Source organism: Nocardia sp. 348MFTsu5.1 (genome assembly GCF_000383535.1).
In the GTDB taxonomy this organism is placed as follows: domain Bacteria; phylum Actinomycetota; class Actinomycetes; order Mycobacteriales; family Mycobacteriaceae; genus Williamsia; species Williamsia faeni.
The window spans coordinates 1-57,671 of record NZ_KB911515.1 but is presented as its reverse complement, the minus strand read 5'-3'; the positions used below and the strand labels follow the sequence as shown (position 1 = coordinate 57,671).

Annotated in this window: 53 protein-coding genes (1 of these 53 running past the window's edge); 23 read left to right on the top strand and 30 right to left on the bottom strand. The window is 64.0% G+C overall.

Features of this window, described 5'->3' with window-relative positions; translation table 11 throughout:
- The 3 genes from H290_RS0114555 to H290_RS0114545 all read right to left on the bottom strand — a co-directional run.
- Nucleotides 1-673: the 5' portion of a DUF6319 family protein gene (locus H290_RS0114555; protein WP_020107546.1), read on the bottom strand. The gene continues 35 nt to the left of window position 1, outside the view; the window shows 673 of its 708 coding nt (coding positions 1-673); its start codon is at nucleotides 671-673; its stop codon lies beyond the left edge, outside the window.
- A gap of 152 nt (nucleotides 674-825) precedes the next feature.
- The gene (locus H290_RS0114550) at nucleotides 826-1,020 is read right to left on the bottom strand and encodes a DUF1059 domain-containing protein (protein WP_028463199.1); all 195 of its coding nucleotides are present in this window, start codon (nucleotides 1,018-1,020) and stop codon (nucleotides 826-828) included.
- A gap of 216 nt (nucleotides 1,021-1,236) precedes the next feature.
- Nucleotides 1,237-2,814: an FMN-binding glutamate synthase family protein gene (locus tag H290_RS0114545; RefSeq protein WP_028463198.1), complete on the bottom strand. Its 1,578-nt coding sequence runs from the start codon at nucleotides 2,812-2,814 to the stop codon at nucleotides 1,237-1,239.
- A 118-nt stretch (nucleotides 2,815-2,932) separates the two neighbouring features.
- Between H290_RS0114545 and H290_RS0114540 the strand changes: the two genes are divergently transcribed.
- The 3 genes from H290_RS0114540 to H290_RS0114530 are packed head-to-tail and all read left to right on the top strand — an operon-like array spanning nucleotide 2,933 to nucleotide 6,608.
- Nucleotides 2,933-3,508 (top strand): 2Fe-2S iron-sulfur cluster-binding protein, encoded by a 576-nt coding sequence (locus H290_RS0114540; RefSeq protein WP_020107543.1) that lies wholly within the window; start codon nucleotides 2,933-2,935, stop codon nucleotides 3,506-3,508.
- Nucleotides 3,505-4,500: a xanthine dehydrogenase family protein subunit M gene (locus H290_RS0114535; protein WP_020107542.1), complete on the top strand. Its 996-nt coding sequence runs from the start codon at nucleotides 3,505-3,507 to the stop codon at nucleotides 4,498-4,500. Before H290_RS0114540 ends, H290_RS0114535 begins: the two co-directional genes overlap by 4 nt.
- Nucleotides 4,497-6,608, top strand: coding sequence for a xanthine dehydrogenase family protein molybdopterin-binding subunit (locus tag H290_RS0114530; RefSeq protein ID WP_020107541.1), 2,112 nt, complete (start codon nucleotides 4,497-4,499; stop codon nucleotides 6,606-6,608). The genes H290_RS0114535 and H290_RS0114530 overlap by 4 nt, the downstream gene beginning before the upstream one ends.
- A 13-nt stretch (nucleotides 6,609-6,621) precedes the next feature.
- On the opposite strand, the gene H290_RS0114525 is transcribed toward H290_RS0114530, so the two are convergent.
- The 5 genes from H290_RS0114525 to H290_RS0114505 all read right to left on the bottom strand — a co-directional run bounded on the left by H290_RS0114525 (nucleotide 6,622) and on the right by H290_RS0114505 (nucleotide 11,633).
- Nucleotides 6,622-8,778 carry an acyl-CoA dehydrogenase gene (locus tag H290_RS0114525; RefSeq protein ID WP_020107540.1) on the bottom strand — a complete coding sequence of 719 codons (2,157 nt, stop codon included), beginning with the start codon at nucleotides 8,776-8,778 and terminating at the stop codon, nucleotides 6,622-6,624.
- 101 nt (nucleotides 8,779-8,879) lie between these two features.
- Nucleotides 8,880-9,269, bottom strand: a complete 390-nt coding sequence (locus tag H290_RS0114520; protein ID WP_020107539.1) for a VOC family protein — start codon at nucleotides 9,267-9,269, stop codon at nucleotides 8,880-8,882.
- Nucleotides 9,266-10,030, bottom strand: a complete 765-nt coding sequence (locus H290_RS0114515; RefSeq protein ID WP_020107538.1) for an ArsR family transcriptional regulator — start codon at nucleotides 10,028-10,030, stop codon at nucleotides 9,266-9,268. The genes H290_RS0114520 and H290_RS0114515 overlap by 4 nt, the downstream gene beginning before the upstream one ends.
- A gap of 53 nt (nucleotides 10,031-10,083) precedes the next feature.
- Nucleotides 10,084-11,229, bottom strand: coding sequence for an RNA polymerase sigma factor (locus H290_RS0114510; RefSeq protein WP_020107537.1), 1,146 nt, complete (start codon nucleotides 11,227-11,229; stop codon nucleotides 10,084-10,086).
- On the bottom strand, nucleotides 11,226-11,633 hold the full coding sequence (locus H290_RS0114505) for a YciI family protein (protein WP_020107536.1): 408 nt from the start codon (nucleotides 11,631-11,633) through the stop codon (nucleotides 11,226-11,228). Before H290_RS0114505 ends, H290_RS0114510 begins: the two co-directional genes overlap by 4 nt.
- Before the next feature lie 194 nt (nucleotides 11,634-11,827).
- On the opposite strand from H290_RS0114505, the gene H290_RS0114500 reads away from it, so the two are divergent.
- From H290_RS0114500 to H290_RS0114490, 3 genes are read left to right on the top strand one after another with little or no spacing between them, the layout of a single operon-like run.
- The gene (locus tag H290_RS0114500) at nucleotides 11,828-12,613 is read left to right on the top strand and encodes an SDR family NAD(P)-dependent oxidoreductase (RefSeq protein WP_028463196.1); all 786 of its coding nucleotides are present in this window, start codon (nucleotides 11,828-11,830) and stop codon (nucleotides 12,611-12,613) included.
- Between the two features lie 28 nt (nucleotides 12,614-12,641).
- Nucleotides 12,642-13,451, top strand: coding sequence for an alpha/beta hydrolase (locus tag H290_RS0114495; protein ID WP_020107534.1), 810 nt, complete (start codon nucleotides 12,642-12,644; stop codon nucleotides 13,449-13,451).
- 43 nt (nucleotides 13,452-13,494) lie between these two features.
- Nucleotides 13,495-14,241, top strand: a complete 747-nt coding sequence (locus H290_RS0114490) for an SDR family NAD(P)-dependent oxidoreductase (protein ID WP_020107533.1) — start codon at nucleotides 13,495-13,497, stop codon at nucleotides 14,239-14,241.
- Between the two features lie 3 nt (nucleotides 14,242-14,244).
- On the opposite strand, the gene H290_RS0114485 is transcribed toward H290_RS0114490, so the two are convergent.
- A complete protein-coding gene (locus H290_RS0114485; protein WP_020107532.1) occupies nucleotides 14,245-15,102 on the bottom strand; it encodes an alpha/beta hydrolase in 858 nt (285 codons plus the stop codon).
- Nucleotides 15,103-15,337: 235 nt separating this feature from the next.
- Between H290_RS0114485 and H290_RS0114480 the strand changes: the two genes are divergently transcribed.
- From H290_RS0114480 to H290_RS28640, 3 genes are all read left to right on the top strand, one after another.
- Nucleotides 15,338-16,174, top strand: a complete 837-nt coding sequence (locus H290_RS0114480; RefSeq protein ID WP_020107531.1) for an alpha/beta fold hydrolase — start codon at nucleotides 15,338-15,340, stop codon at nucleotides 16,172-16,174.
- A 180-nt stretch (nucleotides 16,175-16,354) separates the two neighbouring features.
- The gene (locus H290_RS0114475; RefSeq protein ID WP_155976861.1) at nucleotides 16,355-17,308 is read left to right on the top strand and encodes a helix-turn-helix domain-containing protein; all 954 of its coding nucleotides are present in this window, start codon (nucleotides 16,355-16,357) and stop codon (nucleotides 17,306-17,308) included.
- On the top strand, nucleotides 17,305-18,225 hold the full coding sequence (locus H290_RS28640) for an AraC family transcriptional regulator (protein WP_020107529.1): 921 nt from the start codon (nucleotides 17,305-17,307) through the stop codon (nucleotides 18,223-18,225). Before H290_RS0114475 ends, H290_RS28640 begins: the two co-directional genes overlap by 4 nt.
- A 72-nt stretch (nucleotides 18,226-18,297) precedes the next feature.
- Here the strand turns inward: H290_RS28640 and H290_RS0114465 are convergent, their stop codons facing one another.
- Entirely contained in the window at nucleotides 18,298-19,452 is a 1,155-nt protein-coding gene (locus H290_RS0114465; protein ID WP_028463194.1) for an FAD-dependent oxidoreductase, read from the bottom strand.
- Between the two features lie 174 nt (nucleotides 19,453-19,626).
- Here H290_RS0114465 and H290_RS0114460 point away from each other — a divergent pair, with 174 nt between their 5' ends.
- On the top strand, nucleotides 19,627-20,460 hold the full coding sequence (locus tag H290_RS0114460; protein ID WP_020107527.1) for an alpha/beta hydrolase: 834 nt from the start codon (nucleotides 19,627-19,629) through the stop codon (nucleotides 20,458-20,460).
- A gap of 11 nt (nucleotides 20,461-20,471) precedes the next feature.
- On the opposite strand, the gene malQ is transcribed toward H290_RS0114460, so the two are convergent.
- From malQ to H290_RS0114440, 4 genes are all read right to left on the bottom strand, one after another.
- Entirely contained in the window at nucleotides 20,472-22,592 is a 2,121-nt protein-coding gene (gene malQ, locus H290_RS0114455) for a 4-alpha-glucanotransferase (RefSeq protein WP_028463193.1), read from the bottom strand.
- 52 nt (nucleotides 22,593-22,644) lie between these two features.
- A complete protein-coding gene (locus H290_RS0114450; protein WP_020107525.1) occupies nucleotides 22,645-23,031 on the bottom strand; it encodes a VOC family protein in 387 nt (128 codons plus the stop codon).
- Nucleotides 23,032-23,396: 365 nt separating this feature from the next.
- Nucleotides 23,397-24,779 (bottom strand): bifunctional phosphatase PAP2/diacylglycerol kinase family protein, encoded by a 1,383-nt coding sequence (locus H290_RS0114445; RefSeq protein ID WP_020107524.1) that lies wholly within the window; start codon nucleotides 24,777-24,779, stop codon nucleotides 23,397-23,399.
- Between the two features lie 49 nt (nucleotides 24,780-24,828).
- Nucleotides 24,829-25,314, bottom strand: a complete 486-nt coding sequence (locus tag H290_RS0114440; protein ID WP_020107523.1) for a PaaI family thioesterase — start codon at nucleotides 25,312-25,314, stop codon at nucleotides 24,829-24,831.
- A gap of 125 nt (nucleotides 25,315-25,439) precedes the next feature.
- Here H290_RS0114440 and H290_RS28635 point away from each other — a divergent pair, with 125 nt between their 5' ends.
- Nucleotides 25,440-26,066 carry a TetR/AcrR family transcriptional regulator gene (locus tag H290_RS28635; protein WP_196809547.1) on the top strand — a complete coding sequence of 209 codons (627 nt, stop codon included), beginning with the start codon at nucleotides 25,440-25,442 and terminating at the stop codon, nucleotides 26,064-26,066.
- On the opposite strand, the gene H290_RS0114430 is transcribed toward H290_RS28635, so the two are convergent.
- The 5 genes from H290_RS0114430 to H290_RS0114410 all read right to left on the bottom strand — a co-directional run bounded on the left by H290_RS0114430 (nucleotide 26,039) and on the right by H290_RS0114410 (nucleotide 31,197).
- A complete protein-coding gene (locus H290_RS0114430; RefSeq protein ID WP_020107521.1) occupies nucleotides 26,039-26,806 on the bottom strand; it encodes an adenylate/guanylate cyclase domain-containing protein in 768 nt (255 codons plus the stop codon). The genes H290_RS28635 and H290_RS0114430 overlap by 28 nt on opposite strands.
- Nucleotides 26,807-26,849: 43 nt before the next feature.
- On the bottom strand, nucleotides 26,850-28,088 hold the full coding sequence (locus tag H290_RS0114425) for a fatty acid desaturase (RefSeq protein ID WP_020107520.1): 1,239 nt from the start codon (nucleotides 28,086-28,088) through the stop codon (nucleotides 26,850-26,852).
- A 53-nt stretch (nucleotides 28,089-28,141) separates the two neighbouring features.
- The gene (locus H290_RS0114420) at nucleotides 28,142-29,251 is read right to left on the bottom strand and encodes a ferredoxin reductase (RefSeq protein WP_020107519.1); all 1,110 of its coding nucleotides are present in this window, start codon (nucleotides 29,249-29,251) and stop codon (nucleotides 28,142-28,144) included.
- A 129-nt stretch (nucleotides 29,252-29,380) separates the two neighbouring features.
- Nucleotides 29,381-30,508: a DUF475 domain-containing protein gene (locus H290_RS0114415; RefSeq protein ID WP_020107518.1), complete on the bottom strand. Its 1,128-nt coding sequence runs from the start codon at nucleotides 30,506-30,508 to the stop codon at nucleotides 29,381-29,383.
- Between the two features lie 113 nt (nucleotides 30,509-30,621).
- On the bottom strand, nucleotides 30,622-31,197 hold the full coding sequence (locus tag H290_RS0114410; protein ID WP_020107517.1) for a TerD family protein: 576 nt from the start codon (nucleotides 31,195-31,197) through the stop codon (nucleotides 30,622-30,624).
- A gap of 240 nt (nucleotides 31,198-31,437) precedes the next feature.
- On the opposite strand from H290_RS0114410, the gene H290_RS0114405 reads away from it, so the two are divergent.
- Genes H290_RS0114405 through H290_RS28625 form a run of 7 tightly spaced genes read left to right on the top strand, consistent with a single transcriptional unit; the run spans nucleotide 31,438 to nucleotide 40,250 of the window.
- Nucleotides 31,438-32,643, top strand: coding sequence for a hypothetical protein (locus tag H290_RS0114405; RefSeq protein ID WP_155976855.1), 1,206 nt, complete (start codon nucleotides 31,438-31,440; stop codon nucleotides 32,641-32,643).
- A complete protein-coding gene (locus H290_RS0114400) occupies nucleotides 32,643-33,902 on the top strand; it encodes an HpcH/HpaI aldolase/citrate lyase family protein (protein WP_020107515.1) in 1,260 nt (419 codons plus the stop codon). Before H290_RS0114405 ends, H290_RS0114400 begins: the two co-directional genes overlap by 1 nt.
- Entirely contained in the window at nucleotides 33,899-35,194 is a 1,296-nt protein-coding gene (locus H290_RS0114395; RefSeq protein WP_020107514.1) for a phosphoribosyltransferase family protein, read from the top strand. Before H290_RS0114400 ends, H290_RS0114395 begins: the two co-directional genes overlap by 4 nt.
- A complete protein-coding gene (locus H290_RS0114390) occupies nucleotides 35,191-36,324 on the top strand; it encodes a cysteine protease StiP family protein (RefSeq protein WP_020107513.1) in 1,134 nt (377 codons plus the stop codon). Before H290_RS0114395 ends, H290_RS0114390 begins: the two co-directional genes overlap by 4 nt.
- Nucleotides 36,321-37,286, top strand: coding sequence for an HAD family hydrolase (locus H290_RS28630; RefSeq protein ID WP_231373703.1), 966 nt, complete (start codon nucleotides 36,321-36,323; stop codon nucleotides 37,284-37,286). Before H290_RS0114390 ends, H290_RS28630 begins: the two co-directional genes overlap by 4 nt.
- On the top strand, nucleotides 37,286-38,608 hold the full coding sequence (locus tag H290_RS0114380; protein ID WP_020107511.1) for a TerD family protein: 1,323 nt from the start codon (nucleotides 37,286-37,288) through the stop codon (nucleotides 38,606-38,608). The genes H290_RS28630 and H290_RS0114380 overlap by 1 nt, the downstream gene beginning before the upstream one ends.
- Before the next feature lie 37 nt (nucleotides 38,609-38,645).
- The gene (locus H290_RS28625) at nucleotides 38,646-40,250 is read left to right on the top strand and encodes a TerD family protein (RefSeq protein WP_155976854.1); all 1,605 of its coding nucleotides are present in this window, start codon (nucleotides 38,646-38,648) and stop codon (nucleotides 40,248-40,250) included.
- 29 nt (nucleotides 40,251-40,279) lie between these two features.
- On the opposite strand, the gene H290_RS0114370 is transcribed toward H290_RS28625, so the two are convergent.
- Nucleotides 40,280-40,630: a hypothetical protein gene (locus tag H290_RS0114370; RefSeq protein ID WP_020107509.1), complete on the bottom strand. Its 351-nt coding sequence runs from the start codon at nucleotides 40,628-40,630 to the stop codon at nucleotides 40,280-40,282.
- Nucleotides 40,631-40,776: 146 nt separating this feature from the next.
- On the opposite strand from H290_RS0114370, the gene H290_RS0114365 reads away from it, so the two are divergent.
- On the top strand, nucleotides 40,777-41,121 hold the full coding sequence (locus H290_RS0114365) for an RNA polymerase-binding protein RbpA (protein ID WP_028463190.1): 345 nt from the start codon (nucleotides 40,777-40,779) through the stop codon (nucleotides 41,119-41,121).
- 100 nt (nucleotides 41,122-41,221) lie between these two features.
- Here the strand turns inward: H290_RS0114365 and H290_RS0114360 are convergent, their stop codons facing one another.
- The 5 genes from H290_RS0114360 to cobN form a co-directional block, all read right to left on the bottom strand.
- On the bottom strand, nucleotides 41,222-42,013 hold the full coding sequence (locus tag H290_RS0114360; protein ID WP_081631586.1) for a polyprenol monophosphomannose synthase: 792 nt from the start codon (nucleotides 42,011-42,013) through the stop codon (nucleotides 41,222-41,224).
- Nucleotides 41,997-43,622, bottom strand: coding sequence for an apolipoprotein N-acyltransferase (gene lnt / locus H290_RS0114355; RefSeq protein ID WP_020107506.1), 1,626 nt, complete (start codon nucleotides 43,620-43,622; stop codon nucleotides 41,997-41,999). Before lnt ends, H290_RS0114360 begins: the two co-directional genes overlap by 17 nt.
- 8 nt (nucleotides 43,623-43,630) lie before the next feature.
- Complete coding sequence (locus H290_RS0114350) at nucleotides 43,631-45,238, bottom strand: amidohydrolase (protein WP_020107505.1); 1,608 nt, start codon at nucleotides 45,236-45,238, stop codon at nucleotides 43,631-43,633.
- 66 nt (nucleotides 45,239-45,304) lie between these two features.
- Nucleotides 45,305-45,826 carry an FxsA family protein gene (locus H290_RS0114345; RefSeq protein ID WP_028463189.1) on the bottom strand — a complete coding sequence of 174 codons (522 nt, stop codon included), beginning with the start codon at nucleotides 45,824-45,826 and terminating at the stop codon, nucleotides 45,305-45,307.
- A 120-nt stretch (nucleotides 45,827-45,946) separates the two neighbouring features.
- A complete protein-coding gene (cobN, locus tag H290_RS0114340; protein ID WP_020107503.1) occupies nucleotides 45,947-49,546 on the bottom strand; it encodes a cobaltochelatase subunit CobN in 3,600 nt (1,199 codons plus the stop codon).
- A gap of 208 nt (nucleotides 49,547-49,754) precedes the next feature.
- Here cobN and cobG point away from each other — a divergent pair, with 208 nt between their 5' ends.
- Genes cobG through H290_RS0114325 form a run of 3 tightly spaced genes read left to right on the top strand, consistent with a single transcriptional unit; the run spans nucleotide 49,755 to nucleotide 53,035 of the window.
- Nucleotides 49,755-50,882 (top strand): precorrin-3B synthase, encoded by a 1,128-nt coding sequence (cobG, locus tag H290_RS0114335; RefSeq protein WP_028463188.1) that lies wholly within the window; start codon nucleotides 49,755-49,757, stop codon nucleotides 50,880-50,882.
- A 24-nt stretch (nucleotides 50,883-50,906) separates the two neighbouring features.
- Complete coding sequence (locus H290_RS0114330; protein ID WP_020107501.1) at nucleotides 50,907-51,530, top strand: precorrin-8X methylmutase; 624 nt, start codon at nucleotides 50,907-50,909, stop codon at nucleotides 51,528-51,530.
- Entirely contained in the window at nucleotides 51,527-53,035 is a 1,509-nt protein-coding gene (locus H290_RS0114325; RefSeq protein WP_020107500.1) for a precorrin-2 C(20)-methyltransferase, read from the top strand. Before H290_RS0114330 ends, H290_RS0114325 begins: the two co-directional genes overlap by 4 nt.
- Here the strand turns inward: H290_RS0114325 and H290_RS0114320 are convergent.
- Genes H290_RS0114320 through H290_RS0114305 form a run of 4 tightly spaced genes read right to left on the bottom strand, consistent with a single transcriptional unit; the run spans nucleotide 53,020 to nucleotide 56,505 of the window.
- Entirely contained in the window at nucleotides 53,020-53,778 is a 759-nt protein-coding gene (locus H290_RS0114320) for a cobalt-precorrin-6A reductase (RefSeq protein ID WP_020107499.1), read from the bottom strand. The two genes, H290_RS0114325 and H290_RS0114320, sit on opposite strands and share 16 nt — an antisense overlap.
- The gene (gene cobM / locus H290_RS0114315; protein ID WP_020107498.1) at nucleotides 53,775-54,542 is read right to left on the bottom strand and encodes a precorrin-4 C(11)-methyltransferase; all 768 of its coding nucleotides are present in this window, start codon (nucleotides 54,540-54,542) and stop codon (nucleotides 53,775-53,777) included. Before cobM ends, H290_RS0114320 begins: the two co-directional genes overlap by 4 nt.
- Nucleotides 54,539-55,750 carry a precorrin-6y C5,15-methyltransferase (decarboxylating) subunit CbiE gene (cbiE, locus tag H290_RS0114310; protein ID WP_020107497.1) on the bottom strand — a complete coding sequence of 404 codons (1,212 nt, stop codon included), beginning with the start codon at nucleotides 55,748-55,750 and terminating at the stop codon, nucleotides 54,539-54,541. Before cbiE ends, cobM begins: the two co-directional genes overlap by 4 nt.
- A complete protein-coding gene (locus tag H290_RS0114305) occupies nucleotides 55,747-56,505 on the bottom strand; it encodes an SDR family NAD(P)-dependent oxidoreductase (RefSeq protein WP_231373702.1) in 759 nt (252 codons plus the stop codon). The genes cbiE and H290_RS0114305 overlap by 4 nt, the downstream gene beginning before the upstream one ends.
- A 60-nt stretch (nucleotides 56,506-56,565) precedes the next feature.
- Between H290_RS0114305 and H290_RS0114300 the strand changes: the two genes are divergently transcribed.
- A complete protein-coding gene (locus tag H290_RS0114300) occupies nucleotides 56,566-56,976 on the top strand; it encodes a PPOX class F420-dependent oxidoreductase (protein ID WP_020107495.1) in 411 nt (136 codons plus the stop codon).
- A 9-nt stretch (nucleotides 56,977-56,985) separates the two neighbouring features.
- On the opposite strand, the gene H290_RS28620 is transcribed toward H290_RS0114300, so the two are convergent.
- Nucleotides 56,986-57,671, bottom strand: a 686-nt coding sequence (locus H290_RS28620) for a DUF222 domain-containing protein (RefSeq protein ID WP_020107494.1), incomplete at its 5' end; no start/stop codon positions are given.

The window sequence follows — 57,671 nt, the reverse complement described above, 5'->3', positions numbered from 1 at the left end:
CTGCTCGCGCTGCTTCGAGCTCATGGCTGAGCTCCTCAATTCTTTTCTGGGCCGCCGCCCGTGCCGACTCGATGACCGCGTCGACCGCCGCAATCGCGGCGTCGTCGCCGAGCGCGTGCATCGCTCGCGCCACCCGGTCCGAGGTGACCTCGGTGGGCTTGCCCTGCTTCTTGCTGCCGTGCGACACCGACACCGTCCAGGTGCTCTCGCCCACCGACGTAACGGTGACACTAACTGCGGCAGTTGAAGTCTTGGTGCGTCGTGGCGCTTTTGGCGGGGAAGATTTCGGTTCCACTGGGCTCGACTTCACGGGTTCGGGTTCCGGCTTCGATTCAGTCGCAACGGTTCTCGGTGACTTCGATGCGACTGATGGTGCGGACGTCGCCTTGACCGGCCGTTGACGCGCCGGCGCCGTGGAAGTTGCTGTCGTACGAGTCTTCTGCAGTTCGTCGGCCTCAAACGGCAATTGATCGTCGACGCCTTTCGGGCTCACCGTCACCGTTGAGCCGTCGACAGACACCACGCGCGCCGATGCTCCAGCGGGGAGATCGAGCGACGGCATCGGATCACGGAGGTAGACGGTGGCCCGCCTACCTGCGGCAAGTGCCGCGGCCAGCGATTCCAGGTCATCGGCCGTCAATCCGGACTTTCCACGCGAGTTCACGCTGATCATATTCGCACATGCGTGCGAATGCTGCGCGGTCGGCCGCACGTTACCGCGCACGCGCTCCATGGAACCTCTACGAGGTGCGCGTCAGCACACCGCGCCCGGTGAGCCAGGCTCAGGCCCAGCTGAGACTACGCGGTGTGCAGGAAGCCACCCAGCTATGACGCGGCGGCTGTCTGCTCGGGCTTGAGTCCGCTCTCGATTCCTGAACGAAGTTCCTCCGAATCGGTGTGACCGTGCGAAGAGATGGCGTGCTCCACGGCGGCTTTGAGCACCTCTTCTTTTTCACCGGCAATCGTCAGCGTGCAGTTGTTCTCACTCGGCTGCTCACGGCAATCCACGACATAGCGCATGATGATCTGGCCTCCTCGACTGTTGTGACCGCTTCTCGAAGCGTCGTCGCGAAGCGGGTATTGGTGGCTCTTCAAGTGAACGCCGCGCACACCAATAAAACAACCGCCAACAGAGAAGTTCGTCCAATGCCTGACATCTTATCGCTGGTCTAAATCCGTTGTCGTGCACCAAGTTATCTGACGGGACTGTGAAATTACACTGCTGGATGTGTGGAGTTAGCCGGCAGCAGACTGCGACGGTGGCGCTGAACCACCCTGCGAGGAGTCGATGGTCATCAAGCGGATGATTTCCTCGCGGTCGCCGAGGGAGGGAACGCCCATGTCCGGTGTGTAACCGTAGACCTCGTGCAGGGGTGTCGAGCTGGTACGGCCCTGAAGAATATCGACCGACGTGGTGTCGATGAGCCCGGGGTGCTCGACGCCGCACGCCTCGGCCACTTTGACCAGGTCGCGGCGCAGCGTTTTGATGTAGTTCGCGGCCCTTTCGGCCTTGACCTCAGGCACCAAGCCGCGGGCCAACCAGCTGTTCTGGGTGGCGACCCCGGTCGGACAGGTGTCGGTATGGCACTTTTGGGCCTGGATACATCCAATTGCCAGCATCGCTTCGCGCGCGACGTTGACCATGTCGCAACCGAGCGCGAATCCAACGACCGCGTTGTCGGGAAGCCCGAGCTTGCCGCTGCCGATAAAGGCGATGTCCTCGTGTAGTCCGCGCTCGGCGAAAATGCGGTAGACCCGGGCGAACCCGAGCTGGAATGGCAGCGACACGCTGTCGGTGAAAATCAACGGTGCGGCACCGGTGCCGCCCTCACCACCATCGATGGTCACGAAGTCCACTCCCCGCCCTGTTTGGTTCATCAGGTCGGCCAGTTCGTACCAGAAATCAAGGTCACCGATTGCCGCCTTGATTCCCACCGGCAGGCCCGTTTCGGTAGCGAGTAGTTCGACCCAGTCGAGCAGGCTATCGGTGTCGGAGAACTCCGCGTGCCGTGAGGGACTGATGCAGTCACGCCCCTCCGGAACGCCGCGGGCGGCAGCGATTTCCGCACTGACCTTGGGAGCCGGGAGCAGGCCGCCCAAGCTGGGCTTCGCGCCCTGGCTGAGCTTGATCTCCAACGCGCGCACCGGCGCACCGGTGACCACGTCCTTGAGCATGTCCAGACTGAAGCGGCCCTGTTCATCGCGGCAGCCGAAGTAGGCGGTACCGATCTGAAAGATCAGTTCCCCGCCGTGTCGGTGATAGTGGGAAATACCCCCCTCCCCGGTGTTCTGCAGGCAGCCGGCCAGCTCAGCACCCCGGTTCAGGGCTTCCACTGCGTTGCCGGACAGCGACCCGAAGCTCATCGCCGAGATGTTGACCACCGAAGCCGGACGAAACGCACCGGGCCTGCGCCGTGCGGCCCCGATTACCTTCGCGCACGGCACCTCGACCTCGTGTGCTGCTCCCGGCGCCGACGGGGGCACCGCACGACCGAAGGTGCGGTGTTTGATCACCGGATAGCCGGCCGTGTATTCCATGTCGTTGTCGGTACCGAAGCCGAAATAGTTGTTCTCCTTCTTTGCCGAGGCGTACACCCACCGACGTTGATCGCGGGTGAAGGGACGCTCCTCGTTGTTCGCCGCGACGAGGTACTGCCGCATCTCCGGCCCGACAGATTCGATCAGGTACCGAGCATGCCCGACCAGGGGAAAGTTGCGCAGCAACGCGTGCTTGCGCTGAAAAAGATCACGCACAACCACAGCGCCTGCCGCCGACGCGGCTGCCGCTGCCACAGCAGTAGAAACCCGAGTCATGACGCCAGCGTAAACCGACCCCGAGGACCCATGCCCCGATGTCGCCATCTTGATACCGGCCAGCTTGCAAACTGGCCGGTCCTGTTTGCCACCAGGTCCGACCGGGTACCCGCCGGCAATGGACGATCAGCCCGCATCCAGCATCGAAAACTCCGGCGCATCCGCTGACGTGCATCTCGTTCTGCACGTCAACGGGGGTGATCGAGAGATTGAATGTGACCAGCGCACAACACTTTTGGATGCGCTCCGGGACCACTTGGACCTGACCGGATCCAAGAAGGGCTGCGACCGCGGTCAATGTGGTGCTTGCACGGTTCTGGTCGACGACCGGCGCGTCCTGAGCTGCCTGACGTTCGCCGTTGCCGCCCAGGGGCGGCAGATCACAACCATCGAGGGGATCTCCGAGATGGAATCGGGTACCGCATTGCAAGAAGCATTCGTGGACCATGACGGGTTCCAGTGCGGCTACTGCACGCCCGGTCAGATCTGCTCCGCAGTCGGGATGCTCGACGAGGTCAAACGCGGCTGGCCCAGTGCCGCGACAGCGGACATCGACGAACCCGTCGACGTGGTTCTGAGCGATACCGAAATCCGTGAGCGCCTGAGCGGGAACATCTGTCGTTGCGGTGCGTATGTGAATATTCTCGCTGCGGTCCGAAGTGTGGCTGCCGACACCGGACAGGACATGGCATGAAAACCTTTGATTACGTGGCGGCCACCAGTGCTGACGCCGCCGTCGAGCGCCTGGGCTCTGATCCGGACGCCCGCATTCTGGCCGGCGGAACCAACCTCGTGGATCTGATGAAGCTCGGTGTCGTCGAACCGGAGACGCTCATCGACATCGGATCGCTTCCCCTCGATGAGATCTCGACCGCGGACGGCGGCGGCCTGCGGATCGGTGCGACCGTCCGAAACAGTGATCTGGCCGCCCATCCGTTGGTGCGCACGCGGTACCCCGTGTTGTCGAAGGCGTTGCTCGCGGGCGCCTCCGGCCAACTCCGGAACATGGCGACCACCGGCGGGAACCTGTTCCAACGCACACGCTGCGGCTACTTCATGGACACCGGCAAGGCGTGCAACAAGCGAGATCCGGGGTCCGGTTGCTCGGCGATCAACGGCATCAACCGGGACATGGCAGTTCTCGGCGCCTCCGACGCCTGCGTTGCCACCCACCCCTCGGATATGGCTGTCGCGATGGCGGTGCTCGAGCCCGAAATCGACGTGCTCGGTCCCGCCGGGCGCCGAGCCGTTGCCTTCAACGATTTCTACCGTCTGCCCGGAGAGCATCCTGAATTCGACAACACCCTGGGTCGCGACGATCTGGTGACGGCGCTGACCATTCCCCCGCTGCCGGCCGCGCGGTCATCGACCTACCGGAAGGTCCGCGACCGGGCGTCATACGCCTTCGCGTTGGTGTCGGTGGCCGCCATCCTCACCGTTGACGACGGGCAGGTGTCGGCGGTGCGAATCGCTCTGGGATCGGTGGCGCACAAACCTTGGCGCGCAACCCGCGCCGAAGCTGCGCTGCTCGGCCGACCCGCCGTGAGATCCGAGTTCGCGGCGGCGATGGATCGTGAACTGACCACAGCTGAGCCTTTGTCGGACAACGCATTCAAGATCGGACTGGTCAAATCCGTCGCAACCCAGACGTTGGTCGAATTGGCCGCAGCGGAGGGACGCCGATGAGCACGCTCGGGGTTGGGCACGCACGCGTCGAAGGTCAGGACAAAGTACACGGTTCCGCGCGGTACACCGCCGATCTCCGACCGGCAAGCGGTGTCGTGCACTGCGCTCATGTGGGGGCCACTATCAATGTCGGTCGTGTGACACACGTCGATGTGGACCAGGCACTGCGACAGCCGGGTGTTCTCGGCGTGCTCTGGCATGGCAACGCGGTGGAACTTCCCGACATCGATGACAGCGAGTTGTTGATCTTGCAATCCGCAGACGTGCATTACCGCGGTCAGATCGTTGCCGCGGTGATCGCGGACTCGGCGGAGCGGGCGCGTGCCGCCGCCGACGCGCTGACGGTGCACTACGAATCCGAGGCGAAGTTCGACAACGTCCTGACCAGCGACCACCCCGATCTGTACGCGCCGGAGGAAGTGAATGCCGGGTTCCCGACGGACTCGATTCGCGGTGAACCCGAGGACGCGTTGGCTGCCGCCGAGATTGTCGTCGACCACTGGTACTCAACCCCTGCCATGCACAACAACCCGATGGAACCGCACGCCAGCACCGCGGCCTGGGAGCACACCGACGGTGGCGAATCGCTCACCGTCTGGGATTCGACTCAAGCACCGGCCGGTGTTCAAGACGATCTGGCCACGCTGTTCGGCATCGATGCACAACAGGTCCGGGTGATCGCCGAGCATGTCGGCGGCGGATTCGGCGGTAAAGGCAGCACTCGTCCCAACGCCGTGCTGGCGGTGATGGCTGCCAAACTGGTCGGCCGACCGGTTCGGGTCGTTCTGCCCCGCTCGGCGACCTTCGCGTTCGTGGGATACCGAACGCCCACCTACTCGCGGGTGGCTCTGGGCGCCGATGCATGGGGCAAGTTGAGCGTCGTCTGCCACGACACCGTCCAGCAAACCTCGAAGATCGTCGAGTTCGTGGAACAAACAGCAGAGGGGACCCGGCACATCTACGGTTCCGACCACAGCCGGACCACTCATCGCGTTGCTGCACTGGATGTTTCGACGCCGCGCTGGATGCGAGCACCTGGCGAGGCGCCCGGTATCTATGCGCTCGAGACCGCGATCGATGAACTCGCGCACGAACTGGGAATGGATCCGATCGAACTCCGCATCCTGAATGAACCGGCCTCGGATCCCGCCACCGGTACCCCGTTCAGCTCCCGTAGCGTGGTGGAGGCATTGCGGACCGGCGCTGATCAGTTCGGCTGGGCTGACCGCAACCCGCGGCCGGCGGCCACCATGCGCGGACGCAAGCTCATCGGTAGCGGAGTTGCACTGGCGTCATATCCGGCGATGACGGCGCCGAGCACTGCCCGAGCATGCGCCAACTCCGACGGCACCTTCGACGTGTCGGTGGCAGCGTCCGATATCGGGACCGGGGCACGCACGGTGCTGACTCAGATCGCCGCCGACGCCCTCGAGGTGGCCTTCGACTCCGTCCGACTGCATCTCGGTGATAGCAAACTGCCGAAGGCTCCGGGAGCCGGCGGATCGTCCGGTACATCGTCGTGGGGTTTCGCGGTGCACAAGGCATGCCGCGATCTTCACTATCAGCTCAATCAGATCGGGACTCCAGAGACCGCGTTGGAGGTCGTCGCCGACACCACCGAAGACCTGCACGCCCGCGCCCAGATGCCCCGTGAAGCATTCGGTGCCCAATTCGCACAAGTCGCCGTGGATGTGGACACCGGCGAGGTGACCGTTGAGCGGATGTTGGGCGTATTCGCAGTGGGGAAGGTCCTCAATCCACGCCTGGCCCGTTCTCAGCTCCTTGGTGGCATGACGTTCGGCATCGGGATGGCGTTGATGGAAGAGGGCCACCCCGATGCCCGGTACGGCGGGTTCGGCAACGAGAACATGGCCGACTATCACGTGCCCGCCCACGCAGATGTCCTTGACGTCGAAGCCATCTGGATCGATGAGGATGACGATCAGTTAAACCCGATGGGCAGCAAGGGTATCGGCGAGATCGGCAATGTCGGATCGGCTGCAGCGATTGCGAATGCGGTCTTCCACGCGACCGCTGTCCGGGTTCGGGACCTGCCGGTCCGGCCCGACAAGCTCGCCGGCCGGATCGATCCGACACTGAAGAACTGATGCGTGCGGTCCCCTAACGCGCCAGTGGATCGCGGGGCAGTCCCAGGATTCGCTCCGCGATTTGATTTCGGGTGATCTCCGACGTGCCGCCCGCGATGGACATCCCTCGCGCGGCGAGCACAAGCAGTCCGACCATCCTGCCGGGACCTTCGGTGAAAGCAACGTCGTTGCCGATGATCTGTGCCGAGAGTCGGGCCCGCTCGGCCAGGTGCTCCGCGAGAAGCAGCTTGGTCACATTGCCTTCCGGTCCCGGCGCGGCGCCGGCGACGCTGCGTGCCGCGCGCCGAAGATTCAACAAGCGCAACGCTTGGTCACCTGCAAAGAACTCGCCGACAACCGATTTCATGCCTTCGATGCGGTCGCCGTACCGCGTGGTCAATCCGAGCATGAATGCGGTTGCGCTTTCGATTCCCGGTGTCCCGCCGCCGATGCTCACCCTCTCGTTTCCGAGGGTCGCCCGCGCGACCGTCCAGCCGTCGTTCGGGGTACCGACCACATCGGTGTCGGGCACGAACACATCGGTGAAGAACACTTCGTTGAACTCGGCTCCACCGGTGATCTGGCGCAGGGGCCGGATGTCGACTCCGGGCGACTGCATATCGATGAGAACAGTTGTGATCCCCTTGTGCTTGGGAGCTTGCGGGTCGGTCCGGACCGTGGCCAGACCGCGCCGGCACAAGTGGGCACCGCTGGTCCACACCTTCTGGCCGTTGATGATCCATCCTCCGTCGACCCGCGTCGCACGAGTCTTGACCGCCGCGGCATCCGAGCCGGCATCAGGTTCGGAGAACAACTGGCACCACACCTCGTGGCCGGTCAGCGCGGAGCGGACGAAGCGGTCGATCTGATCCTGTGTGCCGTGCTGGATCAGGGTGAGAATGACCCAACCGGTGATGCTGTATTCGGGGCGCTTCACTCCCCCCGATGCCATCTCCTGCTCGATGACCAACTGTTCGACGGCATCGGCGCCGCGGCCCCACGGCAAGGGCCAGTGCGGCATCACGTAACCGGTCTCGATCAGCCGTTCGCGCTGAGCGTCACCGTCGACGGTGGCGATCTCGGCGATGTCCGCACGTACCCGTGCGCGAAGTTCCTCGGCCTCGGGCGGCAGATCAAGATTGTTGGGGCGGACGACCCCTGCGGCCGTCAGATCGAACACATCTCGCGCGGGTTCGTGACCGCCGAACAATCCTTGCAGCACGGTTGCGCGGCGGAGATGAAGATGGGCGTCGTGTTCCCAGGTGAAACCGATACCGCCGTGTACCTGAATGTTCAATTCGGCGTTGCGAACATAGGCGGGCAGTGCCAGCGTTGCGGCTGATGCCGCCATCAGCCGGAAGGCATCGACATCGTCGTCGGCGGCGCGAGCGGCGTCCCAGACGACAGCCAACGCTGCCTCAGATCCGACGAGCATGTTCGCGCAGTGGTGTTTGATCGCCTGAAACGAGCCGATGGTCCGGCCGAACTGCTCACGCACTTTCGCATAGTCGACGGCCGCGTCAAGGGCGTCCGTGGCGCCGCCGACTGCCTCTGCCGACACCAGGGTGCGGGTGACCGCGAGCGCTGCGGCGCCGAGCCCGGCGAGCTGAACCGCCTCCACCCCATCGAGGTTCGCGCGTCCGGACCGTCGGGTGGGATCGAGGTTCTCAGGAAATTCCACGATCAGATTCGGGGATGCGGTGTCGACGAGGAAGACGTCGTCACCGGTGATGAGTACCAGCAGGTCCGCCAGCGGACCGCCGAGAACGACGCCGGCGTCACCGTAAATACGACCGTCGTCACAGGTGAGCCCGGGCGCAATCCCGATCCCGGCGGTCATGGTTCCGTCGGCAAGCTTCGGGAGGAGCTCGGATTTGGCCTCATCGGCATCGCTTCGTGCGAGGATGGCCGACCCGATCACGGTCGGCAGGAAAGGGCCCGGCGCGATCGCGCTGCCGAGTTCGGTGACCACCACGACGAGTTCGGCTATCCCACAGCCGGATCCGCCGTATTCCTCCGGGATGTGAAGTCCCAGCCAGCCGATCGTGGCCATCTCGTGCCAGAACGTCGGCCGCTGCTCCTCCGGCGCATCGAGTAGTGCCCGCGATTCGGCGCGGAGTTTGCGCTCAATCGTGAAATCCCGCACCACGGAGGCCAACTCGATGTGATCCTCGGTCAGGGCAATACTCATCTGGGCTCCCGCTGTCGGTTCGTCAGGCTTCGCTGCATTCGTCGTGAATGCCTGATTTCACCACTTGCGAGCGTTCGAGACACCTGGATTCGCGCAGAGTGTCAGTGCCGTCCTTGGGCGGGCTGGAACAGTTCGATGAGATTTCCAGCGGGATCGCCGAGCAAGATCTGTTGGCCGCCCGGGCCCGCGACCAGGGCGCTCCGGAACTCGACGCCCTTGGCGCGCAGTCGCTCGACTTCCGCTTCGAGGTCATCGACGACGAGGTGGATGCGGTTGCGTCCGGCGTCAGCGTGGTCTGGCGGTGTTGCGCGAGCGCCGGAACTGGTCGGGCCGGACAGCAACAGGCGCAGCGATCCACGAACGACGTCGGCGAACGCGGGTGCGACGTCGGTGTTCACCGTGAACCCGAGGTGGTCGCTGTAGAACTCGATGGCCGCCCGGACGTCGTCGACGATGTAGCGGACGCTGACGTAGTCATGAGGTGATGTCATCTTCTTTCTCCTTCTTTGTCGATCAGTGCGGCGAGGACGGGAAGCAGGCAGCGAACGCGGCCGTCGATGTCCGCCGCGACGCGCTGGAAGATCGGATAACTGCCGCCGTCTGTGGCGGCCGGATCCGGGGTGCTCCAGTGGATACGTCGCGCGGCGGGGTACTCAGGGCAGACTTCACGGGCCTTGTCGCACAGGGTGATCACGGCATCGAATCGGTGACCGGCGAGACTGTCGAGGTGACGAGTTGACTGGCCCCTGATGTCGATTCCGAACTCTTGCCGCAGCACCCGAATCGCGTTCGGATGCAGCGCGGACTTGGGGTTGCTTCCGGCACTGGCTGCCGTCACCCGTTCTCCGGCGTGGTGTCGCAACAGCGCCTCTGCGATCACCGACCGGGCACTGTTTCCGCTGCACACAAAGAGCACCGCAGGCGGGGTTTGCGGATCGAATACCGCAGGTGCGGGACCGAGCCGCAATGCCGGGTGCAGGGCCAGCCCGGCATCGGTCAGCGCTTTGGCGCAGTGTTCCAGGTCCAGCCGGTAATAGCTGTCGCGTCCGTCGTACGTGCTGCGCGTGGCGGCTATCAGTCCGCCTTGCCGCAGCAAACGCAGATGGTATGAGACCAGATTCTGCGGTTGGCCGATGCGATTCGTGAGTTCGCGCACCCGGTAATCGCTGCCGGCCAATTCACCAAGTAGTTGCCACCGCAATGGATTCGCGGCCAGTTGCACAATCGGCGGGACGGCGGGAGCTGACTCCATCACCCCATGATACCCCGATACATCAATCTAATTTGATGGAATTTCCGGCATTCTCACTGTCGCAGTACTTGCCTCACCCGTGCGGCCTCGCGAGTGAGGTGGTCGCGTTCGGGCACGCTGGTGGCGATGTGGGATGCCTGCGTATACAGTTCGGCCGCCTGTAGGAGATCGCCGGCGCGTTCGTGGAGGTAGGCCGCCGCCGCGGTGTGCCGAGGAAGGTTGGGGTCGAGCTCTTCCAGGGCTGCCAGTCCGGCCTGAGGTCCGTCGGCCTCACCGACTGCCACCGCGCGATTGAGGCGGATCACCGGGCTGTCGGTGATGAGCAGCAGTTCGTCGTACCACTCCACGATCTGTACCCAGTCGGTCTCGGTGGTGCTGGGGGCATCCGCATGCAGCGCGGCGATGGCTGCCTGTGCCTGGTATTCGCCCAGTCGATCCCGGACCAGCGCCGCCTGAAGAATTGTGACTCCCTCGGCGATCAGGATTGTGTCCCAACGGGATCGATCCTGCTCCGCCAGCGGGACCAGCCGACCTCCCGGGCCGGTCCGAGACTCGCGGCGGGCATGATGCAACAGCATCAGGGCGAGTAGCCCGGCGACCTCCGGTTCGTCGGTCAAGGTGGCGAGCTGTCGAGTGAGACGGATCGCTTCGGCTGCGAGATCGACTTCTCCGCCGTATCCCTCGTTGAAGACGAGATAGAGGACCCGCAGTACCGTGCCGAGGTCGCCGGGCCGGTCGAGCGGCAGACCGGCAATCTTCTTCTTGGCACGGCTGATTCGCTGTGCCATGGTCGCCTCGGGCACGAGATGGGCCGTTGCGATCTGCCGTGTTGTCAAGCCACCCACTGCGCGCAGTGTCAACGCGACCGCCGCCGCCGGCGACAACGTCGGATGCGCGCACAGGAAGTAGAGGTGCAGCGTGTCGTCCGTGGCGGGTGCCGGGCCTGGTGGGGGTTCGACCTCCACGGCGAGTTCCCTCCCCCGCCGCGATGTCTCGGAGCGAACCGAATCGAGGAATCTGCGCCACGCGACCGACACGAGCCATGCCTTCGGATCGCGGGGCGGATCGTCGGGCCAGGTTTCCAGTGCCCGAATCAGGGCTTCTTGCACGGCATCCTCGGCCGACGCGAAATCTGCTCCGCGCCGGACGAGGACACCGATCACCGCGGGCACGAGGTCCCGCAGTAGAGACTCGTTCACTCGGTCACCGTGGGAGGCTCGGTGAGGAATGGACGAACCTCCAACCATTCCTGAATGGGTTTGCCCCCGGCCCCGGGCGCGGCGGACAGCTCCCCCGCCAGTTCCAGCGCGCGTTCCCACGACTCCACGTCGATGGCCATCCAGCCGGCGATGAGATCCTTGGTCTCGGCGAACGGGCCATCCGTCACCGGCGGACGACCTTCACCGTCGTGCCGCACGAACGTGCCTTCGGGTGCGAGGGCCTGGGCGTCGACGAACTCCCCGGTGCCCACCAATTTGTCCGCAAATTCGCGCATGAACTGGATGTGCGCATCTACCTCGTCCGGTGTCCACTGATCCATCGTCGTCCAGCCGTCAACGGGAGTCGGGCCGCCCCGGTAGTGCTTCAGCAGCAGGTACTTCATGGTCTATCTCCTTCGTTGTGGTGGCCCCGTGCGGCCACTTGTATCCCTGGGACGGAGCCGCCACCCCATTCTCGACATCCCAGGCCCAGATGGCTTGTTTTTCTCAACTCGTACCCGACTCGCTGATCGGGTTTACGATTCGTCTGAATGTGGTCGTGCGTCATGAGGTATTCCTGCAAACGATCGGATACTCGATGGATCTCGGTCTCACCGGAAGAATCGCGGTTGTCACAGGTGCGAGCAAGGGGATCGGTTTGGCCGTCACCAGCGCTCTGGCCGCCGAGGGGGTCCACGTTGTCGCCGGATCCCGCAGCCGGAGCCCTGACCTTGCTCGTCTGGAAGATCAGGGCCTGGTGTCGTTCGTCCCGGTGGATCTGACTACTCGCGAAGGTCCGATCGCGCTGGTCGAAGAGGCCGAAAGACTCGGTGGCGTAGACATACTCGTCAACAACGCCGGTGCAGTGACACCGCGACCCGCCGGATTCGCCAGTGTCACCGATGATCAGTGGTACGACTCCTGGACCCTGGGTGTCATGGCAACAGTGCGGACAACCAGGGCTGCGATACCACAGCTCCTTCGACGAGGTGGCGGCTCGATCGTCACCGTCAGCTCGGTGAACGCATTTCTCCCTGACCCTGGAGTCATCGATTACAGTGCAGTCAAAGCGGCACTCACCAACCTGTGTAAGTCGTTGTCGAAAGAACTGGGACCACAGGGAATTCGGGTCAACACCGTAAGCCCGGGCCCGGTGTCGACAGCGCTGTGGCTGGGCGAGGGCGGCGTCGCCGAGACGGTTGCCGGTGCGAGTGGTGCCTCAGCCGACGAGGTGGCCAAAGGTGTAGCAGCGCAATCGGTCACCGGGCGATTCACGACGCCCCGCGAAGTTGCTGACCTCATACTGTTCTTGGTCGGCGACACGTCGACAAATGTGACCGGATCAGACTTCACCATCGACGGCGGCCTGATTCAGACGCTGTGACACATTTCTTCGACAGAATGGAACCCAGATGACCGCTAGTCCCGGTAAGGCCAATCCCGTCATCTTCATCCACGGATTGTGGATTCACTCGAGTGCCTGGGCACCGTGGATCGAACTCTTCACCGAGAACGGCTACTCAGCCTCGGCCCCGGGCTGGCCGGGGGACGGTGACACCGTCCAACAGACTCGCGAGAACCCCGACGCATTGAACAACATTGGGATACAACAGATTTGCGAGCATTATGCCGAGATCATCAGTGCGTTGGACGTCAAACCGATTGTCATCGGGCATTCGTTTGGTGGCCTGATCGCACAAGAACTCCTCGCGAACGACCATGCGGTGGCGGCCATCGCCATAGACCCGGCGCCCATAAAGGGAGTCAAGGCTCTCCCCTTCTCTCAGCTGAAGTCCGGCTTTCCCGTCCTGTCCAACCCTGCGAACAAAAAGAAGACAGTGTCGTTGACCGCCAAGCAGTTCCACTACAGTTTCGGAAACACCCTCACTGAGGAGGCTTCCGGTGAACTGTTCGAGAAGTGGACGATACCGGGGCCTGGTCGGCCACTCTTCGAAGACGCGACCGCCAACTTCCACCGCGACTCTCCGGCGGCAGTCGATACTCACAAGGCGGTCCGGGGGCCATTGCTCCTGATCTCGGGCTCGGAGGATCACACCGTCCCCGCCAAGGTGACCCGTGAGGTATTGAAGATGTACGCCGACAGCGGTTCGGTCACCGACTATCAGGAATTCGAAGGTCGCGGGCACTCCCTGACCATCGACGACGGCTGGAAAGAGATAGCTGCCGCATCGCTGGCATGGCTTGGCGACAACGGGCAATAGGTCTCTCGCTACCATTGGCGCTTTCCAGGATTGGGAGTGCGAGATGCCGGACCTCACCGGGCGAGTTGCCCTTGTCACAGGCTCGACGAGTGGAATCGGACGGGCCACAGCTGCGAGGCTGGCGAGTGATGGCGCCTTCGTGATCGTCTCGGGCCGGGACCCTGAACGCGGGGACTCGGTCGTCGAGGCGATCACGGCCAATGGCGGGCAAGCCGTATTCATCGGCGCGGATCTGGCCGACGCCGAATCGGCCATCGCGCTGGCGACCGACGCACTGGCGGTCAAAGGGCAGGTCGATATCCTCGTCAACAACGCCGGGATCGCGGTCTCCGGATCGACGGCGGACGGCACTGAGAACGACTTCGACGCGCTCTACGCTCTCAACGTCAAGGCGCCGTACTTCCTTGTCGGCCAGATCGTTCCGACGATGATCGAGCGCGGGTCCGGCGTAGTCATCAACGTGAGCACCATGGTCGCAAGCTTTGGAAGTTCGTCGACCGCCATCTACGGATCGAGCAAAGCGGCGCTCAACCAGCTGACCAGGGACTGGGCGGTCGAGTTCGGCCCGAGCGGAGTACGTGTAAATACGGTTGCGCCCGGCCCCACCCGGACGGAAGCAACCGAACGCGTCATGGGACCTCTACTCCACAAGCTCGCCGCCAGATCGCCCCTGGGCCGTCCCGCAACACCGGACGAAGTCGCAGCGGTGGTTGCGTTCCTGGCAGGCGACGACGCGGCCATGGTTCATGGACAGCTCATCCACGTCGACGGCGGTCGCAGCATCCTCTAGCCGTCAGCCCTGCGTTGCGGTGGCGGCAGCCAGGATCGTCGTCGTGACTTCGCCGGGCCTGGACACCAGTGAGGCGTGCGAGGCGTCGACCTCGGTGGTGTGGCCTGCCGCTGCGCGTGACGCCATGAAGCGCTGCAACGCCGGCGGAATCACTCGATCCTGCTGGGACACGAGATACCAGCTGGGGACCTTCGCCCACGACGGGTCGCCGGACGGTTCGAGGTTGGCCACGAGGGCAGCGGACTTCTGATGCGCGAACATATCGGCCGCGGTGGCGTCGTCGACATCTTGTACGAAGGTCTCGTGGAAGTACGGCTCTGCGATGTAGCCGTCGACGTTGTAACCCCCGAGCCCGGTCGGATCTCCTTCGACAACCTTGAGTTCCAGGGCCGGCGGAAGCAGTCGGCTACCGGGATAGATCAGCGGGTTGAGGAGACCTTGGACGAACTCCCCGCGAGCGGGCGCAAACGCGGCGATGTACACGTTGGCAACAACGTCCGGATCATGGGTGTTGGTGATGACAGCGCCACCGTAGGAATGTCCGACGAGCACGATCGGGCCGCTGATGGTGGCGAGTTGCTTCTCGAGTTGGGCCGAATCGTTGGCCGGGCCCCGCAGAGGATTGTCAAAGGTCTGAACGGGATAGCCCTCGGCAGTCAGCGACGCGGCGACGTCACGCCAGCCGGAGGAGTCGGCGAAGGCACCGTGAACCAGGACAATCGTCGGTTTGACCACGGTCTGATGGGCATTCGCGGGAACTGCCGACAGGCAGAAGACCGCGACGCACATGGCGACGATCGCCGCCACGCGAATACGCTGCGACTGCCGTGTCGGACTCATCTGGGTACTGGTGGACGCCATGATCGATCCCTCTCATCGAGATTCGGTTGGAGTCAACGTAGTGGTGATCGGCCCGGGAGATCTGAATGTGAGTGCACTCCCCTGTTCTCACAGCGCACCCGCCGCCCGATGTGACCACGTGCTCGCTGAGTACATAACCGTGCACATTCCTTCAGTCCTACGCATCGCCGGCACCCTATGTTGTTCTCCGACAGGACATCTTTCATCGACGTTTGCCTACCGCGAAGGACTGATCATGCCGATTTACACCGCTCTCGATGGCACGGAGATCTACTACAAGGACTGGGGCACCGGCCGCCCGGTGATCCTCAGCCACGGATGGCCGCTGAGTTCGGACAGCTGGGAGGCCCAGCAGTTGTTCCTGGCGTCCAACGGCTACCGCGTCATTGCCCATGACCGCCGTGGACACGGCCGTTCCACGCAGTCGTGGGATGGCAACGACATGAACACATACGCAGACGATCTCGCCGGCCTCATCGAGTACCTCGACCTCCAGCAGATCACGCTGATAGGTTTCTCCACCGGTGGCGGCGAGGTGTCCCGCTACGTCGGCCGTCGCGGAACGAGCAGAATCGCCCAAATCGTGCTTGTGTCGGCGGTACCGCCATTCATGCTCAAGACCGACGACAATCCCGGTGGTGTGCCCATCGAGGTGTTCGACGGGATCCGGGCGGGTTCGCTGGCCGATCGCTCGCAGACATACCGAGATCTGGCCGACGGCCCGTTCTTCGGGAACAACCGTCCGGGCCAGGATCCGTCGCAGGGCATGCGTGACGCCTTCTGGCGACAGGGCCTGCAGGCCGGTGCCCGAAACGCCTACGAGAGCATCGCCGCATTCTCGGCCACCGATTTCCGGGAAGACCTCGACACCTTCGACGTACCGACCCTGGTCATCCACGGAGACGACGACCAAGTGGTGCCGTTCGAGGTTGGCGGCAAGGCGTCAGCCGAACGAATCAAGGGTGCCGAACTCAAGGTGTATGCCGGTGCGCCACATGGAATTACTGACACTCACAAAACAAAGCTGAACGACGACCTGCTGGCATTTCTGGAGTCCTATGCCGCTCCCTGAGCGTGTGCGGCGACGGGAATCCGCGCCGGATAATCGACAAAGCGGACATCCGGGCTGGCTAGGGCAACTCATAGCGCGGGTTGATCCCAATCGGCGTACGGTAAGTCCAATCGCCGGTTCTCCGAGGTGGTGGCTGTGAACTTCGACAGTGTCGAGCAAACGAGGTGATGCGTGCCGGTCATGTACCACTCGTCCCAGATCCCCGCGCACGAGCGAGCGGATGCACTGAAGTCGGTCTTTCTGGATCAGAGTTGGCCTCAGGACGTCGCGATCGAAGATCCGGCCGCGGCTGATGCAGTGCTGGAGGCCGCCGTGATCGGTCGGACCAGCATCTTCCAGGCGCACATCACCGGAATCACCTTGAGCCGCAATCCAAAGCAGATTCGGACCAGCCCCTCCGACGTGCTCGCGTTGGCGCGTCAGCGACGGAGCGTCGGACGGCACGAGCAGTTCGAAGCCCAGCGACAAGTACATCCCGGTGAGTTGATGCTGATGGACATGAACGCGCCCTATTCGTTCGGCTGGGAGGGCCCGGGTGCTTCGCAGGCCCTCTACGTTCCCATTGCGGAACTCGCGCTCGCTCACGAAGTGGTCGTGTCGGCGGCGTCCCGGCTACCGGCGAGCCCGCTGTACTCATTGGTCAGTTCACATATCGCGGACCTCTCCGCTGCCGGCGACGCACTCACCGCCACGCCGGCGGCGCACGACGTCGACGAAGCAACGATCAACCTCGCCCGGGCCATGCTCGCATCGGCCTACAACGCGGATTACGCCCGCGGGATGATGGCCGAGGTGCTACTTCCACGAATACGCGGCTACATCCGGCAGCACCTGTCGGACACGTCGCTGTCGCCGGACAAGATCGCGCGGGCCCACGACATCTCCACCCGAAAACTGTTCCGGCTCTGCGAAGATGCCGACTTCAGCCTCGAGCAGTGGATCATCACCAAACGCCTCGAGGGCAGCCGCGATGAACTCGCCCGCCCCGAGACCCAGGATGTCTCTGTCGCGACCATTGCCCGGCGATGGGGTTTCAGTAATCCTTCCTACTTCACGCGCCGCTTCCGCGAAATGTTCGGCGTCACTCCACGTGCTTGGCGGGACTTCGCAGCCTACGAGGACAGAGCCCGATGACAACGTTCGTCGAACCGTCGAATGCGCCCTATCAAGGCGTCGATCCTCACCTGATGATGTCGGAATCGCATCATGGTCGTGGCAGGACGTCCGTCGACGAGTGGGTCCTGGGCGACGGTTCCTGGCTGATGAGTTTTCGATATCACGGGCTGGCGGTGTCGTGCCCGCGTAACCGGCGCACCGACCCATCCACGCGGTTGCTCACCATGGCGGTCTTCGATCCCGGTGACTGGGCACTACTCCGACATGGGCAACCCGCGATTCAGCGGGCCGATGGCCCCACCCTTGTCGGCCTCGACCAGTCGTCCGCCTTCGACTTCCGGGGACACGGGGACGGATCCGCGGTTGCCGTCCACATCACCCACGCCCGACTGACTCTTGCCATCGAGACCGTGCGCCGGGGCCTCGAGCATCTGCATCCGGGACTGCCGATGTATCCCCTTGCGCTGCAACATCTCCAACAGCTCGGAGTCCTCGCTGCCACCAGCCCGCAGATGCTCGCCGACCTGAGCGCGAGCACGATCGGTGTCGTGCGATCGCTGCTGATCAGCTCGGCGGACGATGCCCTTGCTGTCGGCGCAGCCAACGATCTGATCACCCGGATCGAACGCTACATCGACGAGAACATCGATCAGAAGGACCTCGGCGCCGACACCATCGCCGCCGCCCACAACATCTCCGTCCGCCAGCTCTACAAGATCTGGCCCGCGAAACACGGCAGTCTCACCGGCCACATCGCGTCGAGGCGTCTCGGGCAAGCCCGCACCTCATTGCTGACGCACCAACACCTGAGCATCGCAGCCATCGCCCAGAAGCATGGATTCACCCATCCCACTCACTTCACCCAACGATTCCGGGCGACATACGGCGTCACGCCTTCCGGATGGCGCCGCCGGAACCAGTCGCTGTCCAGATAGCAGTGACCTGAGCAGTCCCGTCGCCGTCAGGACCGATGACGCTATCCACCATGGCCCACCTCACCGACGAGTTCAGCGTGGCTGGTTTGCGTAGTCCAGGATGACGTCGACGGCACGTGCGGCGCTCTGGCAGGCGCCTTCCATCGTGGTCGTCCAGTCGGTGCGCGTCCAGTCTCCGGCCAAGGCCAGCCCAGCAACCGCAGTCCGCTGGTCGGGGCGGATCCCGGACGAACCGGGCCGTTGGGCGAACGTCGATTTCGGCATCCGGACCACATGGCTGTGGATCACCTCTGCACCCGCGGCGTCGGGGTAGTACCGCCGGAGCATGTCCATCTGGGTCTCGGTGATCTCGGCATTCGACTTCTGCGTGAGTTCATACGCTGCCGATACCGTCGTCGAATAGAAGTGGTTTCGAGAAGCGTTGCGACTGTGCATCTGCTGGCGGTCCCAGACCTGTTCCAGCACTCCCTCACCGCCGTACAAGATTTCGCCCCAGTCGGTCATCCCGATCGAGCGGTCGAGGTAGAGGTTGACGCTCACGATCGGCACCGGGGTCAGATGCTCGATGGCCTCGTAGATCCGTTCGTGACCGGGAACCTGATCGAGCAGACCCTTCACATTCCACACCGGAACCGCACAGATGACAGCGCCCGCGGGAATCCGCTCACCGTCGTTGAGGATGACACCGGCGACTGTGCCGTCGACGACCTCGACTCCCGCGACCACCGCCCGATGTCGCACCTCGACACCGTTGTTGGCGAACGCCTTCTTGGCACCATCAATGAACAGTGTGTCGAGGTCGACGGTCGGGTATCCGATCGAGATCGGTGTCTTTGTCCGGCGCGCCTCGCGGATTCCGGTCACCAGCAGGTCGGCAGGCACTTTGGCCGACGAGATGTCCGGCTTGTCGGCGCGCAGGCCGGCAACCCTACCAAAGGCCGAACGCCGGGTGCCACCACCGGGCATTCGGACTGTCATATGCCCTGGGAAGCAAACACTTTCGCGAGTGCCGACACTGTCGAGGTAGCGCATGAGATGCACGTACCCACTGGCGAAGACGTGCTGCCCGTTGTCGGGCACGTCGTCGACGATGTCCAACGGTATCGCGGTCGTGCGACCACCCAGCGACCCCCGACGCTCCAGCAGGGTGACGCGATGCCCCGCCTCCGAAAGCCATAGCGCCGATGCCAATCCGGACAATCCCCCACCTATGACCACGCAATGCATGAGGTGAGAGTAGCCGCCCACACCGACCGAACACACGCGTATTCAGATGCGCTTTCAGAACAGAACTGTGCACACTGAGCCCGGTTCTCGGGTGGTCCCAGCCAGTAACTTCTCAAATCGGGCACCATGCCCGCCTCGACGCCATGCTCGGCATCTGTGAGAAAGGACCACTCCATGACCAGTTCTGCAGCAACCCCGGACACGATCGTCTTGATCCATGGACTCTGGATGACCCCACGTAGTTGGGAAGGCTGGGTGGCACATTACGAGGCCCAGGGCTACAAGGTGCTGACGCCGGCCTATCCGGGATTCGAGATCGAAGTGGAGGCGTTGCGTGAGAATCCCGACGTCATCGCCAAGCTCACTGTCCCCGAAACCGTGGATCACCTTGCGTCGGTGATCGAATCGGTTGCCACACCGCCGATCCTCATCGGTCATTCGTTCGGCGGAACGCTCACCCAATTGCTGGTGGCCCGCGGTTTGGGGTCCGCAGCGGTGGTGGTGGATTCCGCACCGACCGAAGGTGTTCGGGTGAACCCGCCGTCGCAGATCAAGTCCCTGTTCCCGGTCCTGAAGAACCCTGCGAATCGTCACAAGGCAGCCGGATTCACGCCGAAAGAGTTTCATTACGCCTTCACCAACACCCTGTCGGAGGAGGAGTCGCAGAAGGTCTACGACCGCTATCACATTGGTGCGCCCGGCAATTGGGTCTGGGCATACGGCCTCATCGCCAACTTCAAACCGGGACACCAGGAGACCTGGGTCGACTACAGCAAGGACGATCGCGCACCGTTGCTGTTCATCGCGGGCGGCGCCGACCACATCATGCCTCCGTCGGTGAACAAATCCAACGCAAAGCACTATCACAAGTCATCGGCACTGACCGACTTCTACGAGTTCGAGGGTCGGTCGCACTGGACGTGTGCCGAGCCGGGCTGGGAGGCGGTGGCCGACTACGCACTCGAATGGGCACTGAAGAACGCGGCTCCGCCGGCACCTGCCGGGTAACGGCCGGTGGATCATCGTCGGAGCGCGCGCACCAGCCGGACAAAACGCTTGTGGTCGGCGAGATCCTCCACCAGGACCGGATTCTCGTCACCATCGGCCAGCGGGATCGACCAGTTGGAGTACTGACTTTCGTCGGTTCCCGGTTGATTCTGGATCCGGCGTTCACCCACCGCATCGACCAGTGCGACACCGAGGAGCACGGACGGGCTGCGCGCGACCAAAGCGTGCAGTCCGTCGACCACGGCCTCGGTGTCGGCGTCGTCCGTGATCAGACCCCGGTCGCGGGCCATCTGGATGATGGCGTCCCGATCGCGGGCGTCGGCCGCGCGTTCGGTCGCTTCGTCCTGTTCGAGCAGTCCGAGTTCCGCGCGTAGCCGAATATGTTCTCCTGCCAGGTATCCCGCGGTCGGTGGCAGGTCATGGGTGTTGACGGAGGTCAAACACAAACGCCGGTATGACTCCGGCGGAATGGGTGCGTGGTCGCCGTGTTCGAACCACAGGATCGATGTACCCAGGATGCCCCGAGCGCTGAGGTAATCCTGCACCATCGGCTCGAACACCCCCAGGTCTTCGCCGATGACCACGGCTCCGGCGCGTTGCGCTTCGAGCACCAGGATCCCGATCAGGGCCTCATGATCGAACCGCACATAGGTGCCGGCGGCCGGTGATGCGCCGGCCGGGATCCACCAGAGCCGGAACAGGCCCAGGATGTGATCGATCCGCACACCCCCCGCCCGCCTCAGGATCGTCCGGAGCATGTCGCGGTACGGAAGGTAGCCTTCCTCCGCCAGGCGCCGTGGATGCCACGGCGGCTGATTCCATAGCTGCCCTTGCTGATTGAAGGCATCCGGTGGTGCACCCACGGAGACACCGGTGGTCAACACATCACCGAGAGCCCAGGCATCCGCGCCACCCTGCTGCACACCGACCGCCAGATCGAGGATGATGCCGATCTCCATACCGGCGTCGAGTGCAACCTGCTGTGCCGTGGCCAACTGTTCGTCGCAGATCCATTGCAGCCAGCTGTAAAACGCGATCCGATCGGCGAGTTTGATCCGCAGATGGGCCACACCCTCGGGGTCGCGCAACGTCTTTCGCCATTTCGGGCTGGCTGCGCCGTATTTCTCGATCAGTGCACACCATGTCGCGAACTCGAGCAGGCCGTGGCCTTCCTCGGCCAGGTATTTGTCGAGTTTCCCGCGGCGACGTGGGCTCAGCGGGACGCGGAAGACGGACTCGAGGATCCGTAACTTGGCCCGGTACACCGAATTGCGCCGAATCCGGTGGGGATCCGTGTTCAACTTGGCGAGCTTTGCGGCAAGGGCCCGCATCTGGTGATGGGCCTCATCGGTGAGCATTGAGGCTTCGGGGATGTCTTCGACGCGTATGTAGATGGGGTTGACGAAGCGTCTGGTGGTCGGCAGGTACGGCGATCTCTCCATCGGCGGCTGCGGCTCGGCGGCGTGCAATGGATTGACGAGCACGTAGTCGGCACCGTGGACCGAACCTGCGACATGAGCGATGTCGGCGAGGTCGGACAGGTCTCCGATCCCCCACGAACGACGTGACCGCACCGAATACAACTGCGTCGCAAGGCCCCACCGTTGATCGTGGGACAACCTGTCGGCGGTCGTCAGTCGGGCCGGTGTCACGGCCAGCGTGCACTGCGCGATCGGGAGTCCGTCGGGGTCGTCGCCGACCGCAGCGTGCACAGTGTGCCAGCCGGTCGGTAGTCCCGGCGGAATGGCGAAAGTGGCGCGGCCGACAAGCGCTCCGTCGACCTCCCGGGGATCCACCCAGATGTTGAGCTGAGGGGCATCTCTCCGGTCACCGTCTTCGGTGATCACCCACAACTGCACGGCGTCGCCGTGTGGCACATGGACTTCGATGGTGGCCTCGGCGCCCTCGATGACCACGACGACCGGTGGGAGTGTGCGGCGCCAGGGACCGAATTCGAGATCGGTCCGCGCCTGATCGATCTCCTCCGAAGACGAGGCCGGAACCCCGAGTGCGGCGAGGATGTGTTGCAGGGTCTCGACGGAGACCTCGCGCTTGGCCTTGTCCCATCCCTCGTAGGCCGTGGCGACGCCACAGCGTTCGGCAAGATCTCTCAGCTGCTCCACGTAGCCCACGATCTTGATGCTGCCAGGTTCGGGCAGGTCGCGCTGACCAAACAACCCGCGGTTAGTCGGGTGTTCGCAGATCCTTACGCAACGGGTGGTCTGCGGGTACCTGAACCAGGATGATGGACGTACCGTCGGGGTCGGTGATGTGCATCTCGATCAGCCCCCAGGGTTCGGTCCGGGCCTCACGGACGATCTCGACGCCGCGGCCTTCCAGCTCGGCCTGTGTGGCCGCGAGGTCGCGCACCTGAAGCCACAGCACTGATGTGCTGGGGCCGTCGCCGCCTGCCAGGTGTGCGGCGACCTCGATCAGTGTGCCGCCGCCGAAGAAGACGGTTCCGCCCGGATACTCCCGGGCGATGGCCAGTCCCAGTTGATCGCGATAGAACGCCAGCGTTGTGTCGGGGTCGGCCGGGCGCAGGATGATTCGGCCACTGAGAACGTCCATGTGTCTTGTCTACCGGACGAATCGGTCATCTCCGCGCAGGATCGGCGATGGCGCGTTTCTCGCTTCCTCGTCGGATGGGCGCATTGGTGGTAAAGGTGGAGGTGGAGTGCATGTGATGCAGAATCTTGTCCCTGTGCTCCGGTCGAAACCGGACGGCACACGCTGTGTCGACTGATGTGAGGAGTTCGACTGTGGGACAACCGATACCAGCCCCTGATCCACCCCGGCCCGATCCGGGTACCGAGCCTCCGACACCACCGATACCGGAGCCGGAGCCGCCAATCCCCTCACCTGATCCGGTGCCGAGCCCGCCTGGACCCGACCCGGCGACCCCGATGCCGGGGCCGAAGGTGATCTAGACGGGATCAGCGGTAGACGGTGAGTGCTCGAGGTTCGACCTGGATGACGATGTTGTCCACGGGATCCTCGACCTCCCCGTCATGTGCGGACCGGATGGGGCCGGACAATGATCGGACCTCGATTCGATCCGACTGGACCGAACCCAGCACCCTGGTCTGCGCGACGGTTCCGAAGAGGGATGCGATCACGGCCGTGGTCCGTCCGAGTCGCTTATCCGCTCGGAGATACTGCAGGTCCAGAACTCCATCGGCGAGATCAGAACGGGTCGCCGGATTGAGACCGCGTGGGCGATAGGTCCCGTTGCCGACAAAGATGGCCCACACCGGATGCTCTTCACCGTTGATGTCGAGCCGGATCGGCTTGGTGCCCTTGAATGTCCGATACATCGCATAGGCAGCGGCCGGCCACTTCCCGATCCGGTGTTCGAGGCGCTCACGGAGCCGGACCATTTCCGGGTACCCGCCCAGTCCGGCGGTGTTGAGAAAGATCTTCCCATTGACCCGTCCCACATCGACTGTCCCGGCGGACCCCGAGACCACGGCCGCCGCGGTGTCCGCGAAGGCTTCGAGGTCGAGTGCCTTGGCGAAATGATTGAGGGTCCCGGACGGGAAGACTGCCAGCGGCAGATCCCGATCGATGGCCAACTGCGCAACCGTGGCAACGGTGCCATCGCCCCCGGCCACCGCCAGAGCGCGAGCATCGGAAGCGACCTGTTCGGCCAACGGGGTATCGGGATCCCACTGCACGATCCGGGCCAGCGGCAGAGCCTCGCGGATCGCGTCCTCGGCTCCGTGTGAACTGCCGGAACGTCGATTTGTCACGACGGTCAAACCCTCGCCGTCGGGTAGCGCCGGTGCTGTCCCGGGTGCTGTCCGGGCCGCACCCCCCGGTGGGGCCGGCCAGAGATAGTGGCCGGCGTAGGCCACCGCCGCCCCGACCGCCACACCGGCAACAACATCGCTCCGATGATGGACGCCGAGGTAAACCCGCGAATACGCGACTGCGGTGGCCAGCGGCGCCAGGACGAACAGCGTCCGTGGACGCTCCAGCGCCGCGCCCACGGCAAAGGCGGCCGCCGATGCGCTGTGCCCACTGGGAAACGACGACGTCCAGGGCATCCGGCGCAGTGCGGGTGGGAGCAACGGATCAACCTCTGGACGACGTCGGTCGAACATCGGCTTGAGTACCGCATTCGACAGGAAACTCGCCCCTGCCAGCGAACCGACTCCACGCAGACCCGCTCGGCGATAACGGTTTCCGCCGCAGGCAAGCACGCCTGCGACGGTGAACCAGAGTTTGCCATGATTTGCCGACAAGGTCAGATATCGCAGCGCGGGTTCGGCACGACGGGGATCGCGCGCGAGGCTTGATCTGCTGTTTTCACTCACCAGTGCAGTCTAGGTACCGCGACCGGTTCGAGTTGGGTGCATCGCCCGATCAGCTGTGGATGATGCACGTGGTGGTGGCATGGGCAAGCAGTTTGCCGCTCTCGTCATACACCTGACCTTCGGCCGTCGCGGTCCGGCGTCCGACGTGGATCACCTTGCCGTGACCGATGATTCGACGTCCATCGGTGGGAACCGAGCGGATGTAGTTGACCTTGAGTTCCAGGGTTCCGTAGCCGACGCCTGCCGGCAGGGTGCTGTGGACTGCGCAACCCATCACAGAATCGAGGAGTGTGGCGCACACTCCGCCGTGGAGTGATCCGATCGGGTTGGTCATGTCCGGGCGGGTAACGAGACTGAATCGAACCTCTCCGACCTCGAGGCTTTCGTACTCCATACCCATCAGCTGCCCGATATTCGGTTGCCGATCGGTGAGTGAGGTGAAATGCCGGAGAACCTCGAGCCCGGTCATCTCCTCGATGCGAGGTGACGGCGTTGCCGCAGTTGCGGTGTCCGAAGGTTCGACTGGGGCAGTCATGGGCGGTCCTTCCTGGTAAGTTGTGGACCAGTTGGTCCATGTGAAGCGAGCCTAGCATCCTGCTGGACCGACCGGTCTATTCAATGATGGAAACCGCACGAGGCGAGACAGTGGGAGGCGAGAGGGTGACCGGCGATCCGATTCAGCAGTTCGACGGCACAGCAGGGCCGCGGGAGCGTCTGGTCAGCACGGCCATCGACCTGGTTCGGCGCCGAGGGGTGTTCGCAACCAGTGTGGCCGACCTCCTCAAGCGCAGCGGTTCCGCCCGAAATTCCATCTACCAGCACTTTCCTGACGGAAAATCTGAACTCATCGCAAATGCCACCACTGCGGCCGGCGAGCAGATGTCATCGTTCATCGCTCACCTCACGGCAACGCGTACTCCCGTCGACGCCATCGACGGACTGATCAAGTGGTGGAAGCGAGAACTGGTCGATTCAGGGTTCACATTGGGCTGTCCGGTGCTCGCTGCTGCCATGTCCGCCCCGGACGAACCCGAGGTTGCTGCCACGGCCAACGTCGCGTTCGACAGGTGGCAGGAACTACTCACGCAGGCGGCGGTGACGGACGGCGTCGCTACCGGGCCCGCCCAGGACTTCGGGCTCTTTGCGGTGAACGCGATCGAGGGCTCGATTGTGCAATGCCGCAGTCAGGGCGACGTCAGGTCGCTTGACGTTGCGGCCGAGCAGTTGAAAGCGCTCTATCGTTCACTGCCCAGGGTTGATCAAACGTCATCGGCCACATCGTCGTAGCGTGGGAACACGGCATACACCACGAGGTCTTTTGGGGTTCCTTTGGCGCGAAAGCGCCTGCGCCGCTTGATGTACTTGGTTTCATCGGTGCAGGCCAGTGTGGCCTCGGTGGCCAGGACCTCACCCGCCGACGCGGCGTCCGCCACCCGCGCGGCGATATTCACATCGACACCGAGGAAATCATCGCCGACGGCACGTGGCTCACCGGTGTGCAGGCCGGCCCGCAACGCCGGCCGGTAGCCGTCGAGAGTGATGGCGGAGACGGCAAGGCCGGCTTCGTGAGCGGCCTCGATGGCGTCGGTTCCGTCGCGGAAAACTGCCATCAGTCCGTCACCCAGGTACTTGGTCACCGTGCCCCCACGCCGGGCGATGATCTCCTCGCTCGCTCTGTTCACCTCACCGAGCAGCGCCAGAACGGCATCGTCGCCCGCACCGAGGGCCCAGGTGGAGAAACCGACCAGATCGGTGAACAGAATGGTCACCGGACCGTCAACCGACGGCTTGGTGTTGCCCCGCCGAGTCACGAATGCCTGCCATGACTCGACGGCGGCCAACCCCAGTTCGCGTACAGCGCTGGGCTTTTCGCCTCGCGCCTGAGCGATCAGTTCGGCGACCCGGTCTGAATTGCGCAATCTGTCCGGGTTGACCTCGGCACCGGCACCCGGGGTTCTGGTTCGAACTGCCCGCGCCAGACGGACCACGGACGCATTGCCGTCGGTCTTGGCGAGGAACTCCCCCACCCGGCGTGCGCCGCGCCGCGTCTGTGCTGCCCGCCGATCGATGTCAGGCCACCTTCACCTTCGAATCACGAAGCTCACGCAGTGCGGTTCGCAGGCCACGGCGCCGTCCGGTTTCGGGGTCGATTCCGAAGGTGGTCTGGACGCCTTCGCGAACATTGAAACGCAGCTCCGAAGCGGTTTCCGGGGCATCGTCGGTGGTCGCCGACAGCATCGCGTTGGGAAGCGCCAACTTTGCGATGGTCCGGAAGGTCTGCAGATACTGATGTGCCAGCGAACCCGTGGTGTACGGCAGGTCGTACTTGTCGCAGAGTTCGCGAACACGGACCCCGATCTCCTCGTAACGGTTACTCGGCAGATCCGGGAAGAGATGGTGCTCGATCTGATGGCTCAGGTTGCCGGACATGAACCGCATCAGTGGCCCGGCGCGAAAGTTGGCCGACCCCAACATCTGTCGCAAGTACCAGCGGGCCTGATCTTCGTTGTCATACTCGGCCTTGGTGAACTTCTCGGCACCATCAGGGAAGTGTCCACAGAAGATGACCGCGTACGTCCAGTAGTTCCTGATGAAGTTCGCCGTGATATTGGCGGTGATGGTGTATTTCCAGTTGGGCCCGGACAGGGCAGGGAAGATCAGATAGTCCTTCGCGGCCTGCTTGCCCACCTTGCGCCCGATGATCTTCAGGTCCTTCGCGACCTCGCGCATACTCTTCTGGCCTTTTCGGACCTTTTCGGTTTCCACGTGGTGCAAGGCCACCCCGTACTCGAAGAAGGTGCCCAGGAGGAAGTTGTAAATCGGGTTGCCCAGATTCCACCACTCCCACCGCTGATCGCGCGTGACACGCAAGATCCCGTAGCCCACGTCGTCGTCGAGACCGACGATGTTGGTGTACTTGTGATGGATGAAGTTGTGGGAATGTTTCCACTGAACACTCGGGCATGTCGTGTCCCATTCCCATGACGAGGAATGGATTTCGGGATCATTCATCCAATCCCACTGCCCGTGCATGACGTTGTGCCCGAGTTCCATGTTTTCGATGATCTTGGCCAGGCCCAGCATGGCGGTCCCGGCGATCCACGCCGGCTTCTTGTTGCTGGCGAACAGTACTGCTCGCCCACCGGCGGCCAGGGTGCGTTGCACCGCAATCGCTCTCCGGATGTAGCGGGCATCGGGCTCTCCGCGGGATTCTTCGATGTCCCGTCGAATGGCGTCGAACTCGCGGCCCAGAGCCTCTATATCCGCCTCGGTCAGGTGTGCGTATCGGTCGATATCGGTGATCGCCATGTGCGACTACCCCCTGTCTGACTTGTCGGTTCGCACGTGTCCGGCCCAACGGCCTAAAGATCCAGCGTGCATTCACCAGACACGGTGCTGATACATGTCTGGATTCGGTCTCCTTCTCTTCGTTCGTCCCCGCTGCGCAGGTCTCGAACGTATCCCCCGGCCAGCGGGACCACACACGATTGGCAGATCCCCATCCGGCAGCCGAACGGCATCTGGATACCGAGTTCTTCACCCGCCTCCAAAAGTGTTGTGGCCCCGTCGATATCTGCGTCCTTGCCGGACTTGGCAAACGTCACCTTGCCACCTTCACCGCCCTTGTCGGTCCGCGCGATGGCAAACCGCTCGATGTGCAGCCGGTCTCGGAGTCCGTGGCTTTCCCAGACCCGCTCGGCGGCATCGAGCATCTCCACCGGGCCACACGCCCAGCATTCCCGTTCCTGCCAGTCGGGTACCACCGGCGACAGGTCGTCCAAGTCGACCTTGCCGTCCACGCGGGTCAGACGCATCTTCAGCCTGTACCCATCCGACTTGCTCTCTAATCTGACGAGTTCGTCGTGAAAGATGACATTCTCGCGATCCGGTGCGGAGTGGATGTGCACCACGTCAGGCATCTGTCCGCGTCCGTCGAGCGCCCGGAGCATGGCCATCACCGGTGTCACGCCGGAGCCGGCAGTGAGGAAGAGGATCTTCTCCGGTGGCGGATTCGGTAGCGAGAAATCACCTTTGGGGGCGGCAAGCCGGATGACGGTGCCCGGCTGCACGCCGTCGACGAGGTGGCTGGACAGGAATCCGTCCGGGTTGGCCTTGACCGTGACGGAGATGACTTTTCCATCGCCCGCGATGGATGTCAGAGAGTACGAGCGCCAATGCCAGCGACCGGCGATCTGCAGCCCGATCCCCACGTATTGCCCGGGCCGGTATTTGTGACTGAATCCCCACCCGGTTTTGATGTCGACGGTGGCCGTGTCGGGAGTTTCCTTGCGGACCTCGACGATCTTTCCGCGGAGTTCACGTGCCGACCACAGCGGGTTCAGCAGGTGCAAATAGTCGTCCGGCAACAACGGTGTGGTCGCTCTGGCCACAAGGCCGCGCACGACATTGACCTCCGGGCGCGCCGCCTGAACCTTCGCGGCCGGACGCTTGCTCCATTTCAGGAGACCCACTCCACACTCCCCTCGCTGATTGCTCCGGAGGGCCGGCGATGCTTGGCATCCCCATGACCCATGTGCGAGTTCGAGTGTACACATGTACACCGCACGGATGGGCCGATCCGCGTCCAGCGGAACGGCACATCAGCTGGTGGCAGCTACATCCTTTTCGGAATCGTCCGAGAGGGCTTCAGCGGCTTCTTCGCGGCGGTTGGCGTAGATGCTCGACACCGCGGCCGCGCCGATGAACGCGACACCGACGAGTCCGGTGATGATTTCGTTGATGTGCCACTTGATGGAGAAGAACAGGATCAACGCGAGGGCACCGATCGCCCAGTGAGCGCCGTGTTCGAGATAGCGGTACTCGGACAACGTGCCGGCGCGAACCAGGTAGACCGTGATCGACCGGACGAACATCGCGCCGATGAATCCGAGGCCCAGGGCGATGATGATCGGATCCGCGGTGATGGCAAACGCACCGATGACACCGTCGAACGAGAATGATGCGTCGAGGACCTCGAGGTACAGGAACAGGAAGAAACCCGCCTTGCCCGTTGCTTTTGCGAGATCGGTAGGGCCGCCGGTCTTCTCTGCCAGTTCGTGCTGTTCGTGCTCGGCGGCGAGTTCTTCGGTGTGGAACAGCTCCCCGAGGCTGTTGACCGCGATGTAGGTGATCATGCCGAGGACTCCGGCCACCATCACCGTCGCGCGCTCGTCATCCGGCGCGAGGAGCTCGGCGATCAGGACGAGACTGCCACCGGCGATGATGACAGCAAGATGGTCGAGCCTGCCGATCTTGGCGAGGGGCTTCTCCAGCCACGTCAGCCATTTGATCTCATTGTCCTCGAGGATGAAATTGAGGAAGAGCATGAACAGGAACATGCCGCCAAAGGCCGCGATCTGCGGATGCGCCGCGGTGAGGATCTCTTCATACGATTGCTGACCGGAGCCCTCTGGGGGCACGTTCATCGCCAGGTCGAATGCTTCGACCGGATTCAGTCCAGAGGTGACCCACACGATGAGCAAAGGGAACAGCAGACGCATGCCGAAGACGGCGATGAGGATGCCGATGGTCAGGAAGATCTTCTGCCAGAAGTCACTCATCTTCTCGAGCACGGTCGCGTTGATGACCGCGTTGTCGAACGACAACGACACTTCCAGAACACCGAGGATCAAGCAGAGCGCCAGCGCGGTCCAGCCCCCATAGAGGTACGCAACGCCCAACGAGACGATCGTTACGAGGACCGAGATCCCGAATGTGCGGATGACCACCCGTGCTCCTTATTTCTTGCGCTTACGCGGTAACAGCACTATCGCGGAACCCCGGAAGGCTCCGCGATAGTGCTGAACTATACGACGTCGAATATCGACGTGTCGGGCGCTGACTAGACGTTGACACCGTAATCGCGGGCGATGCCGGCGAGTCCGGAGGCGTAGCCCTGGCCGATGGCACGGAACTTCCACTCGGCACCGTTGCGGTACAGCTCGCCGAACACCATCGCGGTCTCGGTGGAGGCGTCCTCGGAGAGGTCGTAGCGGGCGAGTTCGTTGTTGTTGGAGCGGTCGGTGACGCGGATGTAAGCGTTCCGAACCTGGCCGAACGACTGCGAACGGCTGTCGGCGTCGTAGATCGATACGGGAAAGACCACCGATTCGATGTTCGGCGGCACCGCAGAGAGATCGACGTTGATGACCTCGTCGTCGCCTTCACCCTCACCGGTGGTGTTGTCACCGGTGTGCTCGATCGAGCCGTCCGGCGAGCGCAGGTTGTTGAAGAAGATGAAGTGCTGATCGGAGACGACCTTCTTGTCGGCTCCGGCTCCGATGGCGCTGGCATCCAGGTCGAAGTCAGTGCCGGTGGTGGAACGAATGTCCCAGCCGAGTCCGACTGCCACTGCGGTCAGGTTCGGAGCCTCTTTGGTCAAAGAGACGTTGCCACCCTTGCTCAAGCTGACGCCCATGTCAGTACCTTCCTGAGGTTGATTCAAAGTTGAGTGAGGCCGACCCGCATGCCAACTCTGGCGGTGAGCCGAGCCTTGCGGTCAACCGTACGTGAATATGGACATCGGTGGCAGCGTCCACTCCGATACCTACAAAAATTGATTCAATACATGCACAGATCGAATGACAGTCGCCGCCATGGCGACGCTCTGCCGGTCACCTCGGGCGGCGGAAATCCACGCTCCCAGTAGGATGCGCGTGTGGCCAGGCGCTGGTTTCGACGAGATAGCCGTGACGTCGGTGGCGGGCCCACCGACGCCATCACCCATGCCCGAAACGACATGGTTTCCGGGTTCCTGGAACTCGATCAGCGGTTGTCGATTCTTGCCGAGGGCGTCGATGCCGCGGCGACCTTGGGCCTGTCGGACGACCTCGTCCGGGCATTCGCACCGATCCGCGATGGGTGTTACGAGACCATCAATCAGTATCTTGCGCTGAGCAGCGCGGATACCACCGCCCCGCTCGCGGAGTACCAGCGGACGTCGAACCAGATCACCGAGTCGATACACCGGCTGGACCGCTTCTATGAGCAGCATTCGACCCAGATCGAGCATGCTCGATCCACATACGGCGCGATTCCGGACCAAGCCGCCCGCGTCCGCCGGGAATCCGACCAGCTCGCGGACCAGCTCGGCGCCTTGTCGGCCGACCAGCTGGGCTACGGGTCGATCAAAGATGCTGTGCAGCACCATGATCAGGTTCGACTGCAGTTCGAGGCCGCTCAGCTACACGTCTCGCAGGGCGGAGATCGGGCGGAGTTGCAGGCGCGAACTGCCCAGATGCAGGCCTCGATCAAGAAATTGCAGCAGGCAATCGCGGAGGCGCCGAGCAAGAACAAGGAAGCCCGTGCTGCGCTGGCGTCCGTGCGGACGCGGCTGGCGGCGGTCCGCAATCGCAGTGAGCGGATGCCCGAGGCGTACTCCGCGCTCCTGCGTGAGTTCAGCGCTGCGTGTTCGGCAGATCTCATCGGTCATGACCGGCGAAGTGCCGAGGACCTCCTGCGGGCCGCTGCTGAAATCGACACCGCGGCAACCACACTCGAATCGGATCCGGAAGCGTCGCTCGCTGCGGTCAAACGCGCGCGGAAAGTGCTCACCGACGCCGAGGAACTCGTGGACGGTGTCACCGATCGACTGAATGAACTTCGCGACGTGAGGAGGGACCCACCGGCGGCCGCCGGTAGAGTGCGCTTTCAGATCCGAGACGCGCAATTGCTTGCGGTGAACCTGGGGTTGGTCAAACAATGGGGTTCGGTTCTCGATGCGCAGGTGTTGCGCGTGGACCGGGCTGTTGCTGCACTGACCGGGCGGCATCCTGATTTCTGGGGTTATCTGGTCGACCTGCGAACCATCTCTGACTTCGTCACCGGAGTCGTGAGCAAAATGAAGGACGAGGCGCGACGCTGATGATCAAACAAGCCATCTCCGGCGGTGAAAGTGGCCACCGTGAGCAGGCAGATGAACAACAACCAAACAACGGTGAAAGCTCAAGTGACACCGCAAATATTCAGCATTTCGCTGCGCTCGACGAGGCCGAACGCGAACGCCTGTTTCACCGGTTTCCCGAAACGATCGACGTCGATTCGACACCAGAGCTGCTCAGTGTGGCGATAGGCGCCACCCTGTATATCCCCGCGATCCGGGATCGCCTGCCCGAATTGATTCTGAGGCAGGGGCGCAACGGGTCGACATCGATGGTCATCGACCTCGAGGATGCGATCGCCGACCATCAGGTCGCGGCCGCGATGACAAACCTGGTGGCAGCGCTCGACGACCTCGCCGACCAAGCGGCCGGCGTCCCTTTGCTCTTCGTCCGGGTCCGCACGGCCGAACAGATCGACGAACTGCTCGGACGGCTGGACCGTGGGATCGAGATACTCGCCGGATTTGTACTGCCGAAGTTCACCGCCGTGAGCGGCGAGGGCTACCTGAACCGGATCGACGGCGCGATCGCAGATTCCGGCCGGATGCTGTACGCGATGCCGATCATCGAGTCCACGGAGGTTTTGCACCTCGAGTCCAGAATGCAGGCACTGAGCAGCATTCGTGACCTGCTCGGCAAGCATCGGGAGAAGATCCTCGCCGTTCGGATCGGCGCCACCGACATGTGTGGCGCCTTCGGAATCCGGCGGGACCCCGACCTCACGATCTACGACGTGCAGCCGGTGGCCGAGGTAATCGGCGCGATCGTCAACGTCCTCGGGCGGACGGACGGCACCGGCTTCACCATCACCGGACCGGTCTGGGAGTACTACAACACTCACGACCGGATGTTCCGGCCGTTGCTGCGGCACACCCCATTCGAGCAGATCGACGCGGTGCGTTTTCGCACCCACCTGGTCAGCCGGGACCTCGATGGACTACTGCGGGAACTGGTACTCGACCATGCAAATGGACTTCAGGGCAAGACTGTCATCCATCCCTCTCACGTGAATGTGGTGCATGCGATGAGCGCGGTCTCCCACGAGGAGTACGTCGACGCCGTCGCGATCCTCGGAGTCGACGATTCCGGAGGTGTCGAACCGTCGGCCTATCGGAACAAGATGAATGAGCGTCGCCCACACCGTAATTGGGCTGACAAGACGCTCGTCCGGGCGCAGGCATTCGGTGTCCTCCAACCCGAGATCGGCGTTGTCGACCTGCTGGCATCGGTGGTGGAGCCGTGAGCGGAACCGATAGCCGGCAGGTCAGTGCGCCGGTCACTTCTTATGCCACATCGGAGTTCGGGCTGCGTGCCGAACATGTCAGTGGTCATCGCGGGTGGCGCGTCGAGGATCTGGTGCGATCCGGCCTCCGTCGCAACCCCAAGCGCGCACACCTCTGGGTGTCGACCGTGCTGGGTAAACACATCCCGGTGCCACCGGCTGTGATCTTTGCCGCGGCCGGCGATCTCGGTGATCTGGTCACGTCGGCGTTGCATGATCACGGTGCCACTGATGCTCTCGTGTTCGGATTTGCCGAGACGGCAACGGGTTTGGGGCATGCCGTCGCTCACCGGATGGGTGCGGGGCACTATTTGCAGTCGACCCGGCGGTTCGAATCCGATGTGCCGGTGATCGCGCGTTTCGAAGAAGGTCATTCGCACGCGACCGACCACCTGGTGGTCCCCACCGATCCACAAAGCCTGCACACCGACCTTCCGGTGGTGCTGGTCGACGACGAGATATCCACCGGCGCCACGGCACTGGATGCCATCCGCTCGATGCAGGAGGTGCATCACCGATCGCTGTACATCGTGGCGTCCCTGGTCGACATGCGCACCGACCGCGATGTGACCCGGTGTCAGGAACGGGCCCGCGACGTGGGCGTCGACATCGTGTTCATCAGCCTCGCGCAAGGTGTCACCCACATCCCTGACGACCTGCCCGCGCAGGTTGTGGCGCTGCCGCCCGGACCGCAGCAACATCCCGGTAGCCCCGGCCGCCTCGAACGACTGGAGGTGTCGTGGCCCGAACACGTCCCCGATGGTGGACGGTACGGATTCGGTCGTGGCGATTGGCCCGCATTCGATCAGGCCGTGACAGTGATCGCCGGGCAGGTGGCCGCCGTGTTGGACCCGGCACGTCCGGTGATCGTCATCGGACACGAGGAGTTCATGTACTTGCCCCAGCGGATCGCCGGTGAGTTGTCGTCGGTTGTCGAAGCCCCCATCTTGAGCCAGACCACCACCCGGTCCCCTGCCCACGTCATCGACCACAAGGGCTACCCGCTTCGTCGTGGATATCACTTCATTGCGCCCGAACCCGATGCCGCGCCGGATCGGTTCCTGTACAACGCAACCCGCGAACACCCCGGCGCCCAGCTGGTTGTTGTCGTCGACTCCCCCGCCGACACGGTGGCACTGACCGCGCCGGACGGACTGCTCGAAACCCTGCGCCGCGGTGGCGATGACGTTCTCGTGGTGATCGTTCCGGGCACCGACCACCGCGCTCTGCGGGCGACTCGGGGGCAACAGTGAGCGCGGCGCAGGAAACCGGTTTCGGCGTGCCGCTGGTCGGACCGGCCTTCGGCAGCTACGCCCCCGATGAGGTGCGCTGGCTCCTCAAAGACCTGTCGCATGTGGCACTCGAGGCCGATGTCGCTTCCCGGGAACAGCAGATACAGGCAGGACTGGCGCACTACGCCGAAACCTTGCCGGTGGAGTTTCAGCCCGATGCCGCGTATCAGGAACTCTTTCATCGAGTTCTCGGCGAGAGTGCCCACCGGCTGGCTGTCGCGGTGGGTGCCGTCACCGACCTGGTGCTCGCCGAACGGGGTACCGATGTTGTCCTCGTCTCGCTCGCCCGTGCCGGGACACCCGTCGGTGTCCTGATGCGGCGATGGGCACAGTACCGCCATGGACTGGATCTGCCGCACTATGCGGTGTCGATTGTCCGGGACCGTGGAATCGACGCCAATGCGATGAGATACCTGGCCGCACACCATGATCCCCAAAATGTCGTGTTCGTCGACGGCTGGACGGGCAAGGGTGCGATCACCAAGGAACTCACGGCTGCACTGGACGAGCTCGCGCAGGGCGGTGGTCCCCGATTCAACCCCGACCTCGCGGTCCTCGCCGATCCAGGTTCCTGCGTACGCACCTACGGCACCCGCGATGATTTCCTGATCGCCTCGGCATGCCTGAATTCGACTGTGTCGGGCTTGGTTTCGCGCACTGTCCTGAACGACCAGCTCATCGGTCCGGACGACTTCCACGGCGCGAAGTTCTACTCGGAACTGATCGACCAGGACGTGTCGGCGGTGCTCCTCGATGCCGTCACCGCCGAATTCGATTCCGCCGCAGCAGAGGCCACGCAGCGATACTCCGACATCGTGTCCTCGGACCGGTCTCCGACCTGGTCAGGATGGCGCTCTGTCGAGTCCATTCGAGAGCAGTACGGGATCTCATCGGTGAACTTTGTGAAGCCCGGTGTGGGTGAGACGACCCGGGTTCTGCTTCGCCGGGTGCCCTGGCGTGTCCTGGTGCAGGATGCCGATGATCCTGCGCACGAGCATATTCGAGCATTGGCGCGAGCTCGATCTGTGCCCGTCGAAGTTGTCCCGGAGCTGGCATACAGCGCTGTGGGCCTGGTGAAAGAGGTCTCGTGAGCAGTACCGTGAGCAGTACTGGCCGGGTGTCGCTGACCAGGTCACCGGTATTGGTGACGCTGGACATGGATCGGACCCTGATCTATTCGGCCAATGCGATCACCCAGGGTGCCCCGGATGCCTCGCGTGCCGAGGCGTTGCTGGCGGCGGCCCGATGTGTGGAGATCTACCAGGGAAAACCGCAGTCGTACATGTCGGAGGCCGCCATTGGGTCGCTCCTCGAACTCGACCGGATAGCCCAGGTCGTACCGACGACAACGAGGACCATCGAACAGTACCGTCGCATCGAATTACCGCTGGGTACACCGGAATTCGCGATCACCAGCAATGGCGGCAACATCCTGGTCCACGGTGAACCCGACGAGGCCTGGTCCACGCATGTTGCCGGACTGCTCGGCAGCCTGGGTGCCGGAATCGACGACGTCTACCGGCGCCTGGACAGCGACGCCCGTGACACGCCCTGGCTACGCACACTGCGCATCGCCGACGGACTGTTCTGCTACGTGGTCGTCGAACTCGACCTGCTGCCGCCTGATGTCGTGCCGACATGGGCCAGGTGGGCCGCCGAGGTCGGCTGGAACGTCTCCCGGCAGGGCCGGAAGATCTATGTGATGCCGAATCCGATCACCAAACACATCGCTGTCGAAGAGGTCCGCCGGCGGATGTCCGTGTGGCCCCGAGTGAGTCTGGCTGCCGGCGACGGTGTCCTGGATCAACCGATGCTGGTCGGGTCCGACGCCGCGATCCGACCGCGGCACGGTGAGCTCGAAGAACTCGATTGGCAGCACCCTGATGTCGTGGTCACGACCGGAAGCGGTCTGGCGGCATCGGAGGAGATGCTGGAGTGGCTGATAGAGCGGACAGGCACAATGGAGTCCGTCGTTGAAACGGACATTCCGTCCATCGCGCCGACTGGTTCGGCCGTGGCAGACAATTCAATACCCAACGAAGGGCTCAGGTGATGACAACAACTCTGGTCAAGGGGCAAAACGGTCCGCTCAATGCATCGACGGTGGACATCACCGTCGATCTGGCGGCTGCCGGTGACCTCTCGGCGTTGCTGGTCACCGATAATCTGAAGGTCCGGACCGACGCCGACTTCGTCTTCTACAACCAGCCTTCGGGGCCGGGCGTCACCCTGCAGACGGGTGCGGGCATCGGCACCCTCTCGATCGTGCTTGGTTCGGTCCCCGCCGATATCGCGGTGGTCCGTGCGGTCATCACTCTCGACAGTGGCACCTTCGGAGCTGTCGCGCCCCCGGTCGCGCGCGTCCTGTCCGGTGGACAGCCGTTGTATGAGTACCGCGTCGAGGGTCTGGGCACGGAGTCGATCGTGATCGCGCTGGAGGTCTACCGCCGCGGCGGCGACTGGAAGGTTCGCGCCGTCGGCCAGGGTTACGCGGGTGGTTTTGCGGCGCTGGTCACCGATCACGGCGTTTCGGTGGACGACGCACCCGCAGCGACCCCGCCGGTAGCAACTCCTCCGGCACCGACGCCTCCTGCGCCTGCACCGCCCGCTCCGCCGGCACCCAGTTACCCGTCGCAGCAGCCGCCCAGTTACCCGTCGCAGCAGCCGGCACCGAGCTACTCGCGACCGCCGCAGGCCGCGCCGGCTGCGCCTGCCGCCGGGTACGCTCCACCGCAGCCGCCGGCAGCTCCGGCCGGCCGGCCGGAGGTCAGCCTGCGAAAGGGCCAGCCGGTCAGTTTGAGCAAGGGACAACGTGTTTCGCTGAACAAGGACGGCGGAGTCGCACTTACCAACATCCAGATGGGTCTCGGTTGGGATCCGGTGGTGGTCAAGAAGATGTTCGGCAACCGCAGCCCCGACATCGATCTGGACGCCTCGGTGGTCATGTTCGCCGACACCCAGGCGGCCGACGTCGTCTACTACGGCCAGCTGACGTCGAAGGACGGATCGATCCGCCACCTCGGTGACAACCTCACCGGTGCCGGCGAGGGCGATGACGAGGTGGTCACCGTTGACCTGACAAGGGTGCCGATGCACGTCAACGCTCTCATCTTCATCGTCACCTCGTACCGGGGTCAGACCTTTGAACAGGTCGCCAATGCGTTCTGCCGTCTCGTGGACCAGACGACCAACTCCGAACTGGCTCGTTACACCCTTGCCGGCGGTATGGCGTTCACCGGCGTCGTGATGGCAAAGGTGTTCCGCGAAGGCGGGGTCTGGAAGCTCCAGGCGATCGGCGAAGGAATCACGGCTCGCCATGCCGGCGAAGCATTGCCGCAGCTGCAGCGTTTTCTGTCGAACGACTTCATGAAATAGACCCGCAGGTGTGCGGGTCCGGGAGGAACAACGCCAGATGAATGAGCTGGTCGCCGGTCAGAACGCTCCGGCCGGTGAACATGCCCTGAAGTTTTCGGTCACGGCAACGGGTTTCGACGTCGATGTCATCGGGCTCGTTGTCGATGACCGGCTTCAGGTATCCGACTCCGATGACGTCGTTTTCTTCAACCAGCCGACAACACCCGGTGTCACGCTGTCCGACGGGCAGTTGTCGATCGATCTCGACGCCCTGCGGCCGGGTGCACGTGTGCTGTGCGCAGTCGGATTCGATGACGTCCCTGGGGAACTCGCGATGTCGGGGATGCGTGCGGAACTGACCGGCAGCGTGGGGTCGTCGAGATTCGGGCTGTCGTTGCGACCGAACCTCGGCGAGACCGCACTGCTGTGTTTCGAGCTGTACCAGCGATCCGGTCAGTGGAAAGTGCGCGCGCTGGGCCAGGGCTACCTCGGTGGTCTGGCGCAATTGCTGACCAGCCATGGCGTCGAAGTCGACGAGACTCCGGGTACTGCCCCTGCCTCTCACGATCTCCCGCCCGAGATGACCCCGCTGGGAACCGATTACGGGGCTGCGATCGAGCGAGCGCACGTCATCTTCGAAGACGCGGCCCGCTCGGCGGCGGGTTTCGTTCAATCCGAACGATTCGCCCACGATCGCCTCGATCGGGAACTCGCCGATACGTTGTCCGATGCGTCGCAGCGCAACTCACCTGAGGTGGCCCGCCGACGGGAGGCCGCGCAGAAGCGATGCGACGATCTGGTGACGGCGGCACGGGAGAGGTTCGACTCCGACTCCCGAGTCCTGATGGACGAGCTTGCGGCGCTCGACCCGCAATTGCCTCCGGCGATGGCGTCGTGGCAGTCGCCGGCATGGTCGCGGGCCGGCGGTCACACCGGAAGTGGTTTGCGACTGGCAGACCTGTCGGCACCGGAGCGCGGAGAGCTACGCCTCCCCTACTGCGTACCGACGCCGGTGCCACGGCCACTGTGGGTGCTCGAGACCGGTCAATCGGTGGTCGCGGTGGTCACGTCGTTGACAGTGCGACTGGTCACGGCCGCACGAACATTCTCCGCGGTATCCGGCGACGGTGTCACCATCGACATCCTGGATCTCACCGGCAAGCTCACGGCGCTGACCGACCTCCTGGCACCGCTGCTGTTGGCGCCTCCCGTGACCACCCCTGATGCCGTGGCCCCTCGTCTCACCGTGCTCGAGTCGGCCATCGATCTGAACATGATGGCGTTGCAGGCCGGCCCCGATGACCGGGGCAGCGATGATGCCTTCGGTGTGCGGGTGGTGGTCATCGCGGATTTGCCGTTCGGCTGGGAACACGCCGACCTGGCAAGACTCCTACGCATTGTAGATCGCGGAATCCGGCTGGGCTGGTCGTTCGTGTTCGCCGGCTCGCTCGACGACCACGACGGCGATCCGCTGGTGGCAGCGATCGCCGACTCCACGCTGGTGCTACCGGTGACCGACCATGCGCTTGCCCACGACCCGTGGGTCGGGCTGGAGTGGACTCTCACGGCCGAAGAGCTCGATCCGCAATCGGTGGCGGCCCAGCAGATCGTTGCGAGTCTTCGAAGCGGGCAGTCTCCGTCGAACGCGGGGCCGCACACCTGACCGTTCGGTTGCCGGTCGCCGGTGGATTGCTATCGCCAGCGTTCGGCTTCTTTGGCCAGCGCCACGAGTTCAGCGCCGAGTTCCGCGAGTTCGGACCGGTCGGCCTCCTCGTCGACGGCGGTGGCGATGTCCTCGGCCGCACACCGGAGTCGGAAGAGACGTTCGATCAGATCCTCGGCCTCACCGGCGCTGAGGACCACCGAGTCTGCGGGGATGGAAGATCCGGCGACCAGGTTGCGTTGTTCATAGGCGCGTTGACGACAGGATTGCTTGCAGTACTTGCGGCGACGGCCGACCTCGGACTCGACGATTTCGCGTCCACACCAGGCGCAGTTGTTGCGTGCGGTGCCGCGTCGAGACGCTGTGGCCTGGGGCTCCATAGTCAGTGAGATTACTCCGCACAGTCGAGGAGACCGGAATTCAGGACCCCTGACCCGGGGCGCGGCGCACGACGGCGGTGGAATTTAGCAGGACACGCACCGGCACGCGTAAGATGGGAAGGTAATTCAACGAAGGGATAGTAGTTATGGCAGATCGAGTCCTACGCGGCAGCCGCCTCGGAGCGGTGAGCTACGAGACCGATCGCGATCATGACCTCGCGCCGCGGCGCATGGTGAAGTACCGCACCGACAACGGCGAGATCTTCGACATTCCGTTCTCCGACGAGGCTGAGATCCCGTCGACGTGGCCGTGCAAGAACGGTATGGAAGGCACCATTCTCGAGGGTGTTGTCACCGAAGAGAAGAAGGTCAAGCCGCCGCGCACCCACTGGGACATGCTTCTCGAGCGTCGCAGCGAAGAAGAGCTCGAGGTGCTCCTGACCGAGCGACTCGACCTCCTCAAGGCCCGCCGTCGAGGCACCAGCAGCTAGAGGTCTGACAGGTCGGCTCAACGCAAACGAGCCACATATACAAAGACGAGCCACATATTTGTGGCTCGTCTTCGTATAGGTGGCTCGTTTGGCTGTGGTGCTACTTCTTGCGCAGCTTGTCGAGGCGGTGCGTCAGGCCCCAGCGGGGCACCTTGAACGCGGCTTCGCGGACGATGCTGCCGCTCATCTTCGATTCCCCCAGCTCACGTTCGGTGAACGTGATGGGAACCTCGGCCACATCGAAACCGGCGCGGATGGTGCGCCAGCCGAGATCGACCTGGAAGCAGTAGCCGTGCGATTCGATCGCACCGAGATCCAGTGTCTCGAGCACGTGGCGTCGGTAGGCCCGGTAGCCGCCGGTGATGTCCTTGATCGACACACCGAGAGCGAGCCGCGAGTAGATGTTGCCGCCGCGGGACAGGATCTCTCGACGTCGCGGCCAGTTCACCACCGTGCCACCGGGGACGTAACGAGATCCGATCACCAGGTCGGCGCCGGCGTTGATCCGGTCGAGCAATCGGTGCAGCTCCTCGGGAGCGTGACTGCCGTCTGCATCCATCTCCACCAGGACCGCGTAATCACGGGCCAGGCCCCATTCGAAGCCGTTGATGTACGCAGCCCCGAGACCGTTCTTCACGGTGCGGTGCATGACGTGGATCCGGCCGGCACCATCGGCGGCGGCCAGTTCGTCGGCGAGGTCACCGGTGCCGTCCGGGCTGCTGTCGTCGACGACGAGAATGTGCACCGCCGGCTGGACCGCCTGGACCCGCTTCACGATCAGTGGCAGATTCTCGATCTCGTTGAAGGTCGGGATGATCACCAGGGTTCCCGCCCCGTCCGCCCCCACGACTGGATCGGTAGTCCGTGAGTTGTCCTCAGGCCCCGTCACCATGCTCCTCCTTTGACCATCCCCGTAACCTAATGCCTGGTACCACCAGGAACAAAAACCCGCAGACCGTCAAGAGTACGGCCAGGCGTTCCGGCCACGGTCCGACTTTGGTGGCGATCGTCTGGTCTGTGTGCAGCGGTATCGACTCCACCATCATGGCCGGTTCGAAGAATCCACTGCGGGCGGTGGTGTGCCCGTCGGGCGCGACGATGGCGCTGACTCCGGTCGTTGCCGCAACCACCACCGCGCGACCGTGCTCGACTGCGCGCAACTGCGACATCGCGAGCTGTTGGTAGGTCATCTGGGTGCGTCCGAAAGTGGCGTTGTTCGTCGGCACCGCCAAGAACTCCGCACCCGACTGGACGGCCTTACGAGCCGATCGGTCGAAGGCGATCTCCCAGCAGGTCGAGATGCCCACCGTCACCGATTTCCCGGTGTAGGTTTCCACCTCGACAACACCGGGGCCGCTACCCGGTTTGAAGTTGCCGGCAGACGCGGCGTACGACGAGAAATGCGTGAAAAAGCTTCGCCAGGGCAAATATTCGCCGAACGGCTGGATGATCTGCTTGTCGTAGCGACCCTGGATCTGCAGACCGTCCGATGCCTGCCGTCCATCCCACACCAGCACGGTGTTGGTGGGCCGGCCATCGGGATTCTGGACCAGCGTTCCCACCAGAATCGGGGCATCGATCGCCACGGACGCCATGGTGATCTGTTCGGCGGCGTCTTCATTGACGGTGGGATCGATGTCGGAGGCGTTCTCGGGCCAGATCACCAGATCCGGCCTGGGTTGCTCACCGGCCCGCACCGCGGCGGCGAGCGCGATCGTTTCGCGGACGTGGTTGTCGAGGACTGCGCGTCGTTGGGAGTTGAAGTCCAGACCCAGCCGCGGGACGTTTCCCTGGATGGCTGCGATGGTGATCTGGTCGTCGGAATCGTTGCGGGAATCGACCGACGGCCACAGGAGTGCGGCGACAATCGGCGTGACAAGAGTCATGATCAGCGCCGGAATCAACCGAGTCCACTGCCGCGGCGCGGCGACCGCCCACGTCACCACAGCCGCCAGTCCGGCGCCGGTCAATGCGAGGGCAAAGGACACCAGCGGTGCCCCACCAAGCGAGGCCAGCGACAGCATCGGACCACCGACTTGCCCGAATGCGGCACGCCCCCAGGGAAATCCGCCAAAGGGAAATGACGAGCGCGCCCACTCGACGGTGACCCACGCCAGCGCAAACCACAGCGGCCAGGCCGGTAGCCGGATCAGGCGGACGGCCAGCACGCCGAACAGGCCGGTGTACAGCGACATCACGACCGCCAGCGCCACCCACGGCAACGGGCCGACATACACGCCGATCCAGGGCAGCAGCGGCAGGAAGAACCCGAGCCCATAGGCAAAGCCGTAGAGGAAGCCGTCACGAAATCGGGGGACGTCTTTCAGGGACAACGCGAGCACAGCGAACGAGGCGATACCGAGGAACCAGAGATTGCGGGGCGGGAACGCCGCCCACATCAGTACACCGCCGATCGCGGCGGCAACGGTCCGGACGACCATCGGCGTCCTGACAAAAGAACCGATGCGGGCAGAGATCGCCGACGCGCGTGAATCCACCATGTCAGAGGTCACCGGGCGGCTCGATCGTAGATCGTCCGTCCCGCCCGGACCGTGCGCACGCAATCCGGGAGTTTGCGGCCGGGGTTCAGGTCCGGCAACGCCGGTACGCGCGATCGTGGATCGGTGGACCACCGGGCGACCTTGGGGTCGGCCGAACCTGCGACGACGAGCTCCTCGACCTCCCACACCGCATAGTCGGCGGGCGCACCCGGAACCAGCGTCCCGGCGACACCGTCTCGGTGTCCCCCGGCGCGCCAGGCACCGCGGGTCGACGCGGCGAATGCAGCGCGCACAGAGATCGCACTGGTGGGGTTGTTGTGGTTGGCGGCGGCGGCAATGGCTGCCCACGGTTGCATCGAGGTGACGGGTGCGTCGGAGCTGAAGGACAGCCCGACGCCGGCTTTCGCCAGCTGAGCAAAGTTGTTGAGCGAGCGCCCACGGTCGGGGCCCAGACGCTGTTCGTAAAGCTGGCCGGGGCCACCCCACAATGCGTCGAACATCGGTTGCATACTGGCGATCACTCCGCAGGCGGCCAACGTGGTGGCCTGGTCCGCGGTGATCATTTCGGCATGTTCGATGCGGTGGCCCAACCGCGCGAGTGCGGGGCCCCCGACCTCGGCGGCGACATCGGCGAAGGCCTGCACCAGCAGGTCCATCGCGCCGTCCCCGATGACATGGAAGCCCGACTGGATCGCGGCTGCGGTGCACGCCCGCAGATGCGCGGTAACCGTCTGTGCGTCGAGATAGCCGACGCCACAGGTGTGTGCGTCGTCGTAGGGCTCGCGTAGCAGCGCGGTATGGGAACCGATGGCGCCGTCGATGAACAGGTCGCCGCCCAGTGCATGGGCACGGGTGGTCTCGAGCAATGCCCTCGCCTCATCGACCTCGGACACCGCAGCGCCCCAGTACCGGCGGATCTCGACATCGTGGGCGATCTCTGCGAGCGCGAGGAAGTCGTCGAGTCCGCTGATGTCCGGTCCACCGTTTTCGTGGACGGCGACGATCCCGTTCGCGGCCGCGTCGTCGAGCGCCGCCCGTTGGGCGCGGTTACGTCCGGTGGTGCTCAGCAGTGCGCGCGCCGCTGCGCGCACGCGGTGATGGGCATCAGCGGTGAGCGGACCTTGGGGGTCGTAGCCGAATGCATCGGCCACACCGTCCGCACGAACCCGCAAAGCGGTCGACGCCACGGCGGAGTGTTCGTCGATCCGGGCCAGATACACGGGCCGATGCCCCACCACGGCATCGATGTCCGACGTCGAGGGATGGCCGTCGGGCCAGGTCGACTCGTCCCAGCCCAGTCCCCAGATCAGGTCGGTGTCGGTGTGTTCGGCGGCGTATCGACGCAGTCTCGCCAGGCAGTCCTCACGGCTGACCGCGCCGCTGAGGTCCAGTCCGCGCAGTGCGAGGCCCGTCGAGGTGAGATGCACATGAGAATCGACGAAGGCCGGCGCCACCATCGCGCCCTCGAGGTTGATGACCTCGGCCTTCGGATGCAGCGCACGTCCGACCGGGTCGGAACCGACCCAGACGACGACACCGTCTTCGATTGCGATGGCAGTTGCATCCGGGGCTACCGGCGAATAAATGTGCCCGCCGATCAGCAGTTGACTCTCCACGACCGTCCAGTCTGCCTGCCGGAGCCTGGCGGGCTGTTGTCAGGGTTGCCGACCGGCGTGCACCGATCAGAACTCGGGGTGTTGTTTCGGTAGTTGCTGCTGGGTCGGGTCGTTCGCGGTCGGGCCGTAGGTGGTGTCGACGACCTGTCCGTCGACGACCGTGACACCGGCCATTCCGCGGCCGTACTGCGCATACCCCTCCATCGCGACGACCACCTTGCGAGTCCCGAGAGCGATCACCAGTGGACGGAGAATCATTCGAACGGGCTTGAGCAGCAAGAGGATACCGATCAAGGTGGTGACCAGACCGGGGACGACCATGGCGATGGTCGCGCCGGCGAGCAGCGCGGTATCGGCGACAGGCGCAGCCGATCCGGCCGGGTCGGACGGCACACCGGCCGCGGCGTTCTGGCCGGCCGTCCGAAGATCTGAGAGGACCTTGGCGCCCCGGCGACGGAGCAGCCAGAAGCCGAGGACCATCGTGGCGATCCCCAGCAGAATCGTCCACGCGAAACCGATCGCAAAGCACAGCCCCACGAAGGCGGCGATTTCTATCGCCACATAAGTCAGAAATATTGCGAGCTTCATCAGATCAACCATCCCGATCATCGGCAGTGCGTACACAGGGGCAACGATCAGGCCGCCCGATTTTCTCCCGATCTCACGAACTGATCCGGCCAAGCGCCGACACACGGCCGGCGCATCGATTCAGCTGCCTTCGATATCGCCTTCGGTCTCGAGAAACACCCGACGCAGTTCATCGAGCATTTCCGGTGGCGGTGCCGACCACATCTCGCGCTGCGCCGCCTCCAGGAGCCGCTCGGCGATACCGTGCAGCGCCCACGGGTTCGACGTGTTCATGAACTCCTGGTTCGCGGCGTCGAGGACATAGGACTCGGTCAGCTGCTCGTACATCCAGTCGGCCATCACGTTGGTGGTGGCGTCGTAGCCGAAGAGGTAGTCGACCGTGGCCGCCATCTCGAACGCACCCTTGTAACCGTGACGCTGCATCGCGGCGATCCATCGGGGATTGACCACCCGGGCCCGGAAGACGCGTGTGGTCTCCTCCGACAACGTCCGGGTCCGAACGTTGTCCGGGCTGGTGCTGTCACCGATGTAGGCCTCGGGATCTTTTCCGGTCAGCGCACGGACGGTGGCGACCATACCGCCGTGATACTGGAAATAGTCGTCCGAATCGGCAATGTCGTGCTCGCGGGTGTCGGTGTTCTTGGCGGCAACCGCAATTCGCCGATACGCCGACCGCATGTCGTCGACGGCGGCGATGCCATCACGTCCGCGGCCGTACGCATATCCGCCCCACGCCGTGTAGACCTCCGCCAGATCGGCGTCGGTGCGCCAGTCTTTGGAATCGATCAGCTGGAGCAGTCCGGCACCGTATGTGCCGGGCTTGGACCCGAAGATTCGGGTGGTGGCGCGGTCGGTGTCCCCGTGCTCGGCGATGTCCGAGCGAGCATGGGCGGCAACGAAGTTGGACTCGTCCGGTTCGTCGAGTGCGGCGACCATGCGGACGGCGTCGTCGAGGATGGCGACCACATGCGGGAAGGCATCGCGGAAGAATCCGGAGATCCGCACGGTGACATCGATACGGGGACGGCCCAGTTCGGCAAGACTGATCACGTCGAGCTTGGTCACCCGGCGGGACGCCTCATCCCAGATCGGCATCACACCGAGCAGCGCGAGAACCTCGGCGATGTCGTCGCCGGACGTCCGCATCGCACTGGTCCCCCACACCGACAATCCGACCGACTTGGGGTACTCGCCATGGTCCGAGAGATAGCGCGCCAGAAGCGAATCCGCCATCGCCCGGCCGGTTTCCCAGGCAAGTTTCGACGGTACGGCCTTGGGATCGACCGAATAGAAGTTGCGGCCGGTCGGCAGCACGTTGATCAGTCCACGCAGGGGTGATCCGCTCGGCCCGGCGGGGATGAATCCACCGCTGAGCGCATGGAGGATCCGCGGGACTTCCTGGTCGGTCTGGCGCAGTCGCGGGATGATCTCCGTGCCGGCGAAGTCGAGGATCCGGCGTACGTCCGCCGGATGACCTTCGGCCACGACGGCGATGGCCGCGGGATCCCACTCGCCCTTGGCACAACCCAGTACCAGCTCGCGGGCGATCGCTTCGATGTTGTCGGTCGCCGTGCGCCCGGCCGTCCCGTCTTCGACCAGTCCCAGTGCTTCCCGGAGACCGGGCAGACTCTGAGTGCCGCCCCATAGTTGCCTGGCGCGGAGCATCGCCAGCACGAGGTCGACCTCGACGTCGTCCGCCGGTGGCTGCCCGAGAATGTGCAGTCCGTCGCGGATCTGGACGTCTTTGATCTCGCAGAGCCAGCCGTCGACGTGCAGCAGCATGTCATCGAAGACATCTTCTTCGGGACGCTCGGCGAGGCCGAGGTCGTGGTCCATCTTCGCGGCTTGCAGCAGGGTCCAGATCTGCTGCCGGATCGCGGGAAGTTTGCTCGGGTCGAGAGCGGAGATGTTGGCGTGCTCATCGAGGAGCTGTTCCAAACGTGCGATGTCACCGTAACTTTCGGCACGAGCCATCGGCGGGATCAGATGGTCGACCAGGGTGGCATGCGCTCGGCGCTTCGCCTGAGTTCCTTCGCCGGGATCGTTGACGAGGAACGGATAGATCATCGGCAGGTCGCCGATGGCGGCGTCGGTGCCGCACGAGGCCGACATGCCCAGCGTTTTGCCGGGAAGCCACTCGAGGTTGCCGTGTTTGCCGACATGGACCACGGCGTCGGCCGCGAAGTGTTGCTGCGACGACAGCCAGCGATAGCAGGCCAGGTAGTGGTGACTCGGCGGCAGATCGGGGTCGTGATAGATCGCGACCGGGTTCTCGCCGAAGCCGCGTGGTGGCTGCACCATCAGCACGATGTTTCCGAATTGCATTGCCGCGATGACGATATCGCCATCCGGGTTGCCCGAACGATCGACGAACAACGAGCCCGGCGCCGGTCCCCAGTGTTCGATCATCGACTCGCGGAGATCGTCGGGCAGGGTGTTGAACCACTCGCGGTAGTCAGCTGCCGACAGTCGGATCGGGTTGGCTGCCAGAGCTTCCTCGGTCAGCCAGTCGGGGTCCTGACCGCCGGCCGCGATCAAGGTGTGGATCAATCGGTCCGAATCATTGTCTGCCAGACCGGGAACCGATCCGTCGCCCGATTCCGGTCCGATGTCGTAGCCGGCCTCTCGCATGGCCTCGAGCAGCCGGAGCAGGCTCTGCGGGGTGTCGAGACCGACCGCGTTCCCGATCCGTGAATGTTTGGTCGGGTACGCCGACAACATCACGGCGACCCGGCGGTCGGAAGGCGCGATGTGGCGAAGACGACCATGCCGCACCGCAATTCCGGCGACCCGGGCGCAGCGTTCGGCGTCGGGGCGATACCAGGGCAGCCCGTCGTCGCCGATCTCCTTGAACGAGAACGGCACCGTGATGATCCGGCCGTCGAACTCGGGCACCGCGACCTGCGTGGCGACATCCAACGGGGACATGCCGTCGTCGTTGGCGGCCCAGCCCGCACGAGAGCTTGTCAGGCACAAACCCTGCAGGATCGGAACGTCGAGGCGCGCAAGTTGTTCGATGTTCCAGTTCTCGTCGTCGCCTCCGGCCGATGCCGTGGCGGGTGTCGTTCCGCCGGCGGCGAGCACCGTGACGACCAGTGCATCGGCGACCGCGAGCTGCTCCAGAAGGTCATCGGGTGCGGTGCGCAGCGAGGCGCAGAAGATCGGCAGAGCTCGACCACCCTTGTCCTCGATCGCGTCGCAGAGCGCGTGGATGTACGCGGTGTTGCCGGCCAGATGCTGGGCCCGGTAATAGAGAACGGCGATCGTCGGTCCGGTGGCGTCGGCCGGCGATTCGCGGTCCAGGATCCCCCACTGCGCGGTGGTCGCCGGAGCGCTGAATCCGTGGCCGGTGAGCAGCACGGTGTCGGACAGGAACGCGTGGAGGTTCGCGAGATTGTCGGGTCCGCCCTGGGCCAGGTAGTTGTGGGCGTCGGCGGCAACTCCGGGCGCGACCGTCGACATCGACATCAGGTCCGGGTCCGGAAGCTGTTCGCCCGAGAGCACTACGGTCGGCAATCCGGCCGCGAGGACCGCGTCCAAACCCTGCTCCCACATGCGCCGACCACCGAGAATCCGGACCACGACGAGGTCCGCACCGGCCAACAGTTCGGGCAGGTCGGCGTCGATAAGCAGCCGTGACGGGTTCGCGAGGCGGTAGTCGGCGCCGGATGCCTTGGCGGTCAGCAGATCGGTGTCAGAGGTGGACAGCAGTAGGATCACGAGGACCTCCTTGCCAGGAATTCGCGCCCGGCGGTTTGGGTGTAGCGGCGGAGCAACAGGGGTCTGACTTGGGGTTTCCCCGATACAGTGGCGCGACCGTGCCGGACTCTCACTGGCTTCCTCGTTGCAGATCGTTTCTCAGACTAGCTTGTCCGGATTTGCGGGCTGTCCTGTGATCCGCAATCCGGCGGCCAGTACCGTGGATCCCATGAGTCGACCCTCTGATCGCTGCCCCGGGGTGTTCTCGGCGCACCCGGCGGCCGATGGCCACCTGGCGCGGATCCGGCTTCCGGGTGGCCTGATCACACCGGCCCAGGTGCTGGCCCTGGTGGGAGTGTCCGACGGGTTCGGGGACGGCCACTTCGAACTGACGTCACGCGGCAACGTTCAGGTGCGTGGGATCACCGATATCGATGGTGCCGGTGAACTCATCCTCGATGCCGGATTGATCCCCTCGCCCAGCCACGAAAGGGTGCGCAACCTGCAGCTTTCGGCCTTGACCGGTCGGCGGGGAGGTCTCCTCGACGCACGGCCGGTCCTGGCCGAGTTCGATCGGCGGCTGCAATCCGACGCCGCGTTGGCCAAACTTCCGGCCAGAATCCTCTTCGGCGTCGACGACGGGCGCGGAGACATCCTGACCCAGGGTCCGGACATCGGCGTGCTGGCAATCGACGACCAGTCGTTTGACGTGGTCGTGGGCGGAAAACCGACGGGCCGGCAGGTGACCGCGGCCGATGCTCCAGCGGTGATGATCGACCTGGCACACGCATTTCTTGCCGACCGAAACGACGAATGGCGCGTACCGGACCTCGCGGGTCGCGCCGCCATCGACGGGGTGCTGGCCGGACTGCCCGTCACCGATGAATATTCGAGGTCGCAGCCCGGTGCGGAACCACGGGTGGGCTGGCTGGCGCAGGACGACGAGAATCTGGTGGCGCTCGGCTCGGTGGTCCCCCATGGTCGGATCCCGGCGCGCGTCGGAGAGTTCCTGGCCGCCATCGAACGCGACATCTACCTGACCCCACGAAAAGAGATCCTGATCGTCGACCTGTCAGAAGGCATGGCCGACACCGTACTTCGGGTGATGGCACCGATGGGTCTGATCTTCGACGAGAACTCGCCGTGGACGAGGATCACCGACTGCACGGGATCGCCCGGATGCGACAAGTCGCACACCGATGTTCGCGGGGATCTCGACCGGCACCTGGGCGCGGTTGATGTCGCGATCGACGATCGCGAGCACTGGGTCGGCTGCGAACGCGGATGCGGTTCGCCCCACGAAGACCATATTCGGGTCGAAGCAACTCCCACGGGGTACACGCGTCGTCGCCTCTGAGCAACATCTAAAGTGACGAGCATTATGTACACCTACATTCGAGACGGCGCCGAGATCTACCGGCAGTCATTCGCGACGATTCGTGCCGAATCCGACCTCACAGCATTCGGCGAGGACCTGTCACAAGTGGTTGTCCGGATGATCCACGCCAGTGGGCAGGTCGACCTGACCGGCGATGTACGCGCCAGTGCCGGGCTCGTGACCGCAGCGCGCACCGCTCTGGAGGCGGGCGCGCCGATCCTCTGCGATGCGAACATGGTCGCGTCCGGAGTGACCCGCAAACGGTTGCCCGCGGACAACGAGGTGCTCTGCCTTCTCGGCGATCCCCGGACCCCCGACCTTGCCGTCGAATTGGAGACCACCAGAACCGCTGCCGCGGTGGAACTTTGGCGACCGATGCTCGAAGGTGCCGTGGTTGCGATCGGCAACGCACCGACCGCTCTCTTTGCACTCCTGGAATTGATCGACGCCGGAGGGCCTCGCCCGGCTGCGGTGATCGGCGCGCCGGTGGGATTCATCGGCGCCGCCGAATCCTGTGAAGCCCTGGCTGACCGAACGGATCTCGAGTACCTCACGGTCCTCGGCCGACGCGGCGGATCTGCCATCACGGCAGCCGCCCTCAACGCGCTAGCATCGAAGGTGGAATGACGATGACGACCACTGGAAAATTGTGGGGCGTCGGGCTGGGACCCGGCGACAGTGAGTTGGTCACCGTGAAGGCGGCGCGGGTCATCGGCCAAGCTGACGTCATCGCGTATCACTGTGCGCGTCATGGTCGTTCGATCGCGCGGTCGGTCGCGGAGCCGTACCTGCGCGAAGGTCAGATCGAAGAGAAGTTGATGTATCCGATCACCACCGAGACCACCGATCACCCCGGTGGCTATCGAGGTGCACTCGACGACTTCTACACCGCGGCCGCGGAAGTGCTGGCCGAACACCTGAGTGCGGGACGTTCGGTGGCCTTGCTCGCAGAGGGTGACCCGCTTTTCTACAGCTCGTACATGCACATGCACAAACGGTTGACGGAACGTTTCGACACCGAGATCATCCCGGGTGTCACGTCTGTGAGCGCGAGTGCGGCCGCCACCGGTATGCCGTTGGTCGAAGCCGAAGAGACCCTCACCGTGCTCCCCGGCACGTTACCCAAGGATGAACTGGTTCGCCGGTTGCGGGACAGCGATGCGGTCGCGATCATGAAGTTGGGGCGCACCTTTCCGGAAGTTGTTGCAGCACTTCGCGAATCCGGAGTCATCGACCGTGCATGGTACGTCGAGAGGGCCTCGACGGGCGCGCAGAAGGTTCTCCGAGTGGTGGATGTCGATGCGACGACAGTGCCGTACTTCTCGATGGTCGTCATCCCCGGCGAGCTGAACAATCCGCAACAGGTGACACCGGGTGCCGGCGCGGCCGGCGAGGTCGTTGTGGTGGGTCTGGGTCCCGGGGCCGCGCGGTGGACCACACCCGAGGTCCGTGCGGAACTCGCGCGGGCAACCGATGTCGTGGGCTACAAGACGTACCTGGATCGAGTCACTCCCCGCCCCGGTCAGCGGATGCATGCCAGCGACAATCGTGTCGAATCGGAACGGGCCTGTATGGCACTGGATCTGGCGAAGAAGGGTGCCCGCGTTGCCGTGGTGTCGTCGGGTGATCCCGGTGTGTTCGCCATGGCCGCAGCAGTTGTCGAGGAATCTGCCGACCCACAGTGGCGGGACGTGCCGGTGCGAGTGGTACCCGGCGTGACCGCGGCGAATGCTGTCGCCAGTGTGGCCGGCGCACCGCTGGGACACGACTACGCGGTGATCTCTTTGTCGGACCGCCTCAAGGGCTGGGACGTGATCACACAGCGCGTCCGTGCGGCGCTGGACGCCGACCTGGTGCTGGCGATCTACAACCCGGGATCGGCCAGCAGGAACTGGCAGGTCGCCGAGCTCAAGGACATCGTCCTCGAGTTCAAGGCCCCGTCCACACCGATCATCCTCGGGCGCGACGTCGGTGGACCCGAGCAGTCGGTGGTGATCACCACCGTCGGTGAATTCGATCCGTCCGTGGTCGACATGCGGACATTGCTGATCATCGGGTCGTCAACAACGACCGTCGTCGACCGTGTCGGTGGCCCGGTGGCGTTCACGAATCGGCGCTACGAGAGCAACTGACGGACCCAGGTCGCGGCGGCCGAGGCCGTGTCGACGGCCTCACCATGAGCTGGGGCCGGTCGCCGAACCATGACCACCGGCAACGAGAGTTGTCGCGCTGCCTCGAGTTTGGACTGAACCAGTGGTCCGCCGCTGTTCTTGGTCACCACCACGTCGATCTTGTGCTCACGCATCAGGTCGAGTTCACCGTCGACCGTGTAGGGGCCGCGACTGCGGATGATCTGATGGTGGCGCGGAACCGCACGCTCGGGCGGATCCACCAGACGAATCAGAAACCAGGCGTCGGTGATGTCGGCGAACACGTCGACGTCCTGTCGGCCGGTGGTGAGGAAGACCCGGAGAGTGTCGTTGTCGGCGGCCATGTCCGCGACGCTCTTGGCAGCAGCGGCGATGTCGGGTACGTCGAGCCAGTGGTCCCCCGGCTGCGGCTGCCATTGGGGGCGGCGAAGAGTCAGCATCGGTACGTCGAGTTCGTCGGTCGCGGCAGTGGCGTTGGCCGAGATCTGGCGGGCAAACGGGTGCGTCGCGTCTACAACCGCCGTACAGCTGTTGTCCCGCAACCACGTTGCCAGGCCGTCGATTCCGCCGAACCCACCGATCCGGACGTCACCGACAGGTAGCGCCGGATCTTTCACGCGGCCGGCCAATGAGGTGATCACCCGTCGGCCATCGGAGACGAGATCCTTTGCCAGCGCGCGTGCTTCGGCGGTACCACCGAGGATGAGGACCGTGTCGGCACTCATGACGTGTGAGGGTCGGTGCGCAGTTTGGTCATCCGGGCAGAGGAATAAAGGTAGCTGTCCGGGAACTCTGACGCGGCCAGGACCCGGCCGACGAAGATGACGGCTGTCCGCTGAATATCGTTCAGTGTCAGCTGGTTCGGGAGATCGTCCAATGTGCATCGGACGATCTGCTGGTTGTCGCGGCTGGCAAATGCGACGACCGCCGTCGGACAATCGCTGCCGTAGTGCGGTGTCAGTGCATCGACTATCTGCTGGGCACGGTGAGCTGCCAGGTGGATTGCCATCGTGACGCCGGTACGAGCGAGATCCTCGAGTTGTTCACCGCTGGGCATGTCGGTGGACAGTGTCGACACCCGGGTGATCAACAGTGACTGGCCGATACCCGGCACCGTGAGCTCCTGGCCCAGAGCGGCGGCGGCCGCGGCGAACGCGGGAACGCCGGGGACGATCTCGTAGGAGATCCCTTGCGTTTGCAGCAACCTGACCTGTTCTGCCACTGCTGAATACAGTCCAGGGTCGCCGGAGTGTAGGCGCGCCACGTCGTGTCCGGCGCGGGTCGCGGTGACGATGTGGTCGATGATCTGCGGAAGCGGCATCTTGGCGGTGTTGATCAATGTCGCCCCGGGTGGGCAGTGCTCGAGCATTTCCGCGGGTACGAGCGAGCCTGCGTAGAGGCAGGTGTTGCACTCCGACAGCAGCTTCGCGCCCCGAAGAGTGATCAGATCGGCAGCGCCGGGGCCGGCCCCGATGAAGTACACGGTCATTCGTTGGTCCTCGGTTTATCAGCGATCCATTGGGTCACAGGCAATGTGGGTCGCCACGTTGTCATCGATCCCAGCGGTTCGGCGTGGTCGATCTGGAAGCGGCGAAGGGTGCCGCCCACTGCGGCATGCCATTTCACCAATACGGCCTCGGACTCGATGGTGACTGCGTTGGCAACGATCCGTCCGCCGTCGAGGAGGGCGTCCCAGCATTCGTCGACGATGCCCGGGACCGTGAGCCCTCCCCCGATGAAGATCGCATCGGGATCGGGGGCATGAGACAACTGCTCTGGAGCAGTGCCCAGGACCGTCAGCCCCGCGCTGACCCCGAGTTCGGTGGCGTTGTGTTGAATACGCGCCCGGCGGATGTCGTTGGATTCGAATGCAATTGCGGTGCAGCTGCGATCGGTGCGCAGCCATTCGATCGAGATGCTGCCGGCGCCCGCACCGACATCCCACAGCATTTGGCGAGCGGCGGGCCGCAACGCGGTGACGGTCAGTGCGCGCACCGCTTGTTTGGTCAGTTGTCCGTCGTTGCTGAATTCGGTGTCTGGAAGTCCGGCCTGGCTGCTGACGGGCGGACCGAGGCAGTCGACGGCAACGATGTTCAGCTGGTCTCCGGCCGGTTCGGCCCATGTCCGCGCGATGCCGCTGACGAGACGTTCCTTGTCGGAGCCGAGCTGTTCGAGGACGGTCAGCTGCGACCATCCGAAGCCATGGGCCGTGAGCAGTTCGGCGACAGCTGCCGGTGTGGTGTTGTCGCGGCTGAGGATCAGCAGTCGAATGCTGTCGGACACTCCGGAGAGGATCGAATCCAGCGGGCGATCGACGACACTCCGGATACGGCTGGTGGCCAGGTCCCAACCGAGGCGAGCGGAAGCGAGGCTGACGCTCGAGACGGCGGGCAAGATTCGGACATGCGCAGCGCCCACCTGCTTGACGATCGATGCACCGACACCGTGGAACATCGGATCACCCGAAGCGAGGATGTGGAGGGTCTGCGTGTGTGCGTCGGCCAGAACTCGCTGCAGGTGCTCCGACATCGGGCTGTCCCACCGATGAAGCGTCGCATCGAGTGGAGCCAACAGAGACAGCTGGCGGGCGGAGCCGTAGATGTCGGTGGCAGAACGCAGTTCACGTTGCGAGGTTCCGGACAGTCCGTCCCAACCGTCGGCGCCGATACCGACCACAACAAACGTCGGAGTGGTCATCGCGGCATCCGTCGCCAGATCGCCTGCGGCAGCAGTCTCATCACGAAGAAGACCGGACGTAGTCTTCCGGGAACCCAGACCACCCGCCTACCTCGATGCAGCGCTTTCACCACCGCATCGGCAACCTCCGGTGCGGTGCTCGACATCGGCGCCGGCTTGGTACCCGAAGCCATCATGTCCTTCGTCATGTTCCCGATGACAAACCCCGAGCGGACGAGCAGCAGGTGTACCCCACTGCCGTGCAACGCATCTGACAGTCCGCTCGCGAAACCGTCGAGGCCGGCCTTGGTGGAGCCATAGACGTAATTGGCGCGTCGGACCCGAACACCGGCCACCGACGAGAAGACGATGATTTTTCCGCGCTTGGCGGCCCGCATGGCCGTTGCCAGGGGTGTCAGCACGCTGATCTGGGCCAGGTAGTCGGTGTGGGCGATCTGCAGTGCGTGGGTGCTGTCGACCTCGGCCTTCGCCTGATCGCCGAGGATGCCGAACGCGACGATCGCATCGTCGATGGGTCCGTGTTCAGCGATGATCTGCTGGATCAGGGCCTCGTGTGCTGACGTGTCATTGGCGTCGAACTCGACCGAATGAACTGCGGCCGCATTCTCGGCCTCGAGTCGTTCGCGCTGATCACCGAGCTCGGACGACCGTCGAGCCGCCAAGATCACGGTTGCCCCGGCAGCGATCCGAGCTGCGACCTCAAGGCCTATCTCACTGCGGCCACCGAACAGCACAACTACTCGCCCTTTACTCACCGGGTCAGTATCTCAAACGGCTCGGTGGGGATTGAAGGTCGCGTTGGCTAAGGTCGGGATGTGCCCAAAACAGCCGACGACCTCAGCGCCGCAGCGACAGACTTCCTTACCGAACGCCACCTCGGAAGCCTGACGACCGTCCGGGCATCCGGTTTGCCTCACGTCGTCGCCGTTGGATTCACCTACGACGCAGACGCAAAGATCGCACGGGTGATCACCTTCGAAGGCAGCCAGAAGGTGAAGAACGTTGAACATTCCGGGTACGCAGCGGTCTTCCAGGTCAACGGCCCACAATGGTTGACGCTCGAAGGTAAGGCATCCGTCCATCGCGACCCAGAGGCTGTGGCGGAAGGCGTTCGACGTTATGCAGCCCGCTACAAGCAACCCAAGATAAACCCACGCCGGGTCGTCATCCAGATCAATGTCGAACGCGTGTTGGGTTCACAGTCCTTGCTGGGAACCGCCGGCTGATCGCCCCAATCATTCGTCGTGGTCAGAGGTCTCAGTTTCGGGATCGGGATCGGGTGACGTATCGGATTCCCTGAGAGTGAGCTCAAACAGCGTTTGAGCCAGCGCCTCCTGCCGGTCGACCACAACCTTCTGCCACGCCGCTTCCACCGTCTCATTCACATGATGAGCCCGATTGACCCGCGGTACCCGTTCCGGATCAACCCCCACCGGCGGTATCCACCCCACCCGACCCGCATCAGGGCCGTCAGTGATCATCACCGTCTGCCACCGATCCGGACCGTCACCAATGAGCCGGTGATGCGGCGGACACGCCGGCGTCAACGCATCGATATCGGTCAACCCGCCCTTCGCCCACGCAGTGACGTGATGGCTCTCGGTCCAGGTCGCCGGATTAGGGCATCCCGGATGCGAACACCCGCGATCGCGGGCAATCAACGCCAACCGCTGCCCTTTCTGCGCGGTGCGTTTGGTCCGGGCGAAATACAACACTTCCGCACAGTGGTCGGCGAACACCGCCAAATATTTGTCCGACCGGGCTGCCAACTCCAACGCCTCCCCGACCGGGATATCGACCCCCGAGGCCGTCTTGGCGATCCCCGCACACTCCTGCAACTGGGCTTTGGTCATCGTGATGATCAGCTGGGCCGGCAACCCCCGATGCGACCTGCCGAGCAGGTTGCAGTCCAGAATGTTTT

Coding starts and splice junctions, on each gene's coding strand:
- H290_RS0114550 (WP_028463199.1), bottom strand. CDS start 1,020: ATGCGCTATGTCGTGGATTGCCGTGAGCAGCCGAGTGAGAACAACTGC.
- H290_RS0114545 (WP_028463198.1), bottom strand. CDS start 2,814: ATGACTCGGGTTTCTACTGCTGTGGCAGCGGCAGCCGCGTCGGCGGCA.
- H290_RS0114540 (WP_020107543.1), top strand. CDS start 2,933: ATGGACGATCAGCCCGCATCCAGCATCGAAAACTCCGGCGCATCCGCT.
- H290_RS0114535 (WP_020107542.1), top strand. CDS start 3,505: ATGAAAACCTTTGATTACGTGGCGGCCACCAGTGCTGACGCCGCCGTC.
- H290_RS0114530 (WP_020107541.1), top strand. CDS start 4,497: ATGAGCACGCTCGGGGTTGGGCACGCACGCGTCGAAGGTCAGGACAAA.
- H290_RS0114525 (WP_020107540.1), bottom strand. CDS start 8,778: ATGAGTATTGCCCTGACCGAGGATCACATCGAGTTGGCCTCCGTGGTG.
- H290_RS0114520 (WP_020107539.1), bottom strand. CDS start 9,269: ATGACATCACCTCATGACTACGTCAGCGTCCGCTACATCGTCGACGAC.
- H290_RS0114515 (WP_020107538.1), bottom strand. CDS start 10,030: ATGGAGTCAGCTCCCGCCGTCCCGCCGATTGTGCAACTGGCCGCGAAT.
- H290_RS0114505 (WP_020107536.1), bottom strand. CDS start 11,633: ATGAAGTACCTGCTGCTGAAGCACTACCGGGGCGGCCCGACTCCCGTT.
- H290_RS0114500 (WP_028463196.1), top strand. CDS start 11,828: ATGGATCTCGGTCTCACCGGAAGAATCGCGGTTGTCACAGGTGCGAGC.
- H290_RS0114495 (WP_020107534.1), top strand. CDS start 12,642: ATGACCGCTAGTCCCGGTAAGGCCAATCCCGTCATCTTCATCCACGGA.
- H290_RS0114490 (WP_020107533.1), top strand. CDS start 13,495: ATGCCGGACCTCACCGGGCGAGTTGCCCTTGTCACAGGCTCGACGAGT.
- H290_RS0114485 (WP_020107532.1), bottom strand. CDS start 15,102: ATGGCGTCCACCAGTACCCAGATGAGTCCGACACGGCAGTCGCAGCGT.
- H290_RS0114480 (WP_020107531.1), top strand. CDS start 15,338: ATGCCGATTTACACCGCTCTCGATGGCACGGAGATCTACTACAAGGAC.
- H290_RS0114475 (WP_155976861.1), top strand. CDS start 16,355: ATGTACCACTCGTCCCAGATCCCCGCGCACGAGCGAGCGGATGCACTG.
- H290_RS28640 (WP_020107529.1), top strand. CDS start 17,305: ATGACAACGTTCGTCGAACCGTCGAATGCGCCCTATCAAGGCGTCGAT.
- H290_RS0114465 (WP_028463194.1), bottom strand. CDS start 19,452: ATGCATTGCGTGGTCATAGGTGGGGGATTGTCCGGATTGGCATCGGCG.
- H290_RS0114460 (WP_020107527.1), top strand. CDS start 19,627: ATGACCAGTTCTGCAGCAACCCCGGACACGATCGTCTTGATCCATGGA.
- H290_RS0114450 (WP_020107525.1), bottom strand. CDS start 23,031: ATGGACGTTCTCAGTGGCCGAATCATCCTGCGCCCGGCCGACCCCGAC.
- H290_RS0114440 (WP_020107523.1), bottom strand. CDS start 25,314: ATGACTGCCCCAGTCGAACCTTCGGACACCGCAACTGCGGCAACGCCG.
- H290_RS0114425 (WP_020107520.1), bottom strand. CDS start 28,088: ATGGCGATCACCGATATCGACCGATACGCACACCTGACCGAGGCGGAT.
- H290_RS0114410 (WP_020107517.1), bottom strand. CDS start 31,197: ATGGGCGTCAGCTTGAGCAAGGGTGGCAACGTCTCTTTGACCAAAGAG.
- H290_RS0114400 (WP_020107515.1), top strand. CDS start 32,643: ATGATCAAACAAGCCATCTCCGGCGGTGAAAGTGGCCACCGTGAGCAG.
- H290_RS0114380 (WP_020107511.1), top strand. CDS start 37,286: ATGACAACAACTCTGGTCAAGGGGCAAAACGGTCCGCTCAATGCATCG.
- H290_RS28625 (WP_155976854.1), top strand. CDS start 38,646: ATGAATGAGCTGGTCGCCGGTCAGAACGCTCCGGCCGGTGAACATGCC.
- H290_RS0114370 (WP_020107509.1), bottom strand. CDS start 40,630: ATGGAGCCCCAGGCCACAGCGTCTCGACGCGGCACCGCACGCAACAAC.
- H290_RS0114365 (WP_028463190.1), top strand. CDS start 40,777: ATGGCAGATCGAGTCCTACGCGGCAGCCGCCTCGGAGCGGTGAGCTAC.
- H290_RS0114360 (WP_081631586.1), bottom strand. CDS start 42,013: ATGGTGACGGGGCCTGAGGACAACTCACGGACTACCGATCCAGTCGTG.
- lnt (WP_020107506.1), bottom strand. CDS start 43,622: ATGGTGGATTCACGCGCGTCGGCGATCTCTGCCCGCATCGGTTCTTTT.
- H290_RS0114345 (WP_028463189.1), bottom strand. CDS start 45,826: ATGAAGCTCGCAATATTTCTGACTTATGTGGCGATAGAAATCGCCGCC.
- cobG (WP_028463188.1), top strand. CDS start 49,755: ATGAGTCGACCCTCTGATCGCTGCCCCGGGGTGTTCTCGGCGCACCCG.
- H290_RS0114330 (WP_020107501.1), top strand. CDS start 50,907: ATGTACACCTACATTCGAGACGGCGCCGAGATCTACCGGCAGTCATTC.
- H290_RS0114325 (WP_020107500.1), top strand. CDS start 51,527: ATGACGATGACGACCACTGGAAAATTGTGGGGCGTCGGGCTGGGACCC.
- H290_RS0114320 (WP_020107499.1), bottom strand. CDS start 53,778: ATGAGTGCCGACACGGTCCTCATCCTCGGTGGTACCGCCGAAGCACGC.
- cobM (WP_020107498.1), bottom strand. CDS start 54,542: ATGACCGTGTACTTCATCGGGGCCGGCCCCGGCGCTGCCGATCTGATC.
- cbiE (WP_020107497.1), bottom strand. CDS start 55,750: ATGACCACTCCGACGTTTGTTGTGGTCGGTATCGGCGCCGACGGTTGG.